The 57,068-nt window shown below is 71.2% G+C and carries 48 protein-coding genes and 1 pseudogene (2 of these 49 running past the window's edge); 27 read left to right on the forward strand and 22 right to left on the reverse strand.

Going from position 1 to position 57,068, the window contains the following annotated elements; all coding sequences use genetic code 11:
- A pseudogene (locus OG858_RS12950) lies at positions 1-483 on the forward strand (hypothetical protein) (its annotated part extends 114 nt beyond the left edge of the window); the annotation flags it as partial.
- A gap of 84 nt (positions 484-567) precedes the next feature.
- Entirely contained in the window at positions 568-2,322 is a 1,755-nt protein-coding gene (locus OG858_RS12955; RefSeq protein ID WP_328544898.1) for an NAD+ synthase, read from the forward strand.
- A 20-nt stretch (positions 2,323-2,342) separates the two neighbouring features.
- Here OG858_RS12955 and OG858_RS12960 read toward each other — a convergent pair whose 3' ends face one another.
- The 5 genes from OG858_RS12960 to OG858_RS12980 all read right to left on the reverse strand — a co-directional run bounded on the left by OG858_RS12960 (position 2,343) and on the right by OG858_RS12980 (position 8,024).
- On the reverse strand, positions 2,343-2,885 hold the full coding sequence (locus OG858_RS12960; protein WP_328545342.1) for a GNAT family N-acetyltransferase: 543 nt from the start codon (positions 2,883-2,885) through the stop codon (positions 2,343-2,345).
- 210 nt (positions 2,886-3,095) lie between these two features.
- Complete coding sequence (locus tag OG858_RS12965) at positions 3,096-4,331, reverse strand: MFS transporter (RefSeq protein WP_319064611.1); 1,236 nt, start codon at positions 4,329-4,331, stop codon at positions 3,096-3,098.
- A gap of 138 nt (positions 4,332-4,469) precedes the next feature.
- The gene (locus tag OG858_RS12970) at positions 4,470-5,519 is read right to left on the reverse strand and encodes an endonuclease/exonuclease/phosphatase family protein (RefSeq protein WP_086749198.1); all 1,050 of its coding nucleotides are present in this window, start codon (positions 5,517-5,519) and stop codon (positions 4,470-4,472) included.
- A gap of 182 nt (positions 5,520-5,701) precedes the next feature.
- Positions 5,702-6,337 carry a TetR/AcrR family transcriptional regulator gene (locus tag OG858_RS12975; RefSeq protein WP_086749197.1) on the reverse strand — a complete coding sequence of 212 codons (636 nt, stop codon included), beginning with the start codon at positions 6,335-6,337 and terminating at the stop codon, positions 5,702-5,704.
- Between the two features lie 109 nt (positions 6,338-6,446).
- Entirely contained in the window at positions 6,447-8,024 is a 1,578-nt protein-coding gene (locus tag OG858_RS12980; RefSeq protein ID WP_086749196.1) for an MFS transporter, read from the reverse strand.
- A gap of 626 nt (positions 8,025-8,650) precedes the next feature.
- Between OG858_RS12980 and panB the strand changes: the two genes are divergently transcribed.
- The 3 genes from panB (at position 8,651) to OG858_RS12995 (ending at position 11,775) form a co-directional block, all read left to right on the forward strand.
- On the forward strand, positions 8,651-9,517 hold the full coding sequence (gene panB, locus OG858_RS12985) for a 3-methyl-2-oxobutanoate hydroxymethyltransferase (RefSeq protein WP_328544897.1): 867 nt from the start codon (positions 8,651-8,653) through the stop codon (positions 9,515-9,517).
- Between the two features lie 387 nt (positions 9,518-9,904).
- On the forward strand, positions 9,905-10,930 hold the full coding sequence (locus OG858_RS12990; RefSeq protein WP_256960396.1) for an ATP-binding cassette domain-containing protein: 1,026 nt from the start codon (positions 9,905-9,907) through the stop codon (positions 10,928-10,930).
- Positions 10,927-11,775 carry an ABC transporter permease gene (locus OG858_RS12995; protein WP_086748274.1) on the forward strand — a complete coding sequence of 283 codons (849 nt, stop codon included), beginning with the start codon at positions 10,927-10,929 and terminating at the stop codon, positions 11,773-11,775. The genes OG858_RS12990 and OG858_RS12995 overlap by 4 nt, the downstream gene beginning before the upstream one ends.
- A gap of 35 nt (positions 11,776-11,810) precedes the next feature.
- Here the strand turns inward: OG858_RS12995 and OG858_RS13000 are convergent, their stop codons facing one another.
- On the reverse strand, positions 11,811-15,263 hold the full coding sequence (locus tag OG858_RS13000) for an AfsR/SARP family transcriptional regulator (protein ID WP_328544896.1): 3,453 nt from the start codon (positions 15,261-15,263) through the stop codon (positions 11,811-11,813).
- A 230-nt stretch (positions 15,264-15,493) separates the two neighbouring features.
- Between OG858_RS13000 and OG858_RS13005 the strand changes: the two genes are divergently transcribed.
- Positions 15,494-16,294 carry a site-2 protease family protein gene (locus tag OG858_RS13005; protein WP_086749861.1) on the forward strand — a complete coding sequence of 267 codons (801 nt, stop codon included), beginning with the start codon at positions 15,494-15,496 and terminating at the stop codon, positions 16,292-16,294.
- A gap of 34 nt (positions 16,295-16,328) precedes the next feature.
- On the opposite strand, the gene OG858_RS13010 is transcribed toward OG858_RS13005, so the two are convergent.
- Both OG858_RS13010 and npdG read right to left on the reverse strand, forming a co-directional pair.
- Complete coding sequence (locus tag OG858_RS13010) at positions 16,329-16,538, reverse strand: hypothetical protein (protein WP_086749862.1); 210 nt, start codon at positions 16,536-16,538, stop codon at positions 16,329-16,331.
- A 92-nt stretch (positions 16,539-16,630) separates the two neighbouring features.
- Positions 16,631-17,359 carry an NADPH-dependent F420 reductase gene (gene npdG, locus OG858_RS13015; RefSeq protein ID WP_319064617.1) on the reverse strand — a complete coding sequence of 243 codons (729 nt, stop codon included), beginning with the start codon at positions 17,357-17,359 and terminating at the stop codon, positions 16,631-16,633.
- Positions 17,360-17,797: 438 nt separating this feature from the next.
- Between npdG and OG858_RS13020 the strand changes: the two genes are divergently transcribed.
- A complete protein-coding gene (locus OG858_RS13020) occupies positions 17,798-19,117 on the forward strand; it encodes an MFS transporter (RefSeq protein WP_408059475.1) in 1,320 nt (439 codons plus the stop codon).
- Positions 19,118-19,565: 448 nt separating this feature from the next.
- On the opposite strand, the gene OG858_RS13025 is transcribed toward OG858_RS13020, so the two are convergent.
- Entirely contained in the window at positions 19,566-19,796 is a 231-nt protein-coding gene (locus tag OG858_RS13025) for a hypothetical protein (RefSeq protein ID WP_037704624.1), read from the reverse strand.
- 67 nt (positions 19,797-19,863) lie between these two features.
- On the opposite strand from OG858_RS13025, the gene map reads away from it, so the two are divergent.
- Together map and OG858_RS13035 are read left to right on the forward strand one after the other, a co-directional pair.
- Positions 19,864-20,721: a type I methionyl aminopeptidase gene (gene map / locus OG858_RS13030; protein WP_086754451.1), complete on the forward strand. Its 858-nt coding sequence runs from the start codon at positions 19,864-19,866 to the stop codon at positions 20,719-20,721.
- Between the two features lie 232 nt (positions 20,722-20,953).
- A complete protein-coding gene (locus tag OG858_RS13035) occupies positions 20,954-21,622 on the forward strand; it encodes a biliverdin-producing heme oxygenase (protein ID WP_086754449.1) in 669 nt (222 codons plus the stop codon).
- 88 nt (positions 21,623-21,710) lie between these two features.
- On the opposite strand, the gene OG858_RS13040 is transcribed toward OG858_RS13035, so the two are convergent.
- The gene (locus OG858_RS13040; protein ID WP_328544895.1) at positions 21,711-22,355 is read right to left on the reverse strand and encodes a PhzF family phenazine biosynthesis protein; all 645 of its coding nucleotides are present in this window, start codon (positions 22,353-22,355) and stop codon (positions 21,711-21,713) included.
- Between the two features lie 98 nt (positions 22,356-22,453).
- Between OG858_RS13040 and OG858_RS13045 the strand changes: the two genes are divergently transcribed.
- The 6 genes from OG858_RS13045 to OG858_RS13070 all read left to right on the forward strand — a co-directional run bounded on the left by OG858_RS13045 (position 22,454) and on the right by OG858_RS13070 (position 29,053).
- Positions 22,454-23,599: a FecCD family ABC transporter permease gene (locus tag OG858_RS13045; protein WP_328544894.1), complete on the forward strand. Its 1,146-nt coding sequence runs from the start codon at positions 22,454-22,456 to the stop codon at positions 23,597-23,599.
- Complete coding sequence (locus tag OG858_RS13050) at positions 23,596-24,468, forward strand: heme ABC transporter ATP-binding protein (RefSeq protein ID WP_086753292.1); 873 nt, start codon at positions 23,596-23,598, stop codon at positions 24,466-24,468. The genes OG858_RS13045 and OG858_RS13050 overlap by 4 nt, the downstream gene beginning before the upstream one ends.
- 195 nt (positions 24,469-24,663) lie before the next feature.
- On the forward strand, positions 24,664-25,815 hold the full coding sequence (gene efeO, locus OG858_RS13055; RefSeq protein WP_319064619.1) for an iron uptake system protein EfeO: 1,152 nt from the start codon (positions 24,664-24,666) through the stop codon (positions 25,813-25,815).
- Positions 25,816-25,817: 2 nt separating this feature from the next.
- A complete protein-coding gene (gene efeB, locus OG858_RS13060) occupies positions 25,818-27,104 on the forward strand; it encodes an iron uptake transporter deferrochelatase/peroxidase subunit (protein WP_086753288.1) in 1,287 nt (428 codons plus the stop codon).
- Between the two features lie 4 nt (positions 27,105-27,108).
- The gene (efeU, locus tag OG858_RS13065; RefSeq protein ID WP_319266756.1) at positions 27,109-27,984 is read left to right on the forward strand and encodes an iron uptake transporter permease EfeU; all 876 of its coding nucleotides are present in this window, start codon (positions 27,109-27,111) and stop codon (positions 27,982-27,984) included.
- Positions 27,941-29,053 carry a hypothetical protein gene (locus OG858_RS13070; RefSeq protein WP_086753284.1) on the forward strand — a complete coding sequence of 371 codons (1,113 nt, stop codon included), beginning with the start codon at positions 27,941-27,943 and terminating at the stop codon, positions 29,051-29,053. Before efeU ends, OG858_RS13070 begins: the two co-directional genes overlap by 44 nt.
- A gap of 28 nt (positions 29,054-29,081) precedes the next feature.
- On the opposite strand, the gene OG858_RS13075 is transcribed toward OG858_RS13070, so the two are convergent.
- Together OG858_RS13075 and OG858_RS13080 are read right to left on the reverse strand one after the other, a co-directional pair.
- Positions 29,082-29,834 carry a bifunctional DNA primase/polymerase gene (locus tag OG858_RS13075; RefSeq protein WP_086753282.1) on the reverse strand — a complete coding sequence of 251 codons (753 nt, stop codon included), beginning with the start codon at positions 29,832-29,834 and terminating at the stop codon, positions 29,082-29,084.
- A 223-nt stretch (positions 29,835-30,057) separates the two neighbouring features.
- Positions 30,058-30,684 carry a TetR/AcrR family transcriptional regulator gene (locus OG858_RS13080; protein WP_086753280.1) on the reverse strand — a complete coding sequence of 209 codons (627 nt, stop codon included), beginning with the start codon at positions 30,682-30,684 and terminating at the stop codon, positions 30,058-30,060.
- Positions 30,685-30,780: 96 nt separating this feature from the next.
- Between OG858_RS13080 and OG858_RS13085 the strand changes: the two genes are divergently transcribed.
- Positions 30,781-30,990, forward strand: coding sequence for a DUF6243 family protein (locus OG858_RS13085; RefSeq protein WP_179201420.1), 210 nt, complete (start codon positions 30,781-30,783; stop codon positions 30,988-30,990).
- Between the two features lie 152 nt (positions 30,991-31,142).
- Here the strand turns inward: OG858_RS13085 and OG858_RS13090 are convergent, their stop codons facing one another.
- The 4 genes from OG858_RS13090 to OG858_RS13105 all read right to left on the reverse strand — a co-directional run bounded on the left by OG858_RS13090 (position 31,143) and on the right by OG858_RS13105 (position 35,509).
- Complete coding sequence (locus OG858_RS13090) at positions 31,143-31,616, reverse strand: GNAT family N-acetyltransferase (RefSeq protein WP_319320700.1); 474 nt, start codon at positions 31,614-31,616, stop codon at positions 31,143-31,145.
- 94 nt (positions 31,617-31,710) lie between these two features.
- Complete coding sequence (locus OG858_RS13095) at positions 31,711-32,790, reverse strand: small ribosomal subunit Rsm22 family protein (protein ID WP_328544893.1); 1,080 nt, start codon at positions 32,788-32,790, stop codon at positions 31,711-31,713.
- Positions 32,791-32,903: 113 nt separating this feature from the next.
- Positions 32,904-34,082, reverse strand: coding sequence for a serine hydrolase domain-containing protein (locus OG858_RS13100; protein ID WP_408059389.1), 1,179 nt, complete (start codon positions 34,080-34,082; stop codon positions 32,904-32,906).
- Positions 34,034-35,509: a multidrug effflux MFS transporter gene (locus OG858_RS13105; RefSeq protein WP_327748988.1), complete on the reverse strand. Its 1,476-nt coding sequence runs from the start codon at positions 35,507-35,509 to the stop codon at positions 34,034-34,036. The genes OG858_RS13100 and OG858_RS13105 overlap by 49 nt, the downstream gene beginning before the upstream one ends.
- Positions 35,510-35,608: 99 nt before the next feature.
- On the opposite strand from OG858_RS13105, the gene OG858_RS13110 reads away from it, so the two are divergent.
- Entirely contained in the window at positions 35,609-36,634 is a 1,026-nt protein-coding gene (locus OG858_RS13110; RefSeq protein ID WP_319321868.1) for a Gfo/Idh/MocA family protein, read from the forward strand.
- Positions 36,635-36,810: 176 nt separating this feature from the next.
- Here OG858_RS13110 and OG858_RS13115 read toward each other — a convergent pair whose 3' ends face one another.
- The gene (locus OG858_RS13115) at positions 36,811-38,472 is read right to left on the reverse strand and encodes an alkaline phosphatase D family protein (RefSeq protein WP_319266767.1); all 1,662 of its coding nucleotides are present in this window, start codon (positions 38,470-38,472) and stop codon (positions 36,811-36,813) included.
- 159 nt (positions 38,473-38,631) lie between these two features.
- Here OG858_RS13115 and OG858_RS13120 point away from each other — a divergent pair, with 159 nt between their 5' ends.
- The 3 genes from OG858_RS13120 (at position 38,632) to OG858_RS13130 (ending at position 42,144) form a co-directional block, all read left to right on the forward strand.
- Entirely contained in the window at positions 38,632-39,420 is a 789-nt protein-coding gene (locus tag OG858_RS13120; protein ID WP_328544892.1) for an SDR family oxidoreductase, read from the forward strand.
- 473 nt (positions 39,421-39,893) lie between these two features.
- The gene (locus OG858_RS13125) at positions 39,894-41,366 is read left to right on the forward strand and encodes an ABC transporter permease (RefSeq protein WP_319064626.1); all 1,473 of its coding nucleotides are present in this window, start codon (positions 39,894-39,896) and stop codon (positions 41,364-41,366) included.
- Between the two features lie 49 nt (positions 41,367-41,415).
- Complete coding sequence (locus tag OG858_RS13130) at positions 41,416-42,144, forward strand: ABC transporter ATP-binding protein (RefSeq protein WP_319064627.1); 729 nt, start codon at positions 41,416-41,418, stop codon at positions 42,142-42,144.
- Between the two features lie 30 nt (positions 42,145-42,174).
- Here OG858_RS13130 and OG858_RS13135 read toward each other — a convergent pair whose 3' ends face one another.
- Positions 42,175-43,206 (reverse strand): aldo/keto reductase, encoded by a 1,032-nt coding sequence (locus tag OG858_RS13135; protein WP_406196070.1) that lies wholly within the window; start codon positions 43,204-43,206, stop codon positions 42,175-42,177.
- Between the two features lie 57 nt (positions 43,207-43,263).
- Positions 43,264-43,590 carry a sigma-70 family RNA polymerase sigma factor family protein gene (locus OG858_RS13140; protein WP_086750901.1) on the reverse strand — a complete coding sequence of 109 codons (327 nt, stop codon included), beginning with the start codon at positions 43,588-43,590 and terminating at the stop codon, positions 43,264-43,266.
- 158 nt (positions 43,591-43,748) lie between these two features.
- Between OG858_RS13140 and OG858_RS13145 the strand changes: the two genes are divergently transcribed.
- From OG858_RS13145 to OG858_RS13170, 6 genes are all read left to right on the forward strand, one after another.
- Entirely contained in the window at positions 43,749-44,294 is a 546-nt protein-coding gene (locus tag OG858_RS13145) for a DoxX family membrane protein (protein WP_086750903.1), read from the forward strand.
- A gap of 273 nt (positions 44,295-44,567) precedes the next feature.
- Positions 44,568-44,930, forward strand: coding sequence for a MazG-like family protein (locus OG858_RS13150; protein ID WP_319266775.1), 363 nt, complete (start codon positions 44,568-44,570; stop codon positions 44,928-44,930).
- A complete protein-coding gene (locus OG858_RS13155) occupies positions 44,923-45,459 on the forward strand; it encodes a hypothetical protein (protein ID WP_319064630.1) in 537 nt (178 codons plus the stop codon). Before OG858_RS13150 ends, OG858_RS13155 begins: the two co-directional genes overlap by 8 nt.
- A gap of 177 nt (positions 45,460-45,636) precedes the next feature.
- The gene (locus OG858_RS13160) at positions 45,637-47,898 is read left to right on the forward strand and encodes an MMPL family transporter (RefSeq protein ID WP_328544891.1); all 2,262 of its coding nucleotides are present in this window, start codon (positions 45,637-45,639) and stop codon (positions 47,896-47,898) included.
- 115 nt (positions 47,899-48,013) lie between these two features.
- Positions 48,014-49,279, forward strand: coding sequence for a sensor histidine kinase (locus OG858_RS13165; RefSeq protein ID WP_319064632.1), 1,266 nt, complete (start codon positions 48,014-48,016; stop codon positions 49,277-49,279).
- A 9-nt stretch (positions 49,280-49,288) separates the two neighbouring features.
- Positions 49,289-49,978 (forward strand): response regulator transcription factor, encoded by a 690-nt coding sequence (locus tag OG858_RS13170; protein WP_328544890.1) that lies wholly within the window; start codon positions 49,289-49,291, stop codon positions 49,976-49,978.
- 97 nt (positions 49,979-50,075) lie between these two features.
- On the opposite strand, the gene OG858_RS13175 is transcribed toward OG858_RS13170, so the two are convergent.
- Both OG858_RS13175 and OG858_RS13180 read right to left on the reverse strand, forming a co-directional pair.
- Positions 50,076-51,524 (reverse strand): family 43 glycosylhydrolase, encoded by a 1,449-nt coding sequence (locus OG858_RS13175; RefSeq protein ID WP_319064634.1) that lies wholly within the window; start codon positions 51,522-51,524, stop codon positions 50,076-50,078.
- A gap of 36 nt (positions 51,525-51,560) precedes the next feature.
- Positions 51,561-53,063 carry a family 43 glycosylhydrolase gene (locus OG858_RS13180; RefSeq protein WP_086752089.1) on the reverse strand — a complete coding sequence of 501 codons (1,503 nt, stop codon included), beginning with the start codon at positions 53,061-53,063 and terminating at the stop codon, positions 51,561-51,563.
- A 493-nt stretch (positions 53,064-53,556) separates the two neighbouring features.
- Between OG858_RS13180 and OG858_RS13185 the strand changes: the two genes are divergently transcribed.
- The gene (locus tag OG858_RS13185; protein WP_328544889.1) at positions 53,557-53,985 is read left to right on the forward strand and encodes an LLM class oxidoreductase; all 429 of its coding nucleotides are present in this window, start codon (positions 53,557-53,559) and stop codon (positions 53,983-53,985) included.
- Positions 53,986-54,163: 178 nt separating this feature from the next.
- Here the strand turns inward: OG858_RS13185 and OG858_RS13190 are convergent, their stop codons facing one another.
- Positions 54,164-57,068, reverse strand: partial view of an alpha-L-rhamnosidase-related protein gene (locus OG858_RS13190; protein ID WP_328544888.1) — the 3' portion only. 458 nt of this gene lie beyond the right edge of the window; only the last 2,905 of its 3,363 coding nucleotides appear in the window; its start codon lies off the right edge, out of view; it ends in the stop codon at positions 54,164-54,166.

Consider the following 57,068-nt stretch of genomic DNA (forward strand, 5'->3'; position numbering starts at 1 on the left):
GGCGGGCAGGCGTACGGCGAGTACCGGATCGGCGGCACCTCGCTCGCCGCGCCGGTCGTCGCGGGCGTCCAGGCACTGGCGCAGGAGGCCCACGGCGGCCGTCCGCCGGGCTTCGCCAACCCGGCGATCTACGCCCGGTACGTCTCGTCGTCGTTCGGGGGCCCGACGCACGGGGGCTCGGCGCACGGAGGCCCGACGCACGGGGGCCCGACGCACGGGGGCCCGACGCACGGGGGCCCGACGCACGGGGGCTCGGCGCACGGAGCGAAGGTGTTCCACGACGTCACCGACAACCCGGCGGGCGGCGCCGGGCTCGCGGTGGCCCGTGTCGACTTCGTCAGCGGCTACGACACCGCCGACGGGCTCGCCACCTCCGTACGCACCCTGGGCGCCGACAGCTCCCTGCACGCCGTGCGCGGGTACGACGACGTGACCGGGGTGGGGTCGCCCGCCAAGGGCTATGTGGAGTCGTACCGGCGGTAGGGGTCGCGACGGGATCCGTGGGGCGCTCCGAACGTGGGGCGCCCCACACCCCATTGCGTCGCTCTGACGATTACACTGGGCCCCGTGCCTCAACTTCGTCTCGCTTTGAATCAGATCGACTCGACGGTCGGCGACATCGCCGCGAACGCCGAGGCGGTCGTCCGCTGGACCCGGCACTCCGCCGAGCAGGGAGCGCATCTGGTGGCGTTCCCCGAGATGGTGCTGACCGGGTATCCCGTCGAGGACCTGGCGCTGCGCCAGTCCTTCGTGGAGGCCTCCCGCTCCGCGCTGAGGGCGCTCGCCGCGCGGCTCGCCGACGAGGGCTTCGGGGAGCTGCCGGTGGTCCTCGGTTACCTCGACCGTTCCGAGTCCGCCTCGCCGAGGTTCGGCCAGCCGGCGGGCGCCCCGCGCAACGCCGGGGCGGTGCTGTACCGGGGCGAGGTCGCGCTCACCTACGCCAAGCACCACCTCCCCAACTACGGCGTGTTCGACGAGTTCCGCTACTTCGTGCCCGGCGACACCATGCCCGTCGTACGGCTGCACGGCGTCGACATCGCCCTCGCCATCTGCGAGGACCTCTGGCAGGACGGCGGCCGTGTCCCGGCGGCCCGGTCCGCAGGCGCGGGGCTGCTGCTCTCCATCAACGGCTCGCCGTACGAGCGCGACAAGGACGACACCCGCCTCGAACTGGTCCGCAAGCGCGCCCAGGAGGCCGGCTGCACGACCGCGTATCTGGCGATGATCGGCGGCCAGGACGAGCTGGTCTTCGACGGCGACTCGATCGTCGTCGACAAGAACGGCGAAGTGGTCGCACGGGCGCCGCAGTTCTCGGAGGGGTGTGTGGTCCTCGACCTGGACCTCCCGGCGGCGGCGGCCGATCCCGTGACCGGCGTCGTCGACGACGGTCTGCGCATCGACCGGCTCGTGATCTCCGAGGAGCCGCTGCCCGCGTACGAGCCGGAGCTGACCGGCGGGTACGCGGAGCGCCTCGACGACGACGAGGAGGTGTACTCGGCGCTGGTGGTCGGCCTGCGGGCGTACGCGGCGAAGAACGGCTTCACGTCGGTGCTGATCGGGCTCTCCGGCGGTATCGACTCGGCGATCGTCGCGGCGATCGCGTGCGACGCGCTGGGCGCGCAGAACGTGTACGGCGTGTCGATGCCGTCGAAGTACTCCTCGGACCACTCCAAGGGCGACGCGGCGGAGCTGGCGCGCCGGACGGGCCTCAACCTCCGTACGATCTCGATCGCGCCGATGTTCGACGCGTACATGTCGTCGACCGAGCTGACGGGCCTGGCCGAGGAGAACCTCCAGTCACGCCTGCGCGGCACGCTGCTGATGGCCATCTCCAACCAGGAGGGCCACATCGTGCTGGCGCCCGGCAACAAGTCGGAGCTGGCGGTGGGGTACTCGACGCTGTACGGCGACTCCGTGGGCGCGTACGGCCCCATCAAGGACGTGTACAAGACGTCGATCTTCCGCCTCGCCGAGTGGCGCAACCGGGCGGCGGCGGAGCGGGGCCAGACCCCGCCGATCCCGGAGAACTCCATCTCCAAGCCGCCGAGCGCGGAACTCCGCCCCGGCCAGGTCGACACCGACTCCCTCCCGGACTACCCGGTCCTGGACGCGATCCTGGAGCTCTACGTCGACCGCGACCAGGGTGCCGACGCGATCGTCGCCGCCGGTTTCGACCGGGAGCTGGTGAGCAAAACCCTGCGGATGGTCGACACCGCCGAGTACAAGCGGCGGCAGTACCCGCCGGGCACGAAGATCTCCCCGAAGGGCTTCGGGAAGGACCGGCGGCTGCCGATCACGAACCGGTGGCGGGAGCGGGCGTAGCTGCGGGGCAGCCGCGTCCCTCAGGCCTCGGGGTCGCGCAGCCCGACGCAGTCGAAGGCCCAGAAGACCTCCGAGTAGACGAAGGTGCCCGTCATCCACGGCTCGTGCGCGGACAGACGGGCCACCTGGAACGCGGCTTCCGGTATACGCAGCGACGGGGAGCGGAAGCCCGCCGCGCCCGCGCCCTCGAAGCCGCGCGCGCCGTAGTAGTGCGGTGAACCCTCCAGGAACACCAGCGGCACGCCCTGGCTGTCGGCCGCCGCGAGAGCGTGCGCGACGAGCCGGGTGCCGATGCACTGACGCTGGAACTCCGGGAGCACGCCCAGCGGCGACAGGGACAGGACGTCCACGATCCGGCGCGGAGCGTCCAGCCGCGCCCCGCTCAGCAGGACGTGTCCGACGACCCGGTCGTCGACGGTGGCGACGAAGGACATCGGCGGCGGCGCGGCCTCCGTGACGCGGAGCGCCTCGACGAGCCCGGGAATCCGCTCGCCGTCACCGAAGGCGCGCGTATGGACCTCGCGCACCGCTCGGTGATCGTCAGCGGTCTCCCGCCTGATCACCGTCCCCGCGCCGCCTGGTGCGATCCGTGAGCCCGCGGTCGTGTCGTGTGCCGTCATGGCCGCGAGGCTAGATCCAAGGCGCCCCGCGCGCGAGGCGATTACGCACCGGGGCGCCACATCTCGGGGAACGCGCAGGGCCCGCGTCCCGGGCTTTCCGGGACGCGGGCCCTGGTCACCCGTCGAGGGCGAGAGCGGCACGCGGTGCGTGCCTCAGACCCGCACCGTCTCCGACTGCTCCGGCACATGCGACGCCACCACACGTCCGCGGCTCCGGCCGCCGTGCGCCGGTGCGGGGGCGGCCCGGCGGTTGTCCACCGTGAGGGCCACGGCCGCGACCGCCAGGCCGATCACCGCGAGGCCCGCGCCCACGACCGCCGGGGCCGTCGCGCCGAGGCCGGCCGCCAGGGCGAGGCCGCCGATCCAGGCGCCGCCTGCGTTCGCGAGGTTGAAGGCGGCCTGGTTGGCGGAGGAGGCGAGGGAGGGGGCGGTGGCGGCCTTCTCCATGACCATCAGCTGGAGGGGCGAGCCGGTGGCGAAGGCGGCGACGCCGAGGAGCAGGACGGCCAGGGCGGCGCTCCACTGGGCGGACATCAGGACCGGGAACAGGGCCAGGACGAGGATCAGCGATACCAGGCCGCCGAACAGCGTGCCTCGCAGGGAGTGGTCGGCGAGGCGGCCGCCGGCCAGGTTGCCGATGGTCGCCCCGACTCCGAACAGCGCGAGCAGCAGGGTCACGCTGGTCCCGGCGTACCCGGCGGAGTCCGTGAGCATCGGCGTGATGTAGCTGTAGGCGGAGAAGAGGGCGCCGAAGCCGGCGACGGTCGTGCCGAGGGCGAGCCAGACGGGCAGCGAGCGCAGGGCGCCCAGTTCGCCGCGCAGGCCGGTCGTCGGGGCGGCCGCGCGGTCGTGCGGGAGCAGGAGCGCGAGGGAGGCGATGGCCGCCAGGCCGATCGCGCTCACGCCGAGGAAGGTGATCCGCCAGCCGAAGTGCTGGCCCACGAGGGTCGCGGCCGGTACGCCGGCGACGTTGGCGATCGTCAGGCCCAGGAACATCAGCGAGACCGAGCGGGCCTTTCGCTCCGGTGCCACGAGGCCGGTCGCGACGACCGCGCCGACGCCGAAGAAGGCGCCGTGCGGGAGACCGCTGAGGAAGCGGGCGGCGAGCAGCCAGTGCTCGTCGGGGGCGAGGGCGGACAGGGCGTTGCCGACGACGAAGAGGACCATCAGCCCGATCAGGACCTTGCGGCGGGGCAGCCGGGCCGTGACCGCGGCGAGCAGCGGGGCGCCGATGACGACACCCAGCGCATACGCCGAGACGAGGTGGCCGGCGGCGGGGATCGAGATGCCGAGGTCGCCGGCGACCTCGGGGAGGAGGCCCATGATGACGAACTCGGTCGTGCCGATTCCGAAGGCGCCTACGGCGAGAGCGAGCAGGGCCAAGGGCATGGCGGAGAGACCTTTCAAAGACAGCAGGAGGGCAGGGGAAGGGGAATCGGATTCGGTCCCCATCGTATGTTCACTGACGGAACAAACTCGAACCCGGGCCCTATTCCCTCCGCGCCTCCGGCCGTCCCACCAGCTCGGTCAGCTCCCGGACGTGTCGATCGTCACCCGCGCCGCCACCGGAAGATGGTCGCTGCCCGTCTCCGGCAGGGTCCACGAGGCCGTCGGCTCCATGCCCCGGACCATGATCTGGTCGATGCGGGCCATCGGGAACGCCGCCGGCCAGCTGAAGCCGAAGCCGCTGCCCGCGGCGCCCTGGGTGGAGCGCATCTGGGCGGTGACGGCGTTCAGGGCGCGGTCGTTCATGGTGCCGTTGAGGTCACCGAGGAGGGCGACCTGCTGGATCGGCTCGTCGGCGATGGCCTCGCCGAGGGCGTTGGCGCTCTTGTCGCGCTGGCGGGCGGTGAACCCGGCCTCCAGCTTGACCCGTACCGAGGGCAGATGGGCGACATACACGGCGACGGGCCCGTCCGGCGCCGCCACCGTCGAGCGCATCGCACGCTCCCAGCCGAGCTTGATGTCGACGGGCTTGGTGTCGCTCATCCGGTACTTGCTCCACAGCCCGACGGTGCCGACGACCTCGTGGTACGGGTACGTCGCCGCCAGGGCCTTCTTGTACACCGGCATCGCGCTCTCGGTCAGTTCCTCCAGTGCCACCACGTCCGCGCCGGAGGCGGCGACCTCGCCGGCCGTGCCGGACGGGTCGGCGTTGTCCGCGTTCACGTTGTGGGTGACGACGGTGAAGTCACCGCCGCTGCCGGTCTTGCTGGAGACCAGTCCGCCGAAGATGTTCAGCCAGACGACCAGGGGCACGAGGAGCGCGACGAGCGCGGTCGCCGACCTGCGGACCAGCGCGAGGACGAACAGCAGCGGGATCGCGACGCCCAGCCAGGGCAGGAACGTCTCGGTCAGGCTGCCGAGGTTGCCGACGGCGTTGGGGACTTGGGCGTGCAGCACCATCAACAGTGCGACGAGGACAGCGAGAACGGCGAGGACGATGCCGCGCCGCCAGATCCGCCGGTCCCCTCTCCAGCCGCCGAAGAGGCGGTCCAGCAGGCGCCGGAGCCGGGATTGTTCGCGGCCCTGACCCGTGCCGCCGTCGCCCGTCTCCGTCATGTACGCCTGCGCCATACCGTCCTCACAACCTGCCGTGCGCTTCGTCCCCCGCGCCTAAAGACCCTAGGGGATGATCGCCGTCGATCCTGCCGCCACATGGCGGCCGTACGGAACGAGGACGAACAACGCGCTGTTCGGAGTTCCGAACCGGTGGACAGGTCCCGACGTCTGTAACGAAACGCGCACATCACTGTGACTCAGCTCGCAGAAGGACGAAGTCCTTCGAGCACCGTGTCGACGATGTTCTCCGCGAGATTCTCGGGGAGGGGGGCGTCCGGGCGCATGACGGTGCGGACGAGCATGGGTCCGAAGACCAGATCGCCGACGAGGTCGATGTCGACGTCGGCGCGGAGTTCGCCGTTGTCCCGGCCCCGGCGCAGGACGTCGGCGAGGGCCCGGCGGCGGGGGGCGACGACGTCCGCGTGGTAGGCGTTCCAGATCGTGGGGCTGCTCTTCATCTGGGCGATGACGTTGTGCAGGATCGCCGACGGCCGGTTGAGCAGCCCGCGTTGGCGTGCCGCCTCCAGGACGACGACCAGGTCGTCGCGCATCGAGGTGCCGGGCAGCACGGGGTCCGGGGGTTCCGCGGCGCGCAGTACGTCGACGAAGAGCGCCTCCTTGCCGCTCCAGCGGCGGTAGATGGTCGCCTTGCCGACGCCGGCCGTGCGGGCCACCCGTTCGATCGACAACTCCGAGAGCGGCACGCCCTCTTCGAGGAGCTTCAGCACTCCCTCGACGATGGACCGCTCCACGGCCTCGCTGCGCGGCCGCCCGCGTCCGGGACTCCCGTCCCGGACCCGCCCGTCTCCGGCGTGGCTCTCGGCGAGGCTCAAGGTCGGCTCCGTCTCTGTCGTTCTCCGGGTGCCGGCGCTGTCGTGCTCCGGGTGTCCGGGGTGATTCTCTCCCGCGTACGGCGGTGGGGGTGCCGTACGCGGGCGCCGGTCAGTGGTCCGCGGCGACCAACTCCGTCTCGCCCTTGCCCTCTTGGCCGCCCTTCGCCCGTCCCGGCAGGAACACCGCCATCGCCACGGCACCGATCAGGGCGATGCCGGCTCCGCACAGGGCGGTCACGTGCATGGCGTGCAGGAAGGCGTCGTGGGCCGGGCCGACCAGGGCCTCGCCCCGCTCGCCGAGGCGGGCGGCGAGACCGAGGGTGGCCTCGATGGACTCGGCGGCGGCGTGCGGGGAGCCGGCGGGCAGCTTGTCCTCGATGCCGTTCCGGTAGGCGGTGGACAGCACCGAGCCGAGGACGGCGATGCCGAGGGCGCCGCCGACCTGGCGGAAGGTGTTGCTGAGCGCGGACGCGGAGCCGGCCTTCTCGCGAGGCAGGGCCTGCATGATGACCACGCTCAGCGGGGTCATCACGTGCGCCATGCCCACGCCCATGAAGAAGAAGATCACTTCGAGGATCCAGATCGGCGTGTCCGCGTCCAGTACGGCGAACGCGGCCAGCATCCCGGCGATCAGCGTCATGCCCGCCGTGCACACCGCGCTGTTGCCGAAGCGGTCGACGACGAGCCGGGCGCGCGGCGCGAAGACGAGCTGCGCGACGGCCAGCGGCAGCATCAGCAGACCGGTCTGCAGCGGGGAGTAGCCGCGCACGGTCTGGGTGTAGAAGACGGAGAAGAAGGTCACGCCCATCAGCGCGAAGAAGACCACGCCGATGACGCCTATGGCGGTCGAGAAGACCTTGTTCTGGAAGAACGTCATGTCGATGGACGGGTGGTCGCTGCGCTTCTCGAACACCACGAAGGCGGCGAGGACCGCGAGGCCGGCCCCGACGGTGGCGAGGACCGTGGCATCGGTGAAGTCGGCGAGCTGGCCGCCCCGGATGATGCCGTAGACGAGGAGGACGAGGCCGACGACGGAGAGCACCACGCCGACGGGGTCGATGCGGCCGGGGGCGGGGTCGCGCGAGTCGGGCACCAGCCAGATCATCAGGCCCAGCGCCAGGACGACGATCGGCACGTTGATCAGGAAGACCGAGCCCCACCAGAAGTGGTCGAGGAGGACTCCGCCGGTGATCGGGCCGATGGCGATGGCGAGACCGACGCCGCCCGCCCAGATGCCGATGGCCTTCGGCTGTTCGTCTCGCTCGAAGACGTTCATCAGGACGGCGAGCGTGGCGGGCATCACGAAGGCCGCGCCGAGGCCCATCACGGCACGGAAGGCGATCAGCTCCGCCGGGGAGCCCGACATGGCGGCCAGGGCCGAGCCGATGCCGAAGACGACGAGTCCGCCGAGCAGCACCTTCTTGCGGCCGAGCCGGTCGCCGAGCAGGCCCGCGGAGAACAGCAGCCCCGCGAAGACGAGCGTGTAGGCGTTGATCGCCCACTCCAGCTCGCTCTGGGTGGCGCCGAGGCCGGTGGGCTCCGGCGTGGAGATCGTCTTGATGGCGACGTTGAGGATCGAGTTGTCGAGCACCACGATCAGCAGGCTCAGCATCAGCACACCGAGAATCACCCAGCGGCGCCGGTGCACCACCGCCGGTATGCGGGAGTCAGGGACTGCGGTAGTCATGACGTCGACCCTAGACCTATTTCGATACGGGACCGTCTCGTATCGAAAATCTTTTACCCCACTCTTACGCATCGCAACCGGTACGCATCGCGGGCGGTACACACCGCGGGCCGGTACACACGGCGGGCCGGCAGGCACCGCGGGTCGGTGTACGCCGCATGCAGGCACCGCGGGCCGGTGCACACGGCGGGCTGGCACGCACCGCGGGTCGGTGTACGCCGCATGCCGACACGCACCGCGGGCCGACACGCACCGCGGGCCGGTGCACACCGCAGGCCGGTGCACACCGCAGGCCCGTACGCACCGCAGGCCGGTGCACACCGCAGGCCCGTACGCACCGCAGGCCGGTGCACACCGCAGGCCCGTACGCACCGCAGGCCGGTGCACACCGCAGGCCGGTGCACGCCGCAGGCCGGTGCACGCCGCAGGCCGGTGCACACGTTGGGTCGGCACGCACCGCGGGCCGGTGCACACGTTGGGTCGGCACGCACCGCGGGCCGGTGTACGCCGCATGCCTGAACGGTCACACCGACCTCCCCTAGCCCTCACTTGCCCGAGGTGCCACCATGGAAGCGGTCCGGGGACGCCGTCAGGGTGCCTCGAGATGACATGAAGGAGCTGTAGCGATGACACAGCTTTTGGCTGCCCAGACGAAGCCCTCCGACGGCAGCAAGGCGCTGTACGGGGGCAAGGGCACACGCCGTATCACCGTCCGGGACATCGCCCTCGCCAAGGAACGCGGCGAGAAGTGGCCCATGCTCACCGCGTACGACGCGATGACCGCGTCCGTCTTCGACGAGGCCGGTATCCCGGTCATGCTCGTCGGCGACTCCGCGGGCAACTGCCACCTCGGCTACGAGTCGACCGTGCCCGTCACCCTCGACGAGATGACCATGCTCTCCGCCGCCGTCGTACGGGGCACCAGCCGTGCCCTGATCGTCGGCGACCTGCCCTTCGGCTCCTACCAGGAGGGTCCGGTGCAGGCGCTGCGCTCGGCGACCCGGCTGGTCAAGGAGGCCGGGGTCGGCGCGGTCAAGCTGGAGGGCGGCGAGCGGTCGCACCGCCAGATCGAGCTGCTGGTCGAGTCGGGCATCCCCGTCATGGCCCACATCGGCCTCACCCCGCAGTCCGTCAACGCCATGGGCTACCGCGTGCAGGGCCGGGGCGAGGAGGCCGCGCAGCAGCTGCTGCGCGACGCCAAGGCCGTCCAGGACGCGGGCGCGTTCGCGGTCGTCCTGGAGCTGGTTCCGGCGGAGCTGGCGGCGGAGGTCACGCGGGTGCTCCACATCCCGACCGTCGGGATCGGCGCGGGCGCCGACACCGACGCGCAGGTCCTCGTGTGGACCGACATGCTCGGGCTGACAGGGGGGCGGATGCCGAAGTTCGTGAAGCAGTACGCCGATCTGCGGACGGTCATGGGCGACGCGGCGAAGGCGTTCGCGGAGGACGTCGTGGGCGGGACGTTCCCGACGGAGGAGCACTCCGTCCACTAGGCCCGAGGGCCGTTGAGCCACTGTGGTACCACTGCAGCCCGCCGATCTTCCCCCGTCGGCGGGCTGCGGCCTTGTACTTGGTGGCGCGGGAGGGGGGTGCGGGTTCGTCGGCGGTGCGGGTCGGGTGAGGGCTGGTGGCCCAGTTCCCCGCGGCCCTCAAAGATCCGGCCCTGCGGGCCTGAAGGGCGACGGCCCCGCGGGCCGAAGGCACGGGGCGCAGCCCCTGCTTCTCAGGGGCGCGGGGAACTGCGCGCCCAGCCCCCGCTCACCCGCACCCGCACCCGCCGACGCACCCGCACCCCCGAGCCATCAGACGTGTCGGCGGCCCGTCGGGCGTGTAGGTGGGCTGTCGGTGGTTTGTCGGTGGGGTCTGGGAGCGTCGTCCTCATGACACGAATCGACAAGAACGCCAGCGGCGCGAAAGGCGCTGTCGCCGTGCGGGGGCTGGTCAAGCACTACGGGGAGACCAGGGCGCTGGACGGTGTCGACCTGGATGTGCGTGAGGGCACGGTGATGGGCGTGCTCGGCCCGAACGGGGCGGGCAAGACCACGCTCGTGCGCTGCCTGTCCACCCTGATCACACCCGACGCGGGGCACGCGACGGTGGCCGGCTACGACGTCGTACGCCAGCCGCGCCAGCTCCGCCGGGTGATCGGCCTGACCGGCCAGTACGCCTCGGTGGACGAGAAGCTGTCCGGCTTCGAGAACCTGTACATGATCGGCCGGCTGCTCGACCTGCCCCGGAAGGAGGCGAAGAGCCGCGCCACCGGTCTGCTGGAGCGGTTCTCGCTGACCGACGCCGCCGGGCGCCCGGCGGCGACGTACTCCGGCGGTATGCGGCGGCGGCTGGACCTGGCCGCGTCCATGATCGGGAGCCCGGCCGTGCTGTACCTGGACGAGCCGACGACCGGCCTCGACCCGCGGACGCGGAACGAGGTGTGGACCGAGGTGAAGCGCATGGTCGGCGACGGCGTGACCGTGCTGCTGACCACGCAGTACATGGAGGAGGCCGAGCAGCTGGCCTCCGAGCTGACCGTGATCGACAAGGGGAAGGTGATCGCGGGCGGCCGTATCGAGGAGCTGAAGGCACAGGTCGGCGGGCGTACGCTCCGGCTCCGGCCGGCCGATCCGGTGCATCTGCGGCCACTGGCCCGGGAGCTGGACGGCCTGGGCATCACCGGGCTCGCCACGACCACCGTGGACCCGGAGACCGGCACCCTCCTCGTGCCGATCCTCAGCGACGAGCAACTCACCGCCGTCGTCGGCGCGATCACCGCACGCGGGGTCACCATCGCCTCGATCAGCACCGAACTGCCCAGCCTGGACGAGGTGTTCCTGTCCCTCACCGGCCACAAGGCCGGTGAGGGACAGGACACGGCCCCGTCCCCCGCCTACGAAGAGGTCGCCGTATGAGCGCCGCCACCACCGTTCCCGCGACCGGTGAGACCGTCAAGACCGTCGGGACCGGTCAGGCCGACGGCCGGATCGGGCTGCGGGCCCATGCCCGGCACACCGGCGCGCTCGTCCGGCGCAATCTGCTGTGGATCCGCCAGGACCCCGAGTCGATGTTCGACGCGGTCCTCATGCCGATCGTGTTCACCCTGCTCTTCGTGTTCGTCTTCGGCGGCTCCATCGGGCAGGCGCTGGGCGGCGGCCAGGAGCAGTACGTGCAGTACGTGGTGCCGGGCCTGATGGCGATGATGGGCATGAACATCGCCATGGGTGTCGGCACGGGCTTCAACGAGGACTTCCAGAAGGGCGTCATGGACCGCTTCCGGTCCCTGCCCATCGGCCGGTCCTCGGTACTGCTCGCGAAGATCTCCGTCGAGCTGCTGCGCATGCTGGTCGCCACGACCATCCTGCTGACCGTAGGTGTCCTCATCGGCTTCGACATCACCAGCTGGCCGGGGCTGTTCGGCGCGGTGGGCCTGGCCGTCGTGTTCGGGTCGTCCCTGATGTGGATCTTCCTGGTGCTGGGCGTGACGATGAAGAACGCCCAGTCCGTGCAGGCGATGGGCTTCCTGGTGCTGTTCCCGCTGCAGTTCGGCTCGTCGATCTTCGCGCCGACCCAGTCCATGCCGGGCTGGCTGCAGGCCTTCACCGACTACAACCCGCTGTCGTCCCTCGCGGACGCCGCGCGCGGGCTGATGACCGGCGGACCGGTCACCCACGACCTGCTGGTCACGCTCGGCTGGTCGGTGGGCCTGACGGCGGTGATGGCGCCGATCGCGATCCACAGGTTCAAGACGAAGAGCTGACCTCCGGGGCCGTGGCGCAAGGGGCACGGCAGAGGTCATACGAGGGCGGCGGCCTCCTCCAGGGTGAGGGCGCCGCCCTCGGCGTACGCCCTCGCGTACGCCACGTCGTCCAGCACGGCACGCGTCACGGCCTCGGCCTTGGCGCGCGCCTCGACCTCCGTCGGGCTGGAGAAGTGGCCGGACGGCAGCAGCGCGTCGGCGGCTCCGAGCAGCCGGGCCGCGTCGAGAGCGCGGGCGCCGCCGTCGACCCCCGCGCAGGAGATGGCGGCGGTCACGAGATGGACGGCGGGCATATGGGGCGCGACCGTCAGGGACAGCCGGTCCAGGCTCCGCTCCAGCGCCCGGCGCATGATCCGCAGCGCATCCTCGTGGCGTCCGTCGATCGCCTCCAGCCAGCCCTCGACGCCGAGGACGAACCCGGCGAAGAGCACGAACTCGGCGGCGTGGAAGTCCTCACGCAGCAGGGTGAGCTGCTCCCGGGCCTCGGCCGGGCGCCCGCTGCGGCCGAGCCGGACGGCGAGGAAGAGACGGGCGATGGGCACCGCCTCGCGGGCGGCGGCGCGGCGCCCGGCCGCCAACACGTCGAACAGCATCTTCTCGCCGCGCTCCGCGTCACCGCCCTCTATGTACGCACCGCCGAGCCGGACGCCGAGGACCCCCAGCTGGGCGTTGGCGCCGAGCCGTTCGGCGTACACGATGGCCCGCTCGTAGTCCGCGGCGGCGAGCACGAACTCGCCCCGGCGTTCCAGTGACTCGCCGCGCGCCGAGAGCGCCTCGGCGGCACCCCAGGCGTCCCCGAGCCGGTCGAAGATCTCCAGCGCCTCGTCGGCGTCCGTGATGGCGTCCCCCGCCCAGTCGCTGCGGTTGGCGAGGATGTTGGCCCGCGTCTGCAGGGTCTGCGCCAGCTCCCAGGTGAAGCCGAGTTCGCGGCAGGTGCGGATGTTGGAGTCGAGGATGGCCCGCAGCCGGGGCATGTCGCCGGTCAGCAGGACGGCGTAGAACCACATGAAGCCGGGGAAGCGGCAGGTCTGCGGCTGGCCCGGCCGGTAGGTCTCGCTGATGACCCGCAGCTTCTCCTGGGCCTCGAAGGTCTGCCAGGCGGGCAACTCCAAGTCCATGCAGGCCAGATGGACGAGGTGCACCCCGCGCCGGGCCTCGTCGAGGACTGCCGGACTCATCGGCGGCGGGCTGTCGACGGCGCGCCCGCGCAGGTCCGGGACGGGGCGCGCGGGCGGGGTGAAGGGGTCCGGGCCGAGTTCCTTGACCTGCGCCGACCAGTGCCGGGCCTCGGTCTTCAGATCGCGCATCTGCCAGTACCAGCACAGCGACAGCGTCAGACAGAGCGCCTCCTGCTCGTCCCGTTCAGCGACGGCGTACCTGAGGGCGGTGCGGATGTTCTCGTACTCCAGCTCCAGCAGTTCGATGGCGGCGCGCTGGCCGGAGCCGCGCAGCAACGGGTCGGTGGCGCGGACGAGTTCGCGGTAGTACGTCAGGTGCGCGCGTGCGGCGGCGGGGCGGGTGCCCGCCTGGTCGAGCCGTTCACCGGCGTACTCGACGACGGTCTCCAGGAGCCGGTAGCGCATCTCGCCACCCCCCGTGCCTGTGCCCGCCGAAGGGGCCGCCACGACGAGGGACTTGTCGACGAGCGAGCCGAGCGCCTCCAGCGCGGCGGGGCCGCAGACGGCCTCGGCGGCGGCCAGGTCGCAGCCGCCGGCGAACACCGACAGCCGCCGCAGTACGTACCGTTCGTCCTCGTCGAGCAGTTCCCAGGACCAGTCGACGACCGCGCGCAGGGTCTGCTGCCGGGGCAGGACGGTACGGCTGCCCGAGGTGAGGAGCCGGAAGCGGTCGTCGAGGCGGTCGGCTATCTGGCGGGGCGTCAGCATGCGCAGCCGGGCCGCCGCCAGCTCGATGGCCAGGGGGAGTCCGTCGAGGCGGCGGCAGATCTCGGCGGCGGCCTCCGGGTCGGCGGAGATGGTGAACCCGGGCCGGGCGGCCGCTCCCCGGTCGGCGAGCAGGCGCAGCGCGTGCGGCTCCGTCAGCGGTTCCACCAGACGCACCAACTCCCCCGGTACGCCGAGGGGTTCGCGGCTGGTGGCCAGTACGGTCAGCGTCGGGCAGCGCTGGAGCAGTTGGTCGACGAGGTGGGCGGCGGCGTACACGACATGTTCGCAGTTGTCGAGGATGAGCAGCATGCGGCGTCCGGCGCAGTGTTCGGCGAGGCGGGTCAGCGGGTCGTCCTGGCGGTCCGCCGCGACGCGCATCTCCTCGGCGCCGGCACCTCTCAGGACGGTCTCGCGGGCGCCGAGCGCCGTGAGCACGGCCTCGGGGACGTTCACCGGGTCGTCGACGGGGGCGAGTTCGGCGAGCCAGACGCCGTCCGGCATGGCCTCGGCGACCGCCTCGCCGGCCTCCTGGGAGAGGCGGGTCTTGCCTGCGCCGCCGGGGCCCAGGAGGGTCACCAGGCGGGTGGCGGTGAGGTCGTCGCGGATGGTGTCGATGTCCGTGTCGCGGCCTACGAAGGAGGTGAGGCGGGCGCGGAGGTTGCCTGGGGGGCGGGTGGGGTGCGGGTGCGGGTTTGGCTGCGAGTGCGGGTACGGGTGCGGACTGGAGTTCTCGCCCCCGCCGCCCCTGCCCGTCCCTCCCTCACCAGGGGCGCTGCCCCTTCGACCCCGTGGGGTGGATGGGGTGAGTGGTTGCGTGCGGGTTGGTGGGGGCTGGTCGCGCAGTTCCCCGCGCCCCTGGCGGGGCGCGGCCCCGTCTGAGTTCAGCAGGTCTTCGTGGAGGCTGCGCAGGGCCGGGCCCGGACTCGTGCCCAGGCGGTCTGCCAGGAGGGTGCGGACCTCTTCGTAGGCGGCCAGGGCCTCGGCGGCGCGCCCGGTGTCCCGCAGGGCGCGGAGGCGGAGGGACTGGAGGGCTTCGTCGAGGGGGTGGGTGTCGCAGAGGGCGGTCAGGTCGGGGAGGGCGGAGTCGGCGCGGCCCAGGGTGAGGGCGGCGGTGAGGCGGGTGCGGTGGGCGTCGAGGCGGCGGGTCTCCCAGCGGGCGGCCTCGGCGGCGCGGTCGGGGAGGTCGGCCAGAGGCGGGCCCTGCCAGAGGGCGAGCGCGCCGTCGAGGACGTCGGCGGCCTTGGCCGGGTCGCCGTCGGCGAGCGCGCGGGCACCCTCGTCCGCGAGACGTTCGAAGCGGTGCAGGTCGATGTCGTCCGGCGCCGCCGCGAGACGGTAGCCGCCGTGCAGTGACGCGACCGCGTCCGGGCCGAGCGCCCTGCGCAGTCGGCCGACCAGCGCCTGCAGCGCGGCCGGCGCGTCGGCGGGCGGATCGTCGGCCCACACCTCGTCGACGAGCGCGGTCGCGGGCACCGTACGCCCCGGCCGCAGCGCGAGCACGGTCAGCAGGGCGCGCAGCCGGGCGCCCCCGACGGGGACGGGGGTGCCGTCGGCCTGCAGTGCCTGGGTGGTGCCGAGGATGCGGTAGCGCACGGGGTCCATTGTCTCCGTCGGAGTCGGGTTCGTGTGTCCGGTACATCGAGTCGGACGCTCCCGTACGACCGTCGACCGTTCGCACCCACCTTCCTAGGAACCAGGAGGGCATCGCGAGACGTTTTCGGCATACGCCCGGTACCGTCGGGCAGTCCATTCGAGTGATCGGCACTTCGTCGGCACACACCAGCAGGGCCGTCGACGAGGTGTCGCGGTCCGCCGAGAGCCTGAGGAGCCCCATGACCACCGCCGCGTCCCGCCGGAGCGACCGGAGGATCAGCCCCGTCTTCGTGGGGATCGTGGCCGTCATGGCGGTCACGGGATGGGCCACCTGGACCGGGTTCGCCGAACAGCCCGGACTGGCCGTCTTCCTGTTCGTGACCTCGGCGTGGATCGTCTCGCTGTGTCTGCACGAATACGCCCACGCCCGCACCGCCCTGCACAGTGGCGACATCTCCATCGGCGCCAAGGGCTATCTCACCCTCAACCCGCTGAAGTACACCCACGCCCTGCTCAGCATCGTGCTGCCGGTCGTCTTCGTGATCATGGGTGGAATCGGTCTGCCCGGTGGCGCGGTGTTCATCGAGCGCGGTCGTATCCAGGGCCGCTGGAAGCACAGTCTGATCTCGGCGGCGGGCCCGCTGACGAACGTCCTGTTCGCGGCCGTCTGCACCGCGCCCTTCTGGCTGGGCGTCACGGACGGCGTGCCGAAGGCCTTCCTGTTCGCCCTCGCCTTCCTCGCGATGCTCCAGGTCACGGCCGCGATCCTGAACTTCCTGCCGGTGCCCGGCCTGGACGGCTACGGCGTCATCGAGCCCTGGCTGTCGTACAAGATCCGCCGCCAGGTGGAGCCGCTCGCGCCCTTCGGCCTGCTGCTCGTCTTCGCGGTGCTGTGGATCCCGGCGGTCAACGGGGTGTTCTGGGACGTGATCGACGCGTTCATGCGCGGCCTGGGGATCGAGGACCAGCTGTCCGACTGCGGCTACTGGCTCTACCGCTTCTGGCGCGAGGACAGCGACATCTGCCTCACCGGGATGTGACGGCCGCGGGCCGGCCGTCCATTGACGACGTGGCTCAGCCGGTGGCGGACCGGCGCTCCTGCCTGGCCTTGCGCGCGTAGTACAAGGTCATGTTGGACGACAGTCCGGCCATCAGCACCCACACCACACCCAGCCAGCTGCCCCGGCTGAAGGAGACCACGGCCGCGGTGACGGCGAGGAGACAGACGACGAGGGCGTAGAGGGCGAGTCGCCGGGCCGGGTCGGGTGGGAGCAAGGGGGGCATGGGGGTCGGCTCCTGGAGGGCGGTCGGACGGAGTGGTACGACGTCCAGTGTCCCCCATGCCCGAGGGCGTACGTGCGTCGGCCGGACGTCGGCTACACGTCCGTCAGACGGATGCCCGCATGGGCCTTGTAGCGGCGGTTCACGGAGATCAGGTTGGCGACCAGCGACTCGACCTGGTGGGCGTTGCGCAGCCGGCCGGCGAAGATGCCCCGCATGCCGGGGATGCGGCCCGCCAGCGCCTGCACGATCTCGACGTCGGCCCGCTCCTCGCCGAGGACCATCACATCGGTGTCGATCTCCTCGATCTCCGGGTCTTCGAGAAGGACGGCGGAGAGGTGGTGGAAGGCGGCGGTGACGCGTGAGTCGGGCAGCAGGGCGGCGGCCTGCTCGGCGGCGCTGCCCTCCTCCGGCTTCAGCGCGTAGGCGCCCTTCTTGTCGAAGCCGAGCGGGTTGACGCAGTCGACGACGAGCTTTCCGGCGAGTTCCTCGCGCAGCGATTCGAGGGTCTTGCCGTGTCCGTCCCACGGCACCGCGACGATCACGATGTCGCTGCGGCGGGCGGTCTCGGCATTGTCGGCGCCCTCGACCCCGTGCCCGAGCTCCTCGGCCACGCCCTGCGCTCGGTCGGCGGCCCGCGACCCGATGATCACCTTCTGGCCGGCCTTGGCGAGACGGTACGCGAGGCCCTTGCCCTGCGGCCCGGTGCCGCCGAGCACGCCGACGACGAGCCCCGACACGTCCGGCAGGTCCCAGGGATCCTTGGCCGGGGCCTTCGCGGGGACCTTCGCGGCGGGCTGCTGTGAACTGTCAGTAGAGGTCATGGGCCGACTTTACGTGCGCGCCGGTCGCGGGTAGCGGTCAGGTGGGGGCGGTCACGGGGACACGGCGGCTCGGGCTCCGGCGAGGTGCGCGTCGCGCCCCTCTGCGCCGTGCGCCGCCCCTGCTGGAGCGGGTGCACGACGCGCGGCGGGGCGACGGTGCTCGCGCTGGACACCGGGGACCGGGAGCTGGACGCGATACCCCACGAGTCGTCGGCCTTCGGCAGGGCGGGGCGTCGCGACGGGGCGGGGCGGGGCGCGCAGTTGTGGGGCCGGGGGCCGACGAGGCCCGGGAAAAGCGGTTGCTGCGGGGGTGGGGGCGGTTGAGCATGGGCCGTCGTGACTGCTTCCGATGATGCCGCTCCGGCCTCCACGGCTCCCTCCCCTTCCGCTTCAGCCTCCGCGGCTTCGTCCCCTTCCTCTCCTCCCTCTCCGCCCTCCCTGGATTCGTCCCCTTCCTCATCGGCTTCCTCGGCTTCGCGGCTGGGCGCACTGTTGCCCGATCTCGCGCCATGGCGGGTGTCCGTGGATTTCCGGCGGCTGTGGGTGGCGGGGCTGATCACGAACTTCGGGAGTTTTCTGACGTTCGTGGCACTGCCGGTGCAGATGAAGGAGCTGACGGGGTCGGTGGTGGCGGTCGGGGCGATCGGGGCGGTCGAACTCGTGCCGCTGATCGTGTTCGGGCTGTACGGCGGGGCTCTCGCCGACGCGTTGGACAAGCGGGCGCTGATCCTGTGGAGCGAGGTCGGGCAGGGGCTGCTGTGCGCCGGGTTGCTGGTGAACGCGTTGCTGCCGGAACCGCTGGTGTGGCCGTTGTACCTGGTGGCCGCCGTGTCGTCCGCACTGGTCGCGGTCCAGCGGCCGGCCCTGGACTCGATCGTGCCCCGGATCGTCCCGCACGAGCATCTGCCGGCCGCCGCCTCGCTCAACTCGCTCCGCTGGACGGTGGGCGGGGTGGCCGCACCGGCTCTGGCGGGTGTCGTCGTGGCCTACGCGGGGCTCGGCTGGGCGTACGCGGCGGATCTCGCGACCTTCGTGGCGTCGGTCGCGCTGGCCGTGGGCCTGGCTCCCTCCCCCGCGTCGCACGAGGCCGCGAAGCCGTCGTTGCGCTCCATCGCGGAGGGGGCGCGGTACGCGTGGAGCCGTAAGGAACTGCTCGGTACGTACGCCGTCGATCTCGCCGCGATGTTTCTGGCGATGCCGCTGGCCCTGCTGCCGTTCCTCGCGGACGAGCTGGACGCCCGGTGGTCGCTCGGGCTGATGTACGCGGCGCTGCCTGCCGGGGCGTTGCTGGTGACGTTGACGAGTGGGTGGGCGTCCCGGGTGCACCGGCATGGGCGGATGGTGGTGCTGGCGGCGGCGTTGTGGGGGCTGTCGGTCATGGCGGCGGGGCTGGTGCGGGATGTGTGGCTGGTGCTGGCGTTCCTGGTGCTGGGGGGTGCGTTCGACATGGTGAGCGGGATCTTCCGGGCGGCGATGTGGAATCAGACCATTCCGGACGAGTTGCGGGGGCGGCTCGCGGGGATCGAGTTGCTGTCGTACTCCGTCGGGCCCCAGCTGGGGCAGGTACGGGCCGGGGGCATGGCGGCGTGGACGTCCGTACGGGCGTCCGTGTGGGCCGGTGGGGTGCTGTGCGTGGGGGCGGTGGGGTTGCTGGCGCTGTGTCTGCCGCAGCTGATGTCCTACGACGTGCGGACGAACGAGCATGCGGTGCGGTTGCGGGAGCGGCGGGAGGCGTGCCCGCCCGTCACTCCCGGCTGACACGAGCCGCCGCCCGCGGACCGCGACTCCGCCCGTGCTCGTCTCCCACCCGTACGACCCGTGACTCCGCAGCGACAGGTGCGGGTCTCCCGTGAGGGCCGATCACCGCCGGCGGCTGCGCACCGCAGCTCCGCCGGCCCCTTCGCCACCCGCACCGCCAGCGACCGCCCGCGACCGCCAAAGGGCACACCGAATGCCCCGTGGGGGCCGACCCCCGGCGACTGCGGACCGCAGCTCCGTCGGTCCCTTTCCCTCACCCACCCGCCCCGCCCGCCCCGCCCGCGACCTCCGAGCGGCACGTGCGGGTCTCCCGTGGGGGCCGTCGGCGGCCGCAGGGCAGGGTGGGCCCGGCCCCTCCGGCTCCGGAGCGGTGGGCGGCCACCGCCAGCTTGATCGCGGCGGAGGCGACGCCGCCCCTCGCGCCCTGCCGCTTCCGCGTCGCGTCGGGTCAGTCGGCGTTCGGGCCGTCGGCCGGGGCGTCGTGCCAGCGAGGGTCGGATTCCCATTCCGCGTTGCGTTCCTGGGCTGTTTCCATGGCTCGGGTGGCGTCCTGGCGGGAGGGGTAGGGGCCCATGCGGTCCTTGCCGGGGCAGTCGGGGCCCTCTTCGACCTTCTTGTGCTCCAGGCAGTAGAACCATTCGCCGGGCTTGCCGACCGTACGCCGTTTGAACAGGGGCATGACCTGAGTTCCCTTCACCAGTCGTCACCGACATGGTCCCCCACCACCGCTGGTTAAACTCGCCTGCATGTCTGGCCAGTCGCTGCTCGCACCGGGGAAGCTCTCCCCCACCCGCACCGTCCCGGGAAACATCCGCCGACCCGAGTACGTGGGCAAGCCCGCCCCGACTCCGTACACCGGGCCGGAGGTGCAGACGCCCGAGACCATCGAGGCGATGCGCGTCGCCGGCCGGATCGCGGCTCGGGCGATGGCCGAGGCGGCGAAGCACATCGCGCCCGGAGTCACCACGGACGAGCTGGACCGGGTGGCGCACGAGTACATGTGCGACCACGGGGCCTATCCGTCGACGCTCGGCTACCGTGGCTTCCCCAAGTCGCTGTGCACCTCGGTCAACGAGGTCATCTGCCACGGCATCCCCGACTCGACCGTGCTGCGCGACGGCGACATCGTCAACCTGGACGTGACGGCGTACATCGGCGGCGTCCACGGCGACAACAACGCCACCTACCTGGTGGGGGATGTCGACGAGGAGTCGTCGCTGCTCGTCGAGCGGACCCGGGAGTCCCTCGCCCGTGCCATCAAGGCGGTCAGGCCCGGTCGGCAGATCAACATCATCGGGCGGGTCATCGAGTCGTACGCGAAGCGGTTCGGATACGGGGTCGTGCGCGACTTCACGGGACACGGGATCAACTCGTCGTTCCACTCCGGGCTGATCGTCCCGCACTACGACTCCCCGCACGCCACCACGGTGATCCAGACCGGGATGACGTTCACGATCGAGCCGATGCTGACGCTCGGGTCGTACGACTACGACATGTGGGACGACGGCTGGACGGTCGTCACCAAGGACCTCAAGCGCACCGCCCAGTTCGAGCACACGCTGGTGGTGACGGAGACGGGCGCGGAGATCCTCACGCTGCCGTAGATCCACACCAGACGTCCTCAAGCGACAGCCCGCCTTCGGCCTCGGCCGTACGGCGGGCTTTTCGTTGCGCGGATCGTTGCGCGGATCGTTGCACGGATTCCATGTGGGCCAGGTGAGGATCCGGGGTACCGTTTTACCGACAGGGAGTCGGGAACCTGTTGACTTAGGTAAGCCTAACCATAGAAAATGGCGTCAGCTTCTCGTCTTCCCCACTTCGGCACCGGAGGCCTTCATGAACGCGTCGGTCGCATCGGACACGGCGTTCTCCACGCTCATCCGCACCGCCTCGCACGAGCAGCACACCGAGGCGGAGTCCACGACGTTCATGGGCGACATGCTGGGCGGCAAGCTCGGTGTCGAGGCGTACACGCGGTACACCGAGCAGCTGTGGTTCGTGTACGCGGCACTGGAGAGCGCCGCGCCGGGACTGGCCGGCGACCCGGTCGCCGGGCCGTTCATCCAGCCCGAGCTGATGCGGCTGGCCGCGCTGGAGCGGGACCTGGAGCATCTGCGCGGCCCCGGCTGGCGCTCGACGCTCACGGCGCTGCCGGCGACCGAGGCGTACGCGGCGCGGGTCGCCGAGTGCGCGCGCACCTGGGCCGGCGGTTATGTGGCCCACCACTACACGCGGTACCTCGGTGACCTCTCGGGCGGGCAGATCATCCGGGACCGGGCCGAGAAGACGTGGGGCTTCGCCAAGAAGGGCGACGGGGTTCGGTTCTACGTCTTCGAGGAGATCACCAACCCGGCCGCGTTCAAGCGGGGGTACCGGGAGCTGCTGGACCGGGTGCGGGCCGATGACCTGGAGAAGCAGCGGATCGTGAGCGAGTGCAAGCGGGCGTTCGCGCTCAACACCGCGGTCTTTCTCGCCTTGGGGGAAGAGTTCCCGCTGACTGCGTGAGTGCTCCGCTCGTAGGGTCGGTCGTTCGCTGCGGGTGGGTGGGGGCCGGCCGCGCAGTTCCCCGCGCCCCTTGGAAGCATGGGGCGCCCTACCTCTCCAGGAACACTCGCCCCCCGACCTCCACCCACCCGTGCGGCTGCGGGGCCGTGAGGAGCTGGGAGCCCGTGCCCTGGGTGATGTTCAGGGCTCGGCCCAGCTGGGCGGTCAGCTGCAGGGCCGCCGCTCCGGTGGCCTCGTCCTCGTCGATACCGTCGTCGCGGCCGGGGAAGGCGCGGGCGCGGACACGGCCGGCGGCCTCGTCCTCCCAGGCCCAGGCGTAGATCCAGTCGCCGGGCTGCGGGACGCGCAGGTCGTCGACCTCGGCGGCGGTGGCGTACTGGCGGAACGTGCGGGGCGGGGCCCACTCCGGCAGGGCCTCGATCCAGCTGAACTCGCCGTCCAGCCGGGCCCCGACGACACCGGCCTGGGTGACCAGTTCGGGCACGTCGAGCAGCCAGGCCGCGCCCACGCACGGGTATCCGGCGAAGGGCAGGCGCAGCGAGGGGGTGTAGATGTCGATGACACCGCGCTCGGGGTCGTCCACGAACACGGTCTCGCTGAAGCCGAGTTTGGCGGCGAACTCCTGACGCTCGGCGCGGTCGGGCATCAGGGAGCCCTCGCGGACGACGCCCAGTTCGTTGCCGTATCCGCCGCGGGGTCCGCAGAACACCCGCAGCACGTCGAAGTCGCTCACTCCCGCATTGAAGCATCAACCGGGCCCCGGGTCGTACCAGGTCACCACACCGCCGGGCAGCGATCGGGCCGGGCCGACCCCACCCATGAGAGGACCAAGTGACCGTACTGGACAAGCCGGTCGAGCCGGAGAGGTCCGACGGGCCCGCGGAGGCGAGCGGGGAGTCGGGCAAGGCGGCCGGGGCCTGCGTAGCACGGCCCTCCGTCCCCGCCCGACGTCGCGCCCCCCTTCTCCTCACCGTCGCTCTCGTCGTCGCCCTCCTCGTCCTGGTCCCCGTCGCCGGTGGCCTCGGGGCCTATCCGATCCCCACCGGTGACGTGATCTCCTCGGTCGTCCACCGGATCGGCCTCGGCGGGGCGGAGCTCGAACGTGTTCCCGAGTCGGTGCTGTGGAACGTGCGGTTCCCGCGGATCGTGCTGGCGTTGCTGATCGGGGCCTCGCTCGGGTGCGCGGGGGCGCTGATGCAGGGGATCTTCGGGAACCCGCTGGCGGAGCCGAGTGTCATCGGGGTCTCGCTGGGCGCGGCGGTGGGCGCGGTCGCGACGATCGCGTTCGGGATCACGTTCCTCGGGAACTGGACGGTGTCGGTGTTCGCGTTCGTCGCGGGGCTGATCACCGTGTTCGTGGTGTACGCGATGTCACGGTCGGGCGGTCGTACGGAGGTCGTGACGCTGATCCTCACCGGTATCGCGGTGAACGCGTTCGCGGGCGCCACGATCGGGCTGTTCATCTTCCTGGCCGAGGACACGGCGGCCGTCAACCAGATCACCTTCTGGCAGCTGGGTTCGCTCGCGCAGTCGACGTGGCCGAAGGTGCTGGCGGTGCTGCCGTGCGCGGTGGTCGGGCTGGCCGTCGCGCCCTTCTCCGCGCGGAAGCTGGACCTCCTCGCGCTGGGTGAGCGGCCGGCGCGGCATCTCGGGGTGGACGTGGAGCGGCTGCGGGTCGTGCTGATCCTGGTCGTCGCGCTGCTCACCGCCGCCGCCGTGAGCGTGTCGGGAGTGATCGGTTTCGTCGGGCTCGTCATCCCGCATCTGCTGCGGATGGCGGCCGGGCCGGGGCACCGGTTCCTGATTCCGGGCAGCGCGCTCGCCGGGGCGGTCGTCCTGCTGGCGGCCGACCTCGCGGCCCGCACGATCGTCCAGCCCGCCGAACTCCCCCTCGGCGTCCTCACCGCCCTGATCGGCAGCCCGTTCTTCTTCTGGCTGCTCCGCAGGACCCGCCGCAAGCAAGGAGGCTGGGCATGACGTCCAGGACGAGCGGGAGGTCCCTGACAGGGTTCCTCCGGGGGCGGCTGGGCGCGGGCGCTCCCACTCCGCCGCCTCCGTCCGCCCCCGGTGACGTCCTCGCCGAGGCCCAGGACGTCACCGTCCGGCTCGGTGCCCGGGAGGTGCTCCACGGCGTCTGCGTCGCCGCCCGCGCCGGCGAGGTGCTCGCCCTGGTGGGGCCGAACGGGGCCGGGAAGTCGACGCTGCTGGGCGTCCTGGCCGCGGATCTGCCGGTCGACGGCGGTGTCGTACGGGTGCACGGGCGGCCGGTGGGTGAGTGGTCTGCGCCCGAACTCGCTCTGCGGCGGGCGGTGTTGCCCCAGTCGGCGGCGCTGTCGTTCCCGTTCACGGTGGAGGAGGTCGTACGGATGGGGCGGGCGCCGTGGGCGCGGCAGCCGGACGTGTACGACGAGGACGACGCCTTGGTGGCGGAGGCGATGGCGGTCACGGAGGTCACCGGGTTCGCGGCCCGGCCCTTCTCCGCGCTGAGCGGCGGTGAGCGCGCCCGGGTGGCGCTGGCGCGGGTGCTCGCCCAGCGGGCGCCGCTGCTGATGCTGGACGAGCCGACGGCCGCGCTGGACCTGCGCCACCAGGAACTGGTGCTGACGGTGTGCCGGGAGCGGGCGCGGGCCGGGGACGCGGTGGTCGTCGTACTGCACGATCTGGGGCTGGCGGCGGCGTACGCGGACCGGGTGGCCGTACTGCGGGACGGGCGCGTCGCGGCGGACGGGCCGCCGGCCGGGGTCTTCGAGGAGGCGTTGCTGTCGGAGGTGTACCGGCAGCCGGTCGAAGTGTTCCCGCATCCACGGACCGGCGATGTCCTGATCACACCGAAACGGGGTTCTTGACCGGGGAATGGGTCTCTTGACCCGCTCTTGACCGGACTATGGGGGCTGTTTTGAGCCACCGTGATCGGCCCGTGCTCGTACGGCTCCGGAGGGAGGGTTTCACTGGGGGTACAGCATTTGGTGAGGTTAGCCTCAGATAACTTGGGGCCGCCTCACCTTCTCTGTGTGTCCCCTGTGTACTGCCTTGGAGCCGAAATGCGCCCCCTCAGACTCTCCGTCGTCACCGCCGCCGCGACCGTGGCGGCCCTGACCGCCGTCACCGGCTGCACCGAGAAGAGCAGCGCGGGTGCGGACGGGGCCATCACGGTGACCGCGACCGACACCGAGTGCGAGGTGTCGAAGAAGGAGTTCCCGGCGGGGCACGTCGAGCTGGACATCGAGAACAAGGGCTCCAAGGTCACCGAGGTCTACCTCCTCTTCCCGGACGACCGCGTCGTCACCGAGCGCGAGAACATCGGGCCCGGCACCAAGCAGAAGGTCACCGCCGAGGTGAAGGCGGGCGACTACCGGATCGCCTGCAAGCCCGGCATGAAGGGCGACGGCATCCGGCAGGACGTCAGGGCCACCGGCGGCGGCAAGGTCGCCAAGAGGGACCCCCGGCTCGACGCGGCCGTCGCCTCGTACCGCAAGTACGTGCAGAGTCAGGCCGACGAGACCCTCCCGCTGGCGAAGGTGTTCGCCGAGGCCGTCAAGGACGGGGACGTCGAGGCCGCGAAGAAGGCGTACGCGCCCTCCCGTATCGGCTGGGAGCGGACCGAGCCGGTCGCCGAGTCCTTCGGTGACATCGACCCGAAGGTCGACCTGCGCGAGGACGGTCTGGAGGAGGGCCAGGACCTGGAGAAGGACTGGACGGGCTGGCACCGCCTGGAGCGTTCGCTCTGGCAGGACGGCAAGCTCACCGACCGTGACTCCGAGCTGGCCGACCAGCTGGTGACCGACCTGGAGGACTGGCAGAAGCGGGTCGGCAAGGCCGAGATCACTCCGACCTCCATGGCCAACGGCGCCAAGGAACTCCTCGACGAGGTCGCCACCGGCAAGGTCACCGGCGAGGAGGAGCGCTACTCGCACACCGACCTGGTCGATTTCAAGGCCAACGTCGAGGGCGCCGAGAAGTCGTACGAGTTGCTGAAGTCCGTCGCCGCCGAGAACGACCCGGAGCTGACGAAGGAACTCGACCAGCAGTTCGCGGCACTGAACACGCTGCTCGACAAGTACCGCGCGGACAAGACCGGGTACGACTTCGTCTCCTACGACAAGGTCGGCAAGGCGGAGCAGAAGGAGCTGTCGGACGCGGTGAACGCGCTCGCCGAGCCCCTCTCCCAGCTCGCGGCTGCCGTGGTGAAGTGACGATGGCCGACGACGACACCTCCTCCGAAGCCCCCGACACCCGTGCTCCCTCGCGGCGTGCGCTGATCGGCTGGGGCGGTGCCGGGCTCGCGCTCGGTGCCGCCGCGGCCGGCGGCGCGGTCGCCGTGGCCCGCACCGGCGACGACGCGGCCCCCGCCGCCGGGGCGGCCGTCGCCTTCCACGGCACCCACCAGGCCGGTATCGCCACGCCCGTGCAGGACCGGCTGCACTTCGCCGCGTTCGACGTGGAGACGGACGACCGCGCCGAGTTCGTGGCGATGCTGAAGGACTGGACGGCCGCCGCGCGCCGGATGACGGCCGGGAAGGCGGTCGGCGACGGCGCGTACGGCGGTCTGGCCGAGGCCCCGCCGGACGACACCGGGGAGGCGCTGGGACTGAAGCCGTCCCGGCTGACGCTGACGATCGGCTTCGGGCCGTCACTGTTCGACAGGTTCGACCTGGCGGGGCAGCGGCCCGAGGCGCTGGTGGACCTGCCGCAGTTCGCCGGCGACAACCTGGACCGGGCCCGCAGCGGCGGCGACCTGTGCGTCCAGGCCTGCGCGGACGACCCCCAGGTCGCGGTGCACGCCATCCGCAACCTCGCCCGCATCGGCTTCGGCAAGGTGTCGGTCCGCTGGTCCCAGCTCGGGTTCGGCAAGACCTCGTCGACCACACCCGAGGCGCAGACCCCGCGCAACCTCCTGGGGTTCAAGGACGGCACCCGCAACATCGCGGGCACCGAGACGGACCGGCTGAAGAAGTTCGTGTGGGTGGGCGAGAAGGACGTCGACGAGAACGCGGCGTGGATGACCGGCGGCTCGTACCTCGTCGCCCGCCGCATTCGGATGCACATCGAGCCCTGGGACCGAACCTCGCTGCAGGAGCAGGAAGACATCTTCGGCCGTGACAAGGGCGAGGGCGCCCCGGTCGGCAAGGCGAAGGAGCGTGACGAGCCGTTCCTGAAGGCGATGCTGCCGGACGCGCACGTACGGCTCGCGCACCCCGACTCCAACCACGGGGCGACGCTCCTGCGCCGCGGCTACTCCTTCACCGACGGCACGGACGGGCTCGGCCGCCTGGACGCGGGCCTGTTCTTCCTCGCCTACCAGCGCGATGTGCGCACGGGGTTCATCCCGGTCCAGCGCAACCTGGCCACGGACGCGCTCAACGAGTACATCCAGCACGTGGGTTCGGCGGTCTTCGCGGTCCCGCCCGGTGTCCGGGACGCCGACGACTGGTGGGGCCGGGCGCTGTTCTCCGCGTCTGCGGCATCGACGACGGAGGGATGAGCCGGTGTTCGCGAACTATCTGATCGGTCTGCGGGAGGGCCTGGAGGCCAGTCTCGTCGTCTGCATCCTCATCGCCTATCTGGTGAAGACGGACCGCCGGGACGCGCTGAAGCCCATCTGGATCGGCATCGGTGTCGCCGTCGGGCTGGCGCTCGCCTTCGGCTGCGTACTCGAATTCGGCTCCCAGGAGCTGACGTTCAAGGCGCAGGAGACGCTCGGCGGCTCCCTGTCGATCATCGCGGTGGTTCTGGTGACCTGGATGGTCTTCTGGATGCGGCGCACGGCCCGCCATCTGAAGGCCGACCTGCACGGCAAGCTCGACGCGGCGCTGCGGATGGGCACGGGAGCGCTGGTGGCGACCGCGTTCCTCGCGGTGGGCCGGGAGGGCCTGGAGACCTCGCTGTTCGTGTGGACGTCGGTGCGGGCGTCCGGCGACGGCGCCGAGGCCCCGCTGATCGGCGCCCTGCTGGGCCTGGCGACGGCGGTCGTGCTCGGCTGGCTGTTCTACCGGGGCGCGCTGCGCATCAACCTCGCCAGGTTCTTCACCTGGACCGGCGGCATGCTCGTCGTGGTCGCGGCCGGCGTCCTCGCGTACGGCTTCCACGACCTCCAGGAGGCCGACTTCCTGCCCGGCCTGACGGACAAGGCGTTCGACATCACGGGGACGATCCCGCCGGACAGCTGGTACGGCACCCTGCTGAAGGGCGTCTTCAACTTCCAGCCGGACCCGACGGTCCTCCAAGTCACGGTCTGGCTCCTGTATCTGGTCCCGACGCTCGCGCTGTTCCTCGCCCCGGTAGGGTTCGCCTCCGGGAAGGGGAAGGTGAAGATTCCTGATGAGCAGGGTTCTCGGGGTTCTGAGCCCACGAAGGCTTCGTGAGGTTCGTCCGGTTCGTACAGGCGGGAGGTTCCTCGGACTCCGCCGGTACATCGGACTCCGCCGGTACAGCGGCCTCGGCCGGTACAGCGGGCTTCGGTCGTACGGCCGCGGCGCGCTGGTGACCACGGCGGTGACCGCGCTGTCGTTGACGGCGAGCGGGTGCGTGGTGGTCCGCGGCGACCTGGAGGTCGTCCCCACGACGACCCGGGGCGAGGCGGCGCGGGCGCTGAAGGACTTCACCACCGCGTACAACAAGGCGGACAAGGCGTACGACCAGTCCCAGGACGCCTCCCGGGTCACCGGCGCGCTCGCCGACATCGACGGCGGCAAGCTCCGCTCGGGCGCGAAGCTCAACCCGGGCGGCAACCCGAACCATGTGGCGCTGAAGCTGACCGACGTCACGTACACGATCCCTCAGAAGGCGGCCTGGCCGCGCTGGTTCCTGGCCGACGCCGCCGCGAACAAGGGCAACTCGACGGACCGTTGGCTGTTCGTCTTCACCCGGGACGGGCTGACCGATCTGTGGGAGGTGTCCTTCCTCACGGTCGTGGCCGCCGCCGACATGCCCGAGTTCAAGAAGGACGAGAACGGCTACGCCCAGGTGGTCACGCCCAACGACCCCGAACTCTCCGTCACACCGGCGGAGTTGCCCGACAAGTACGTCACGTACCTGAAGGAGGACAGCGCCCTCTTCGCGGACGGGCCGTACACCTCCGAGGAGCGTTCCGAGCGCCAGCGGAACGCGGCGAAGCCGGGGCTGGCACGCCAGTTCATCGACGAGGCGCTCACCAACGGCGACTACGCGCCGGTCGGCCTGCGCACCACGGACGGCGGGGCGCTGGTCTTCTTCACCACCCGCCAGTACCAGAAGCAGACCGCCGCGCAGGGCGTGAACATCCCGGTCAGCGACGCGGCCGTCAGGGCGCTGATGACGGGCGAGCCGAAGCAGTCCCTGACCCTGGAGTTCGTGAACAACCAGGTGGTCCTCGATCCGGCGAAGACGGAGTCGGACCAGCAGGTGAGGTTTTTGAGCCAGGTGGGCGGGCTCACGGGCGCCAAGGGCGAGTGACGAGGAGGCGACCGGCGGCCCGGGGGTGTCAGCCTCTGGAGGGCCAGGCCGCGTTCGTGTGGTCCGACTGCTCGCCCACATGGCGGGAGCAGGCGTCGGTGAGGATCTCCAGCAGGGTCAGCGGGTCCGGCAGCGGGTGCTCGGGGCCGCGTACCCAGTGGACGGTGAGGTCACCGGGGAGCCGGGCCGGCGGTACGAGGACGTAGGACCCGCGGCAGTGCCAGCGCAGGCCCGGGTGCTCGTCCATGGTCTCAGGGTGGCAGTCCAGCTCGCAGGGCCACCACTCGTCCTCGTCCTCGGGCGTGCCCCGGGTGAGGGTGAAGAAGAGGAGCCGTCCCTCGCCGGACTCGGACTCGGACTCCGCGACGGGCCCCACCTCGATCCCGGCGGCGAGCAGCCGCTCAAGGGCCTCGCTCCCGGCGGCGAACGGTACGTCCAGCACGTCGTGGACCATGCCGGTCGAGGTGATGAAGTTGGCCTGCGGCTGGTGCCGTGCCCAGCGCTCGATCTGGGTGCGGTCGGTGGTGGACTGCGTCTGCCAGGCGAACGACACCGGGTGCCGGGCGGGGGTGGGACAGCCCACGCGGTCACAGGAACACCGGTAGCCCGAGGGGTACGCGGCGGGCGCGAGCGGGAGTCCGGCAGCGGCGGCGGCGAGCAGCAGTTCCTCACGGCCCGCTTCGTCGGCGGCCCCGTCGAGCGGGCGGCTGCCGCGTCGGGCGCGCAGCCACTCGGAGAACCTGCCCTGCCGACCACTCCTGCCGCCGAACGTCGCGCTCATCTATCGCCTCGCCTCGCTGTGGTGCGGACAGCATGCTTCATCGTCCCACCATCCTGCGCCGCGGGCGGCCGGAGCCCACGTCCGGGGTAGGTGGGGCGATGCCGGGGTGCGGACAGGGATGGTGGGCTATTACATGCTTTGACGGGATTTACATCCCGCCCGTCGGCCCACTTGGTCGACACTTGGTCGGATTGATCACACCCGGGCGGCGAGTTGACCGGGGTCAGCGGGGCGCGAGGCCGTACAGGGCGTAGTCGACGAGTGTGTCCGTGTAGTCGTACGAGATGGGTCCGGTCCTCTGGAGCCATCGCTGGGCGAGGGGGGAGACGAAGAGTTCGAGGGCGATGCGCGGATCGAGGTCGGGCCTGACCTGTCCCGCGCCCTGCGCGGACTCCAACCGCTGCACATAGAGCTGGAGTTGGGGTTCGAGGAGCCGGGCCACGAACTCCTTCGTGAGCTTCTCGTCGACGACCCCGGCGGCGGCGAGGGCGCGGGAGGGAACCTCGAACTTCGGATCGAGGAGTTCGTCCACGGTGGCCCGCAGGACGTTCTTGAGGTCGGCCGCGAGGTCGCCGGTGTCCGGGATGGCGTACTCCCGCTCCCGGTCCGGCCCCGCCGCCTGCTCGGCGGCCTGTTCCTGCAGATCGAGGAACGCCTCCAGCAGCACCTCCGCCTTGGAGGACCACCACCGGTAGATCGTCTGCTTCCCGACGCCGGCGCGGGCCGCGATGCCCTCGATGGTCGTCTTCTGGTACCCGGCTTCACCGACGAGGGTGAGGGCGGCGTCGTAGATGGCGCGGCGCGACTTCTCGCTGCGCCGGGCGGAATCAGGGGCGGTCTTGTTGGCCATGGTCCGAACCTATCAGGTTGACAAGACGGTACGTCTCGCCGGATGGTGGTGGACGCAAGCGAGACGAACCGTATCGTCACAGCGAGGGAGATCGTCATGACCCGAGGTGGAGCAGGAAACATGCTGGGAGTGGGCGGTTCCCGCCGGAACCTGGGCCGCGAGGCCCTGCGCGGCGGACCCGCGAACGGCCGTGTCGGCGGCGGCCTCGACCCCCAGGCCCAGAAGCGGGAGCTGCTGCGCAAGCTCCAGGCGAAACGCCAGGAGGCAGAGACGGGAACGGAGGGTACGACCGGCGAGTCCTCGTGAACCGCAGCGGGTCCGCCCCGCCGGAGCCACCCTGAGTGGTCCCGGCGGGGCGGACCCGCCTAGCGTCCACGGAGCTGGACCACAGGGCCGGAGCCGGGTCGCCGGGGAGGTGAGGCCTGCCGGGCCGGCTCAGCGGCGGCACGGGACGGTCGTCATCCGTCCAGCTCCAGCACCCCCACGGTCTGGTGCCCGCTGGTCTCCCCCGTCGTGCGGAAGCCGAGGCCGAGGTAGAAGGCCTCCGGGCCGTCGGGGCCGGGGTGCCAGGTGACGTACAGCCTGCTGCCGCCTCGGCTGCGGATCTCGGCGGCCACCGACTCGACGGCGAAACGGCCGTACCCCCGCCCCTGTTCGTCGGCGGCGATGTTGAGACGCCAGAGCCCGGAACGGATGTCGGTGCCCGAGCCGTCGCCCTTCCAGTCGATGTCGAGGAAGGCCATCAGGAAGCCGACGGCCCGGTCGCCGTCCCGGATCAGCCGGGGCCAGGCGACACCGGGGTGGACATACGCCTCGGCCAGCGACCGCGCGACCGGCTCCACCAGGTGCTCCTGGTCGGGGCGGATGCTCACGGCGAGTGCTGCTTCGAGGTTGGCGGGGGTTATCTGTTCCAGGTGCGGTGTCGTCGACATGATCGATGACATAGACGGAAGGGGTGCGGGGGTCGCAAGCGATTTAAGGGTGCGGGCAGGGGGCGGGGCGGGCAGGGGCGGGGCGGGCAGGGAGTCAGTCGGTGCCACCATCGGCGGCCGGCGGCCAGGCGTCGCCCCACTCCGTGTCGCGGGCCGCCCTGTAGAGGAGGCCGTGGCGCTTGGTGACGGTCGTCCGGCCGAGGGCGGGAACAGCTTCGGTCCCGGTCTCGGGGCTGCTCTCGGGGCCGGTCTCGGGGCCGGTCTCGGGGCCGGTGGCCGTCGCCGTTCCGCAGAGGTCCAGGAGGACCTGGCCCTTGCGGATCTGGGGCTTGCGGACGACACGGGAGGAGGCCGGGGCCGGGGGGAAGCGGGTGGCGGCGACGTAGCTGAACTTCTCGTCCTCGTACGGCAGGGAGCCGCCCTTGACCTGGCGGTGCAGGGAGGACCGGCTGACGCGGGCGGCGAAGTGGCACCAGTCCTCGCCGGGGACGATGGGGCAGGCGGCGCTGTGCGGGCAGGGCGCGGCGATGTGGAACCCGGCGGCGACGAGACGGTCCCGGGCCTCGATGACGCGGGCGTACCCGTCGGGGGTGCCGGGTTCGACGATCACGACGGCCCGGGCGGCGGTCGCGGCCGCCTCGACCACGGCCGCGCGGTCGGCTGCGGTCAGCTCACCGAGGACGTAGGAGACGGTGACGAGATCAGTGCTCTCGATGGTGAGCGCCGATCCGATACGAGAGCGCTGCCACTCGGCGGCCTTCAGCTCCGGGTTCGCCGCGGCGATCTCCCGCCCGAGCGCCAGCGCCGGCTCCGCCCAGTCGAGCACCCTCACCGGACGGCCGCCCTCCCAGGTCGCGTTCACCGCCCACGTGGCCGCGCCCGTACCCCCGCCGACATCCACATGGCTGCCGGGCACCCACCCGGGCACCGCCACCGCGAACGCCTCCAGCGCCGAGCACACCGCCTCGAACGTCGCCGGCATCCGGTACGCCGCGTACGCCACCACGTCCGACCGGTCCCGCAGCACCGGCGCGTCCGTCGGCGTCCGCCCCCGGTAGTTCGCGATCAGCCGCTCCACCGCCTGCGTGGCCGACTTCGGCGGAAGACCGTCGAGGAGCCCGGCGAGGGCGCTGCGGAGGGTGTCGGCGGAGGAGGCGGGGGCGGGGGCGTTCACGAAGCGATTCTAGGGGGCCCTCGTCGCCCTTTCGGCTGGCGCCCGGAGGGCCGGCGGCCACGGTCGGGAAGACCGGCCCCACTCCCCCGCGCCGTCGCCCCGCCCGCGTCGGCTCACCTTCCCCGCACCGCCCGCGCCACCCGGGTCCCCGCCGCCGCGCGTGCCGCGTTGACCGGGTCGCGGCGGCGGGGATGGACCGCGTTGGTGAGGAGGACGAGGAAGGTGTCCGTCGCCTGGTCCAGGACCAGGGACGTGCCCGTGAACCCGGTGTGGCCGGCCGCACCCCGGCCCGCCAACTCGCCCATGAACCAAGTCTGGTCGAGGGCGAAGCCGAGACCCGGCGGGGTGAGCATCAGCTCGACGAAATCGGGGCCGAGGATGCGCGCGGGGCCGTAGGAACCGCCCGCGAGCAGGGTGCGGCAGAAGATCGCCAGGTCCCGGGCCGTCGAGAAGAGGCCCGCGTGGCCGGCCACACCGCCGAGGGACCACGCGTTCTCGTCATGGACGTGGCCGCGGACCATGCCCCGGTCCGCCTTGGCCCAGGGATGGCGCTGGTCCTCCGTCGCCGCGGCGGCCGGGCAGGGGCCGAAGGCCGTCGACACCATGCCCAGCGGATGGGTGATGCCGTCGCGGATCAGGATGTCGAGGGTCCGGCCGGTCAGCCGTTCCAGGACGTGCTGGAGGAGCAGGAGGTTCAGGTCGGAGTAGACGTGGGCCGTGCCGGGGGGCGAGATCGGGGCCTCCGAGCGGAGCATCGCCAGACGGGCGGCCGGGGACGGGCAGCCGTACAGCGGCAGTTCGGGACGTAACCCGGAGGTGTGGGTGAGGAGGTGGCGGACGGTGAGACCGTGTTCGGCGGCGCCCGTGAAGTCGGGGAGGTACGCCGCCACCTTCGCGTCGATGCCGAGGGTGCCGCGTTCCAGTTGCTGGATTGCCGCCACCGCGGTGAACAGCTTGGTGAGGGAGGCCAGGTCGAAGGGGGTCCGGGGGGTCGCCGGCACGCGGGCGTCCGGCGGGAGTTCCCGTCCCCTGTCGGCGCGTTCGTCGTAGGCCTCGTAGCGGACCGCCCAGCCCGCCGCCTCCTCGACGGCGATGACGGGGCCGCGGCCCGCGAGGACGACGGCGGCGGGGGCCCTGGGGCGGTCCCCTTCCGTCAACGCGCGCACGTCTCGTACGAGATGGCGCAGTTCCTCGGGGTCGAGTCCGGCCCGTTCCGGAGTGTCCGTGCGCAGTCTCGGCGCGCTCAGCTTTCCGCTCCCTCCACTGTCGTACGCCTGTTCCAAGGACGGCACAGTGCCACGAAGCACGTCGCGGCCACCAGTGTCGCGGCCAGTTGGACGACGGCCATGGGCACGGCGGTGTCCTCGCCCGCGACGCCGACCAGGGGGGACGCTATCGCGCCGATCAGGAAGGACGAGGTACCCAGCAGGGCCGACGCGGAACCCGCCGCGTGGCGCACCCGCATCAGGGCGAGGGCCTGGGTGTTGGGGAGGGTGACGCCCATCGCCGACATCAGGACGAAGAGGGCCGCCGCCACCGGGGTGAGGCCGACCTCGCCGAAGACGCCCAGGGACATCAGCAGCAGCGCGGTCGCCGCCAGCGCGACGACGGTGAGGCCCACCGCGAACACCTTGTCCAGGCTCACCCGGCCGACCAGGATCTTGCCGTTGATCTGGCCGACGATGACGAGGCCGACGGAGTTGACGCCGAACAGCAGGCTGAACGTCTGCGGGGAGGCGCCGTAGATCTCCTGGATCACGAACGGGGAGGCGCTGATGTACGCGAAGAGGGCGGCGAAGGCGAAGCTGCCGGCGAGCGTGTAGCCCATGAAGACCCGGTCGGTGAGCAGACCGCGCATGGCGCTCAGGGTCTCGCCGATGCCGCCGCTGTGGCGTTCGGCGGGGGTGAGCGTCTCGGGGAGCCTCGCCCAGACGACCGCGAGGAGCGCGATGCCGATGACGGTGAGGACGACGAAGACGCCCCGCCAGTCCGTGACGCGGAGGATCTGGCCGCCGATCAGCGGCGCGATGATCGGGGCCACCCCGGAGATCAGCATCAGGGTGGAGAAGAAGCGGGCCATCGCGTCGCCGTCGTACAGGTCGCGGACCACGGCTCGGGCGATCACGATCCCGGCCGAGCCGGCGAGGCCCTGCACCAGACGGAAGGCGATGAGGGTCTCGATGGTGGGGGCGAGGGCACAGAGGGCGGTGGCGACGATGTAGACGGCGAGACCGAGGAGCAGCGGACGGCGGCGGCCGAAACGGTCGCTCATCGGACCGATCAGGAGCTGGCCGAGCGCCATGCCGGCGAGACAGGCAGTGAGGGTGAGCTGGACCGTGGTGGCGGGGGCGTGGAGGGAGTCGGTGACCTCCGGCAGGGCCGGGAGGTACATGTCCATCGCGAGGGGCGGGGTGGCGGTGAGGCCGCCGAGGATGAGGGTGACGAGGAGACCGGTACGGCGGAGGGCGGTGGGGTTCGTCTTCGACGACTGTGGCTTCGCCGACTGCGGCCTCGACGGCTGTCGCTTCGACGACTGTGACTCTGGCTGCCGTGACGTCGGCTGCCGTGAGGTCGACGGCTGTGACGTAGACGGCTGTGGCTGCGACGGTCGCGGCGGCTGCGACGGCCGTTGTTCCGCCGCCGCGCCGGGCTTGGCGTACTGCCCCGCCGTCGTGTTCGGCTCGGCCGCCGCCGAGCCCGGTATGTGCCCCTCGGGCATGTGCCCCTCCCTCTCCGTTCGGTCCGCCACCTATGCTCTCAGCTCGTACGACGTGGGCGGGGTCACAATCCCGCCCCGGGGCCGAGGACAGGGGTGGCGATGTCGAACGACGGACGTGTGCGGTGGGGGATCCTGGCGACCGGAGGGATCGCCGCGGCCTTCACGGCCGACCTCGTCGACCTGCCGGACGCCGAGGTCGTGGCGGTGGCCTCGCGGAGCGAGGCCTCGGCGAAGACCTTCGCGGAACGGTTCGGGATACCGAGGGCGTACAGCGAGTGGCGCGCGCTCGCCGAGGACACGGACGTGGACGTGGTGTACGTCGCCACTCCGCACGCGGCGCACCGGGTCGCCGCCGGGATGTGTCTGGAGGCGGGGCGGAACGTGCTGTGCGAGAAGGCGTTCACGCTGAACGTGCGGGAGGCGGAGGAACTGGTCGCGCTGGCGCGGGAGCGCGGGCGGTTCCTGATGGAGGCCATGTGGATGTACTGCAATCCGCTGGTGCGGCGGCTGGCGGAGATGGTGCGGGACGGCGCGATCGGTGAAGTACGGACCGTGCAGGCCGACTTCGGGCTCGCCGGGCCCTTCCCGCCCTCGCACCGGCTGCGGGATCCGGCGCAGGGCGGGGGCGCGCTGCTCGACCTCGGCGTGTACCCGGTGTCGTTCGCGCAGCTGCTGCTCGGGGAGCCGTCGGACGTCACGGGGAGAGCGGTGCTCTCCGAGGAGGGCGTCGATCTCCAGACCGGAGCACTGCTCTCCTGGGAGAGCGGTGCCATCGCTTCGGTGCACTGCTCCATCGTGGGCGGCACGGGCACGTCCGCCTCGGTGACCGGTTCCGAGGGCCGCATCGACATCCCGTCCGGGTTCTTCTTCCCGGAACGGTTCGTCCTGCACCGCGACGGCCGCGACCCGCAGACCTTCACCGCCGACCCGGCCCACGGCCCCCGAAACAGCCTCCGGCACGAGGCCGCCGAGGTCATGCGGGCCCTGCGCGCCGGCGAGACCGAGTCCCCGCTCGTCCCCCTCGACGGCACCCTCGCCGTGATGCGCACCCTGGACGCGATCCGGGACGGCATCGGGGTGCGGTATCCCGGCGAGGAGCGCCTGAACGAAGGTTCGTTCGCGTAAAGGAAGGCGGGCGCCGGGGCTGGGGCGAGGGCCGGCGGCGGGGCCGGGATCGTGATCGGCGAAAAACGAAGGTTCGTTCCGCACCGGCCTCGCATCGGCCCGGCATCGGACCTCCGCCCCGCCCGCCAACCCCCGCCCACAGAACGAAGGTTCGTTCGCGGCCCGCCCGTCCTCGGCTACACCGGCGTGAGGCCCGGCTTGCCCGCCTCCACCGCGAAGGACGCCACCGTCGAGATGCCCGCGCCCGTCGTCGTCACGTACGGCACGGCCTTGAAGTCGGCGCGGGCGGACCGGCGGTCGAGCCTGACCGTCGTGTAGCCGCGGCGGCCGTTGTAGAAGCGCATGTGGGGGTTGGCGGTCATGTAGGTGTCCCAGTTGGCGGGCTTGTCGGAGCCGTTGCCGCCGCTGCTCACGGAGGAGGCGACGAGCTCCGTGCCGACGGTCCGCGAGGAGCGGTCGTCGAAGTCGCGTTTGATGTCGAAGGCGTAGCCGACATGGACGTCACCCGTGAGGACCATCAGGTTCTCGATGCCGGCGGCCTCCGCGCCGGCCAGGAGACGTTCGCGGGAGGCCGGGTAGCCGTCCCAGGAGTCCATCGACACCTTGTAGACGTCGCCGACGGCGTTGCGGCGCTGGGAGAAGGTGACCTGCTGCGGGACGACGTTCCAGATCGCGTCGGACCGGTCCCACCCGTCGAGGAGCCAGCGCTCCTGCGTGGCGCCCGTCATCGTGCGCGCCGGGTCGGCGGACTCCGGGCCGGGTATCTGCCAGCCGTCGCCCTGCGCCTGGTTGGAGCGGTACTGGCGGGTGTCGAGTATGTCGAACTGGGCGAGGCGGCCCCACCGGAAGCGGCGGTAGAGCGTCATGTCGGGTCCGTCGGGGCGCTGGGGGCGGCGCAGCGGCTGGTTCTCCCAGTAGGCGCGGTAGGCGGCGGCGCGACGCAGCAGGAACTCCTCGGAGGGCTCGCCGCCGTCGGGGTTGTCGCCCGCGTAGTTGTTCTCGGTCTCGTGGTCGTCCCAGGTGACGACGAAGGGGTGCGCGGCGTGGGCGGCCCGCTGGTCGGGGTCGGTCTTGTGGAGGGCGTACCGCAGTCGGTAGTCCTCCAGGGTGACCGTCTCGTGGTTGAAGAGGTCGGGCAGGACGCGGTCGGTGTAGTTGCGGGCGCCGCCGACGGAGTTCACGGCGTACTCGTAGAGGTAGTCCCCGAGGTGGAGGACGACGTCGAGGTCCTCGTCCGCGAGGTGCCGGTAGGCGGTGTAGTAGCCCTGGTCGTACCGCTGGCAGGAGACGGCCGCGAAGGAGAGCGCGGTGGAGCCGGTCAGATGGCCGCGGCCGGGGGCGGTGCGGGTGCGGCCGGTCTCGCTGATCCAGGTGCCGGTGCGGAAGCGGTAGTAGTAGACGCGGCCGGGGGCGAGGTGGGCGGCCTCGACGTGGACGGTGTGGTGGAACTCGGGGTGGGCGGTGGCGGTGCCGCGTCTGACGACGCGCCGGAATCTGTCGTCGTGGGCCAGTTCCCATCGGACGGCGACGCGTTCGGCGGGCAGGCCGCCGTCGGGCTGGTACGGGGCGGGGGCGAGCCGGGTCCACAGGAGCACGGAGGTGGGGTGCGGGTCGCCGGAGGCCACGCCGAGGGTGAAGGGGTCCTCGGTGATCTGCCGCGGGTCGAGCGTGGCCGCGGCCGCGGCACCGGCCGCGGGAAGGTTGGTGGCGAAGGCGAGCGCGGCGGCGGCTCCCGTGACGGTGAGGAAGCGGCGGCGGTCGAAGTGCCGCGCGGCGGCGCGGAGTTCGGGCGCGTGGGACGAGCGGGGCTGCGTCGACCGGTGGGCTGTGGGTGTCATCTGGCCCTCTACTGAAGGTAGTTGTGTTTGTGCATTGGAGTGGCCAGGTTCGACGATCTTCTGTCACGTACACAACACCCAGATGGCGGACGAATGAGTTCCGGATGACGGGCCCCACCTGCGCGACCGAGCGGGTGCCCTCCCCTACGCTGCGAGCCCATGAAGGTCAAAGGAACCAAGATCGCGATCGTGACGGGTGCGGGCTCCGGCATCGGCCGTGCCGTGGCCGTGGAGTTGCTGCGTGCCGGCTGGTCGGTGGCGCTGGCGGGCCGCCGCGAGGAGAAGCTCGCCGAGAGCGCGGCCGAGGCCGGCGCCGCGACGGACGCGGGCGTCGGGCCCGGGGCCCCGGAGGTGCTGTGCGTCCGTACGGACGTCTCGCGGCCTGGCGACGTGGACGCGCTCCTCGCCGCCGTGCGCGACCGGTTCGGGCGGCTGGACCTGCTCTTCAACAACGCGGGCACGTTCGGTCCGGGCGGGGTGCCGGTGGAGGAGCTGGACTACGCGGCCTGGCGGCACGTCGTGGACACCAACCTCAACGGGGCGTTCCTGTGCGCGCAGGCGGCGTACCGCCAGATGAAGGAGCAGGACCCGCAGGGCGGCCGGATCATCAACAACGGCTCCATCTCCGCGCACACTCCCCGCCCGCACTCCGTCGCCTACACCGCGACCAAGCACGCGCTGACCGGCCTCACCAAGTCGCTGTCGCTGGACGGGCGGCCGTACGGCATCGCGGTCGGCCAGATCGACATCGGCAACGCGGCCACCGACATGACCGAGCGCATGGCGAACGGCGTGCTGCAGGCCAACGGTCAGCTCGTGCCCGAGCCGGTGATGGACGTGACCGATGTGGCGCGGACCGTGCGGCACATGGCGGAGTTGCCGTTGGAGGCGAATGTGCAGTTCGCGACGGTGATGGCGACGACGATGCCGTACGTCGGGCGGGGCTGAGCCGCCGGAGGGCGGGCCGGCCCGCGCCCATCGGGTCCGACGGCATTCGTCCAGGGCTCAACTTGCACAAACGGAAGCTGTTGCTCCGGTCCATTGGGGCACGTGGCAGGCATATGCTCAGGACTCGCCTCCACGAGAGCTTCACACTTGGAGGCAGCGGCTTCCGTGACCAACCCGAGGGGGAGGGGGCAGCCGTTCCGTGCTCCGGAAGGGGGCGGACCTCGCGTGGGACCGCGAGGTAAGCACCGGAGCGCGGAACGGCTGCCCATCACCATTTCTTCTCCGGGCGGTATCCAAGCGGGATTTCCTGGCAATAGCCCATGGACGGCTCAGGAATGCGCTGTCTTATCGAAATCTGATCCCGGGCCTCGTTTTCTCAGGCCTCGCACATTCCTTACTCAGGGCCCCTCAAAGGTTCCTCCCTAGCTTGTGACCGCGCCCACAGCGGGCGCCAAGAACCTTTGAGGAACGGGATGTTTGGCATCTATCTCAAGCGTGAGCTGGGCCGGCGCAAGAAGGCGGCTCTGGTCATCGCCATGGGTCTGGCGCTCGGGATCGCGCTGGTCATCACCGTCACCTCGGTCTCGGCGGGAATGCGGCAGGCGCAGGACAAGGTCCTTCAGTCGCTCTACGGCCTGGGCACCGACATGACGGTCACCAAGGCCAGGGAGGCGCCCTCCGGGGACGACGAGGAGCAGGGTGGGCCGAGATTCGAGTTCGACGCCACCGCCGACGGCGACGACGGCGAGGAGCAGAGTTCCGACCGGGTGATGACCCAGGGCGGGCAGACCCTGAAGTCCTCGCTCGTCGCCAAGGTGGCGAAGCAGGACGGCGTCGCGGAGGCCGTGGGCGCGCTCAGCCTGAACGTCACCAAGGTCGACGGGTCCTTCACCCGGGGCGAGGCCCGCACCGACGACTCCTCCGCGCAGCAGCAGGGCCAGGGCGGTCCCGGCGGAGGCAACACCCAGGGTGGCTCCAGCCAGCCCCGCGTCGAGGGCGGCGGTGCCTCCTTCGGCGTCAACAGCTACTCCGTCGCCGGTGTCGACGTCACCGACCAGGACCTCGGCCCGCTCGCCACCTCGAAGATCACCAAGGGCAGCACGTTCACGGCCTCGCAGACCGACGCGAAGGTCGCGGTGCTCAGCAAGTCGTACGCCAAGGAGAACGAGTACACGGTCGGCGAGAACATCAAGATCTCCGGCACCAAGTACAAGGTCATCGGTATCGCGACGCCCGACACCAGCGAGTCGACCACCGACGTCTACCTGCCGCTGAAGCAGGCGCAGACCCTCGGCGACGCGAAGAACACCGTCACCACGATCTACGTCAAGGCGACCGACTCGCAGCAGATCGACGCCGTCAAGGCGACCATCCAGAAGAACATCTCGGGCACCACGGTCACCACCTCCGCCGACCTCGCCGAGACCGTCTCCGGTTCGCTGACCACCGCCTCCAACCTCGCGACCAGCGTCGGCAAGTGGCTGTCCGTCGCCGTGCTCGCCGCCGCGTTCCTGGTGGCCGCACTGCTCACCTCCTCGGCCGTCTCCCGCCGGGTGCGCGAGTTCGGCACGCTGAAGGCGCTCGGCTGGCCCAGCCGCAAGGTCACCCGGCAGGTCGTCGGCGAGTCCGTCGTGAACGGTCTGCTCGGCGGCGCCCTCGGCATCGGCCTCGGCCTGGCCGCCGCGTACACCGTGACCGCGATCAGCCCCACCCTCAAGGCGGAGCTGGGCAACACCGGTGGCATGGGCGGCGGCCCCGGCCGGGGCGGTGCTCCCGGTCAGCAGACCTCCAACGCCCTGGAGATCGCGCTGTCCGCGCCCGTCTCGCTGTCCACCATCGCGCTCGCGGCGGGCCTCGCCATCGCCGGCGGTCTGATCGCCGGGGCCATGGGCGGCTGGCGCGCCTCCCGGATGCGGCCCGCGGACGCGCTCCGCAGCGTGTCGTAGCCGACCGGCCCCCCAACCTCCCTAAGGACGAAGGACAACAGGACACCCCATGTACAAGCTCACCGGCGTGACCAAGCGCTACAAGCGGGGCAAGGAGACGATCGAGGCGCTGCGCGGCATCGACCTCGTCATCGAGGACGGCGACCAGCTCGTCATCCAGGGCCCCACGGGTGGCGGCAAGTCCACCCTCCTGCAGATGATCGGCGGCCTCGACCGTCCTTCCGAGGGCGGTGTCGAGCTGGACGGTGTGGACCTCGCCTCCATCAGCGAGGCCAAGCTGACCCGGGTGCGCGCCGAGAAGATCGGCATCATCTTCCAGTCGTTCAACCTCATCCCGACACTGACCGCACAGGAGAACGTCGAGACCGCGCTCGTCCCGCTCGGTGTGAAGCCGGCCGAGCGGCGCGAGCGGGCCGCCGAGGCGCTGCGCTCGGTGGGCCTCGGCGAGCGCCTCGCCCACGCCCCGTCCGAGCTGTCCGGCGGTCAGCAGCAGCGTGTCGCCATCGCCCGCGCGCTGGTCAAGCGGCCGAAGGTGCTCCTCGCCGACGAGCCCACCGGCAACCTCGACGAGGGCACCCGCGACGAGATCATGGCCCTGCTGGAGGGGCTGTGGCGGGAGCAGGGCCTCACCTTCGTCCTGGTCACGCACGACTCCTCGATCGCCCGGCGGGCGCCCCGGCTCGCCACGATCAAGGCGGGGCAGCTGACGCTCACGGAACAGAAGCAGGAACAGAGGCAGGAACCGCAGCCACGAGAGCAGGAGGAGTACGCGAGCTGAGGCCTCCTCAGTGACTGTCGTACGGGCCGCTCACCGCCCCAGGATCCGGTCGATCTCGGCCACCTGGTCCGCGGTGAGCGGCCCCTTCGCGAGGGCGCCCGCGTTCTCCTCGGCCTGGGCGACCGAGCGGAAGCCGGGGATGGGCACGGTCTGCGGGCTGCGGGCCCAGATCCAGGCGAGGGCGCCCTGCGCGAGGGTACGGCCCCCGCTGGTGAGGATCTCCCGCAGCGCCTCGACCCGGCCGAGCCATTCCGGGTCGGCGCCGGCACCTGCGGTGAAGCCCGGCAGCCAGGCCGGCGGAGTGCTGCGGATGTCACCGGCCTCCAGAGCGCGCCCCGGGGTGTGCTTGCCGGTGAGCAGTCCCATGGCGAGGGGGCTGCGGTTGATGCTCGCGAGGTTCGACTCCTCGCACAACGCGAGGAGTTCGGGCGCGTCCTGCAGGATGTTCAGCCGGTGCTGCACGGCCGCGCAGTGCGGTCCCTCGGCGAACACGGCCGCGCGGTCCGGGTCGTCGGTGCTCCACGCGTACGCCCGGATCAGACCCTCCCGCACGAACTCCTCGCAGGTGTCGCGAAGTTCGGCCGCGCGCTCGGGGTCGGCGTCGGAGAGGTGCAGCTGGTACAGGTCGACGTGGTCGGTGCCGAGGCGGTCGAGGGAGGCGGTGAGGGCGCGGCGGGCGTGGGCGGGGGTGTCGTCCTGGCCGGTGAGGGTGCGGGTGGCCTCGTCGAAGACGTTGCCCCACTTGGTGGCCACGACCACGTCCGCACGGCGCTTGCCGAGGGCACGGCCGAGGACCCGCTCACTGTGCCCGGTGCCGTACGCGTCGGCCGTGTCGAAGAAGGTGACGCCGAGATCGAGGGCGCGGTGCACCGCCCGTACGGACTCCTCGTCGTCCACCTTCCCCCAGCCGAGCGGCTGCCCGTCGGGTGCCTGCCACTCGCCGCCGATCGCCCAGCAGCCGAAGCCGAGGGCGCTGACCTGGATGCCGCTGCGCCCGAGGGGCCTGGTGTAAGGGTGCGGGTGAGTATGCGTGTCCGTGTGCGAGCTCGTCTCCATGACCATGAACGTTAGGAGTTGGAGTGCACACGAAGGCAAGCCCCTCGGGGGATCGTGTTGTTGTCAGGCCTCGCCCGTCTCGAAGCGGCTGATCCTGCCGTCCTCCGACACCGTGAAGCGCCACGCGGTGCGCATCTCGCCCCAGGTGTCGTTGCGGTAGTTGGCGACCAGGGCACGGCCACCGGCGGACTCGCGCTGGACCTCCATGTGGCCGTGGGAGGAGAAGATCTCCCGGTCGGTCCAGTCCGCGACGTCACGGTCGGAGCCGTCGTCCGACATGGTCGCGTCGTCCGTGAGGAGCGCGAAGAACGCGTCCTGGTTGTGGGCGTTCACCGCGGCGACGAAGGCCCGGACGGCCGGGTCGCTGAGTTTGGCGGGTGCGATCGTCATGGCGGCCAGCCTCACACCATCGGCGCGGGTACGCCACCGGAGACGCACGACGGATTCGGCGCCACCCGAACGGCGGCCAGGGCGGGTCGGGCAGGTGTGATCGGTGCGACGGTGGATACGCGGGAGGGGACCTACGCACGGGCTGCCCGGGAGTGATCATGACCTCATTCGACCGACGTGATCTGGGACTGCTGCTGCTCCGGCTGGGCGCGGGCGGGGTGCTCGCCGCGCACGGCACGCAGAAGCTGTTCGGCTGGTTCGGCGGGCACGGGATCGAGGGGACCGGCGCGTTCATGGAGTCCGTCGGGTACGCGCCCGGCAAAGCGAGCGCCACCGCGGCCGGGCTGGCCGAGACGGGCGGCGGCGCGCTGCTCGCGCTGGGCCTCGCGACACCCGCGGCCGGTGCCGCCGCGGCGGGCGCGATGGGCGGGGCGACCGCGATCCACGCGCCCAACGGGTTCTTCAACGCCGAGGGCGGCTACGAGTACGCCGCGACCCTGGGCCTGGCCGCCGCCGGCCTCGCCATCACCGGCCCCGGCCGGATCTCCCTCGACCACGCGTTCCGCCATGTCTTCGACCGGGGCTGGATGGTCCCGGTGGCACTCGCCGGTACGGCCGCGGTCACGACGGTGGTCGTCGGCATGCGCAACCAGCGGGTGCGGAAGGAGAAGGAGGGCGAGCAGGAGGCGCTGTTCGAGGAGTGACCCTCGCTTCCGAGGACCGATCGCCTCCCTTCGAGGACCGGCCGCCTCCTTGGAAGAGTGACCGCCTCCTTCGAGGACCGGCCGCCTCCTTCGAAGAGTGACCGCCTCCCTTCGAGGACCGGCCGCCTCCTTCGAAGAGTGACCGCCTCCTTCGAAGAGTGGCCGTCCCCTTCGAAGAGTGAGCGCCTCCCTCTCGAAGCTCTCCCGAAGCTCTCTCGGACCTCTTTCGAGGAGTGCCTGTCACTGTCGTAGGGGCGTGGCAGGCTGCGCCCCATGAGTGATCAGCACGCCGAAGCCCCCGCCCCCGGCTCCCCCGACGACCTCTGGCAGTCCGTCTCCCACCTCCACGCCTGGCTGGAGGCGGATCAGCCGTACGGCGGCCAAGAGGGCCTGCTGCTGCGGATGTTGAAGCTCCAGGAGGAGGTCGGCGAGGTCGCACAGGCGGTCATCGGCGCTACCGGTCAGAACCCGCGCAAGGGCACCACCCACACCTGGGACGACGTCCAGTCGGAGCTGTGCGACGTGGTCGTCACGGCCCTGGTCGCCCTGCGTACCCTCACCCCGGACGCCCGCGCGGTCTTCACGGCCCACCTGGCCGGGGTCACCGAACGCTCACTGGGCGCCCGCCGTGGCTGACAACGCGTTCTGGATCGCCGCGCTCACCGCCGGGACGGCCGTCCTCGCGAGCTGGGTGACGAGCAGGGGGACCGCGCGGGCGGCGCGCATACAGGCGGACACGACGGCGAGCGCGCAGCGGGTGGAGCGGCTGCGGCAGGCGCGGCGGACGGCGTACGCGGAGTTCATGGAGCAGGCGCAGCGGCTGAGCGATGTGCACTGGAAGGTGTCCGACGTGGTCCGGGGCGCCGGGAGCGGCGGATTCGGGCCGGAGCAGGTCGAGGAGCTGCGACGGCTGCGTGAGCGGCAGCGGGACGAGTACGCCACGCTGCGGAACCTCACCTGGGTCGTCTCTCTGGAGGGGCCCGACGAGGTCGCCGAACTCGCCAACAAGGTGCGGCGGACGACGAATCCGTTCCACAAGGCGATCGAGGCGATGATCGAGGGCGACACCGGTGCCGTCGCCCGCTTCGACGCCTGCTACTCGCCCTTCTGGGACGCGCTGAAGGAGTTCATCAAGGCCTCCCGCGACACCCTGCACGCCATGTAGGCCGACCGTGGGGCATACCCCGGTTGTCAGCCGGTCATACCCCGGGTTGACCCGGTGGTCTCGTCGTACTGCGTTCTGAGTAGCCGGAACTGTCGGCAGCCGCACGACGACGTGAGGGGGCCCCGGACGGGAGTCTTGGCAGGCATCCGAGACTTCTGACGTGGAGACCTGCGACCCATGGCAACCTTCCTTCATCGGCTGGGCCGACTGGCCTTCCGCAAACGCTGGTACGTCATCCTGCTGTGGGTGGCGGTACTGGGCGCCGTAGGTGTCGGCGCCCTCAAGGCCCCCGGAGCCTCCGACGAGGAGTTCTCCATGCCGGGCATCGAGTCCCAGAAGGCGTTCGACCTGCTCGAACAGCGCTTCCCCGGCGTCACGGCCGACGGCGCCACCGCCCGGGTCGTGTTCGTCGCGCCGAGCGGCGAGAAGATCACCGCCACCGAGAACAAGAAGGCCGTCGAGGACACCGTGGCCGATCTGGCGGACGGCTCGCAGGTCGCGAGCGCCGTCGACCCGTTCCAGGCGCGGGCGGTGAGCAAGGACGGCTCGACGGCGTACGCGACCGTCACCTACAAGGCCGCCGCGAACGATCTCACCGACGCCAGCAGGACCCGTCTGAAGGACGCGCTCCACGAGGCCCAGGACTCCGGGCTGACCGTGGAGGCGGGCGGTGACGCGGTCGCCGAGCAGGGCGGTGCGGGCGGGATGGCCGAGGTGATCGGTGTCGCCATCGCCGCCGTCGTCCTGCTGGTCACCTTCGGCTCGCTGGCCGCGGCCGGGCTGCCGCTGCTGACCGCGCTCGTCGGCGTCGGCTTCAGCATGGCCTCGATCCTCGCCCTGTCCGACGCCTTCGGCCTGTCCACCACGACCGGCACCCTCGCGATGATGCTGGGCCTCGCGGTCGGCATCGACTACGCCCTGTTCGTCGTCTCCCGCTACCGCGAGGAGCGCGCCAAGGGCCGTACGCCCGAGGAGGCGACCGCCCTCGCCACGGGCACGGCCGGATCGGCGGTCGTGTTCGCCGGGCTCACCGTCGTCATCGCGCTGGCCGGACTGTCCGTGGTCGGCATCCCGATGCTGACGAAGATGGGGCTGGCCGCCGCGGGCGCCGTGGTCGTCGCCGTACTGATCGCGCTGACCCTGGTCCCGGCCCTCCTCGGGTTCTGGCCGAACGCCGTGCTGGGGCGCAAGGCGCGCAAGAGCGGCCGGATCGAGGAGAGCTCGGAGACCAACGGGGGCACCCGCTGGTCCCGGTTCGTGCTGCGCCGCCCCGTGCCCGTGCTGATCCTCGGCGTCATCGGCCTGGGTGCACTCGCGGTGCCGATGACCGATCTGCAGCTGGGTATGCCCGGCGACGAGGCCAAGCCGACCTCCACCACCGAGCGCCGGGCCTACGACGCGCTCGCCGAGGGCTTCGGGCCCGGGTTCAACGGGCCGCTGACGATCGTGGTGGACGCCAAGGGCGCCGACGACGCGAAGGGCGCCGCGGCGACGATCGCGAAGGAGATCGGCGCCACCAAGGGGATCGTGTCCGTCTCCCCCGCACGCTTCAACGAGGCCGGCGACACCGCCGTCTTCTCGGCCGTGCCCGCCACCGCGCCGACCGACGAGAAGACCAAGGACCTGGTGACGGTCATCCGGGACGAGCGTCCGGGCATCGAGTCCGACACCGGGGCGACGTACGAGGTCACCGGCACCACCGCGCTGAACATCGACATCTCCGGCAAGGTGCAGTCCGCGCTGGTCCCCTATCTGCTGGTCGTGGTCGGCCTGGCCGTCATCCTCCTGATGGTCGTCTTCCGTTCCCTCCTCGTCCCGCTCAAGGCGGCCGCAGGCTTCCTGCTGTCGGTGCTCGCGTCGCTCGGCGTGGTCGTGCTGGTCTTCCAGCAGGGCCACGGCGCGGAGATCCTGGGTGTGGACCAGACCGGCCCGATCATGAGCCTGATGCCGATCTTCCTGGTGGGCATCGTCTTCGGCCTGGCCATGGACTACGAGGTGTTCCTCGTCTCCCGGATGCGGGAGGCGTACGTCCACGGCGACCGGGCCGACGAGGCGATCACCACCGGATTCCGGCACAGTGCCCGCGTGGTCGTGGCCGCCGCCCTGATCATGATCGCGGTGTTCGCCGGATTCATCGGCGAGAGCGACTCCATGATCAAGATGATCGGGTTCGGGCTGGCCTCGGCGGTCCTGTTCGACGCGTTCGTCGTCCGTATGGCGATCGTGCCCGCCGTACTCGCCCTGCTCGGCGACAAGGCGTGGTGGCTGCCGAAGTGGCTGGACCGGATACTGCCCCACGTCGATGTGGAGGGTGAGGCGCTCACCCGACGCGCCGACGCGGAGCCGGCCCCTGCCGGCACGGATCCGGCCGGCACGGATCCTGCCGGCACGGATGCGGCATCGGCCGACCCGGCCGAACTGGAAGTGACACACACCTGATCCACTCCCCACCCCCACCGGGGGCCGTCCGTGGCCAAGGGCACGGACGGCCCTCGGGGGCGTTCGCACCCGAAGTCGACCACCATGGTCACCAGCCCACCGACCGGAGTCACCGATGACCGTCAGCCTGGAACGGCGCTACGCCGATCGCCTGGAGGATTTCTCGGAGCGCCGACCCTTCCTCGTCGATCTGTTGCTGGCCATGACGCTGATGGGCTGCGCGACGCTCGGCAGCGCGCTCACCCTGCCCGGCGCCGAGCCGCCGGACCAGGACAAGGTCGGCGTCGCCCTCATGGGCGTGTCCTGTCTCGTCCTGCTCAAGCACCGCGCCTACCCGCGCACGGCCCTCGTCGTGACCGCCGTCTGCACGGTGATCGCGGTCGCGCTGGGCTATCTGCTCACCCCCCTGCTGCTGGCACCGATCATGGCGGCGCTCTACTGGCTGGCCACACTCACCGACCGGAAGACCACCCGCGCCTACGGCGTCATCACCGTCGTGGTGATGACGCTGGCGGCCGTGTTCTCCGACTCCATGGGCCACCTCTCGCTGGTGCTGAGGACGATCGGGCCCGCCTTCTGGCTGCTGCTGCCCCTCGCCGTGGGCCGGGCGACCCAGATCCGGCGGGCCTATCTGAAGTCGGTGCAGGCCCGCGCCGAGCACGCCGAGCGCACCCGGGAGGAGGAGGCCCACCTCCGGGTCACCGAGGAGCGGATGCGCATCGCCCGCGATCTGCACGACGTGGTCGCCCACCATCTGGCCCTCGCCAACGCCCAGGCGGGCACCGCCGCACACCTCACCCGCACCGACCCCGAGCAGGCCCATCGGATCCTCACGGAGCTGACCTCCACCACATCGGCGGCGCTGCGCGAGCTCAAGGCCACCGTGGGTGTGCTCCGCCGGCCCGACGACCCCGAGGCGCCGCTGACCCCCGCCCCCGGGCTCGACCGGCTCCCGGACCTGATGGCCGCGTGCGAGTCCGCGGGCCTCACGGTCACCGTCACCACGGAGGGCGCCCCGGGGCATCTCGACCCCGGCGTGGACCTGACCGCGTACCGGATCGTGCAGGAAGCCCTCACCAACGTCAGCAAGCACGCCGGCGTGGACGCGGCGCGCATCCGCCTCGCGTACGAGGAGGCCCACCTGACGATCACGGTCACCGACGACGGCAGCACCGACACGCCCCGTTCCGCCTGCACCGCGGAACCCGGCCGTGGTTTCGGCCTCATCGGCATGCGCGAACGTGCCCAGTCCGTCGGCGGCCGCCTGAGCGCCGGTCACCGTCCCGAAGGCGGCTTCGAGGTCACCACCGACCTCCCGCTGCGCACCCGCCCCCGGGCCCCCGAACCGGACGCGGAACCGACCCGAGACCAGCGGAAGTAGAACAGCACCATGACCATTCGTGTCCTGCTCGCCGACGACCAGGCCCTCCTGCGGGCCACCTTCCGGATCCTCATCGACTCCTGCGCGGACATGGACGTGGTCGCCGAGGCCACCGACGGCCGGGAGGCGGTCGACCTCGTCCGCGTCCACCGTCCCGACGTGGTCCTCATGGACATCCGCATGCCCGGCACCGACGGGCTCACCGCCACGGCCGTGATCTGCGCCGACGATGAACTGGCCGACACCCGCGTACTGATCCTCACGACCTTCGAGATCGACGAGTACGTGGCCCAGGCACTGCGCTCCGGCGCCAGTGGCTTCCTCGGCAAGGACGTCACCGCCGATGTGCTCCTCGACGGCATCCGCACGGTGGCCGCCGGCGACACCCTTCTGTCCCCCGCCGCCACCCGCACCCTCGTCACCCGCTTCCTCGCCGCCCCCGCCCCCGGCAGTCGCCTCGCCACCCCGGATCAGCTGACCACCCTCACCACCCGCGAACGCGAGGTCATGTCCCTCGCCGCGGAGGGCCGCTCCAACGACGAGATCGCCGAGAAGCTGTACGTCAGCCCGCTGACGGTACGCACCCATGTGCACCGGGCGATGACGAAGCTGGGGGCGAGGGACAGGGCGCAACTGGTCGTGATGGCTTACCAGTCGGGCTTGGTCCAGGTGTCACCACCGGACGAGGTGGCCGAGTAGGGGCGTGGGGCCGTTCGCGATCGGCCACGACGAAGTGGCAGACCACGACGGCCCCACGCCCCCGAGGTGCAATCCGGATCAACCCGGACGTGCCGCCCTACTCCTTGTAGAACGTGGCGTCCTGCCGGTCGAGGGTCGTGCTGACCGGCTGGGTGTAGAGCAGGTTGTTGAAGTGCCGGATGTAGCGGCCGGGGAAGTTGTACGACTCGTACGAGACCCCGGCCGCGGTGTCGGCGAGACCGGCCCGCTGGTGGAACGAGGCGTCGGCGTCGAACAGGGCCGTGCCGTCGTCCTTCTCCACCCACACCTCGTTGTTCTTGTGGCGGAGGTAGTAACCGGGGAAGTTCGCCGACTCCAGCGAGACCGTGCCGCTGCCCGTCAGACCGGTGACGATCCGGAACTGCGAGTCGGCCAGGTTGGTGACGTTGGCCTCCAGCTTGCCGCGGTACTCCCAGTGGCGGATGAACTTGTCCGGGTAGTTGAACGAGGAGAGCCGGACCGGGGTCGCGCCGTCGGCGACGGGGATGCCGAAGTTGGGCGTGCCGTCGGCGTTCCAGTACAGCTTCTGGTAGCGGGTGCGGCGGTTGGGGTCGTTGAGCGGGTCGCCGCTGATGTCCTTGTAGTTGCGGTCGTGGTAGACGAGGATGTCGGACTTTCCGTCCTCGGACGTGGTGAAGGTGTTGTGGCCGGGGCCGTACTGGCCGGTGGCGGCGTTGCTCTTGAAGACCGGGGTGGGGGTCTTGACCCAGGAGGCCGGGTTCATCAGGTCGGCCGAGTCGGAGGCGGTCAGCAGGCCGAGGCAGTAGTTGGCGTCGGTGGCGGCCGCCGAGAACGTCATGAAGACCTTGCCGCCCCGCTGGATGACCGCCGGGCCCTCGTTGACGGTGTGGCCGACCTTCTCCCAGGCGTTGGTGGGCCGGGAGATCATGACCGGACTGCCTTGAATCGTCCAGGGGTTGGACATCTTCGCCAGGTAGATGTTGGTGCCGTCGCCGACCGCCGGGTCGTTCTGCGCCCAGCTCAGGTAGCGGGTGCTGCCGACGGTGAAGGTCGTCGCGTCGAGCGAGAAGGTGTCGAGCGGGAGGGAGATGCGGCCCTTCTCGGTCCAGGTGCCGGTGATCGGGTTGGCGGCGCTGGTCTCCAGGACGTACGGGCGGATCTTCCAGATGTCGTTGGAGGAGCCGGCCGTGAAGTAGATGTACCACTTGCCGTCGATGAAGTGGATCTCCGGCGCCCAGATGTGGGCGCCCATCTCACCACTGGCGTGCTTGGTCCAGATGGTGGTCTCCGCGGCCGTGGACAGCCCCTGGAGGGTGGTGGCCCGCCGCATCACGATCTTGTCGTACGCCGGGACCGTGGCCGTGAAGTAGTAGAAGCCGTCGGTGTGCTTGAAGATGTGCGGGTCGGCCCGCTGCTCGGCTATCGGGTTGGTGAAGGTGACGGCCGGGGACGCGGGCGCGGCGGCCTGGGCGGGGGTGGTGACACCGGTGAGCACGGTGAGCGCCACCGAGGCGGCCACCAGTACCCGTCTGACGAGTCGTCTCATGTCTTGTTGCGGCCCTTCGGGGTCAGGATGTGGGGATCAGGCGGTCGTGGGGACGAGCCGCCACTGCTGGCAGTTGTTGTTGAGCCAGGACCACTGGCGTACGTCGGTACCGTTGGCGGTGCCGCAGTCGGCGACGTCCATGACCTTGCCGGTGGAGGCGTTGACGATCCGGACGTAGTCGCCGCCGAGGTAGACCATGCGGAACTTCTGGCAGTTGTTGTTCAGCCAGGACCACTGCCGGATGTCGGCGCCGTCGGCGCTCGCGCAGTCGGCGACGTCGGCGACCTTCCCGGTGGCGACGTTCACGAGGCGGCTGGTGTCGTCGGCGCGGTCCTCGACGCGCCACTTCTGGTTGGCCCCGCCGTTGCAGGTCCACTGGAAGATGTTGGCGCCGTCGGCCGTGCTGCCGCCGTTGACGTCCAGGCACTTGCCGCTGTTGCGGTTGACGATCGTGTACGCGGTCGGCGTCGTCGCCGTCTCACCCGAGGGGCCGGCGATGGTCGCGCCGAGGGCGACCGGGGTGCCGAAGTTCGGCGTGCCGTCCGCGTTCCAGGTGAACTTCTGGGCGCGGGTCGTACGCCCGTTGTCGCACCCGTCACCGGCGGCGTCGTTGGCGTGGTAGACGATCCAGTTCTCCGTCCCGTCGGGCGAGGTGAAGAACCCGTTGTGACCGGGCGCGTACACACTGTTGGCGTCGCTGCGCTGGAAGACCGGCGTCTGCTTCTTCGTCCAGGAGGAGGCGAGCAGCGGGTCGGAGCCGGTCAGCTCCAGCTGCCCGAGCTTGTAGTCGGGACCCCAGCAGGCGCTCGCGGAGTAGACGAGGAACGTACGCCCGTTGCGGTACAGCGGCTCGGGCCCCTCGTTGACCTCCCCGCTCTGTGTCTCCCAGCTGAGCGTCGGGCTGGAGATGACGGTGAACGTGGAACTGGCGAGCGTGTACGGGTTGCTGAGCGGCGCGATGACGAGGCTCTGCTTGCTGCCGCCGGCCGAACCGCTGCCGACCAGGTACAGCTTGTCGTTGTGCTTGAGCACGCTGGCGTCGATCAGCCAGCCGTTGGGGTTCAGGTTGGAGCCGGTGAAGGTGTTCTTGAAGGTGTACGGCCCCATCGGGTCGGACCCGGCGCTCTCCAGCACGTGGGTGCGCTGGTCGTCGCAGCAGGCGGACGCGCGCGGCCCGGCGGAGTAGTAGAGGTACCACTTGCCGTCGAAGAAGTGGATCTCCGGGGCCCACATGTTCCAGTTGCGGCTGCTGGTGCTGTCCGACCACACCTGCACGCTGGGCGCGGTGCTCAGCCCGGCGAGCGTGGGCGATTTCCGCATGGTCAGCTCACCGGTGAACGATGTCGTCACCAGGTAGTAGTTGCCGTTGTAGTACTCCAGCCACGGGTCGGCGCCTTTCTGCGACTTGACCGGGTTGGTGTAAGGCTTGCCGTCGGCCGCGGCGGCGGGCGACGGCGGCTGGACGGCGAGGAGTGACGCGAACAGGGCCAGCAGTGCGGCCACCGACGTCACCCAGTGGCGGACTTGGATGCGGACCACGGCAAGTCCCTTCGGGGAGCGGCTCGAGAGGGGGAGAGTAAAGGGGGACCAAGGAAGATCAGAATCGGATCGTTCGAGATTGCGAACGCTGTACGTAACTTCGGCCAGAAGGTAAAGCTGAGGCGGGAGGGACGTCAATGGCTGCGACAGGACTTTGTGCCGACGGACCCACCGGAAGAGATCGCGAAGGCGGGCGGGTCGGCGTTTGCACGGCCAAAGAAGACAGCGTGCGACGGTACGGTGTCTGGCGCATCGGCCTGCGGGCCGAGGACCCGGTTCGTGGCCCCGGCCAACTCGCCGAGGCGGCAGATGGCGGGAGAAGCTCGGCCTTCGGCGCGATCCGGCCCGGCGGCAGCACGACCGTCCAGCACGCCGTGCCTCTGGTCGAGGCGACGGCACACTCCCCCACTCTCGGCTTCGCTCGAGCGGGAGGGGCCTTGTCGTCGCCACCGACATCCAGCGCATCTGGCCGCACTCGGCCGCCGACACGGCCGTGCACTTCGCCGACCTGGAGGCCACCCACCCCGGCCGTTTCCTCCTCGGCCTCGGCGTGAGCCACACGAAGCTCGCGGAGCAGTACCGGCGCCTCTACGCGGCGATGGTCGACCCCCTGGACGCCCTGGACGCGGCCGGAGCCCCCGCCGACCGCCGTGCCCCCGCCGCCCTCGGCCCCCGCGTGCTCCGCCTCTCCCTCGACCGCGCGGCCGACTCCCACCCATACCTGGTGACTCCGGAACACACGGCGGAGACGCGCGGGACACTGGAGGGCGGCCCGCTGCCGGCCCCCGAGCTGAAGGTCGTCCTGGAGACCGCCCCGGCCACGCCCGGTCCCTCGCCAGTGGCGTCGCAGGTGATCGACGACGGGCCGGGGGACGCGCTGCCGCGCGAGGTGTGGCGACGGCCGGCCGGTCTGCTGGGCTGACCCGCCGGCCAGCCAGAGCGAGTCGGCCGATCCGGCCGCCTGGCGCGACGGGCACGGCCGACGGCCGGTGGTCCACGACGATGCCACAGCGGCCCACCCCGGCATGTGGTGTGTGCCGGGGCGGGCCGCTGTGGTTGTGGGTGACTGCCGGGGCAGGCTGCCGTGGCCGTGGGGCGTGCTACTTGATGCCGATCTCGGCCAGCTGAAGACGGAACTTGGTGCTCTCGTCGGAGGCCGGGGTACCGAGTTTCGTCGCGGTCAGGCGCAGGTAGCGGCCGGTGGTGGAGGTGAGGGTGTAGGTCTGGGCGGCTCCGCTCGGGTTGGACTGGCCGGTGACGGTTCTGGCGGTGGTGTAGGTGCCGGATCCGTCGGCGCGGGTCTGCAGTGTGAAGTCGACGGGGAAGTTTGCCGAGCCGCCGCCGGCTCCACTGGCGTCGGTGCGCGGGTGGAGGGTGACGGAGCCGATGGACCGGTCGGCGCCGAGGTCGACCTCGATCCATACGGGTGTGTCGCTGACGTCGGCGGCGGGGAAGTCGATGCTGGTGAAGCCCTTGGCGCCGGCGACACTGGTGGTGGTGCCGTCCAGGAGTCGGGTCTTGCCCCAGTCGCTGTTCTCCAGCGTGTAGTTGGCCTTCACGGCCGTCGCGGCGGTGGGGACGGTGAGCTCGGCGAGCTGCAGGCGGAACTTGGTGGACTCGTCGGAGGCGGGGGTGCCGAGTTTGGTGGCCTGGAGGCGGACGTGGCGGGCGGTGGTGGTCTTGAAGCCGTACGTCTGGACCTTGCCGTCGGGGTTGGCCTGGCCGGTGACGGTACGGGCAGTGGTGTAGGTGCTGGATCCGTCGGGGCGCGTCTGGATCGTGAAGTCGACGGGGAAGCCCGCCGTACCGCCGCCCGCTCCCCCGGTGTCGGTGCGGGGGAAGAGGCGTACGGCGTCCAGGTCGGTGTCGGCGCCGAGGTCGATCTCCACCCACACGGGGTTCGCGCTGACGTCGGCCGAGGCGAACTCGTTGCTGGTGTAGCCCCTGGCACCGGACACGCTGGTGAGCTTGCCGTCGGTGAGCCGGTTCCTGCCCCAGCTGCTGTTCTCCAGGCTGCTGTTGCTGGTGACCGTCCGCCCCAGAGCCAGGTCGTCGAGGCGGCCGACGCCCGTCGCCGTGAACGTCCACGTGCCCGGCTGGACCTTGAAGTAGACGTACGAGGAGTCCTTGCCGTCATAGCTCAGACCGCTGACGCTGCCCGTGGAGGAGCCGCCGGTGAAGACGGTGGTGCCGTTCGCCTTGATGACCGGCTGGGAGCCGCCGTAGGTGGGCACACCGACACGGGCGGTCGTCCCGCTCGGCGAGGTGAGCGTCAGGGTCACCTGGGTGCCGTCCCGCTCGATGCCGAAGCGGATGGTTCCCTCGACGGTCGGCGTCACTGTGTTGATCTTCGTGAGGGTGCCGGTCTGCGGGATCACCTCGTACGTCTCCCAGCCGGCCTTGGTGGGGCGGACACCCGCGGCGTAGGCGGACAGGGCGTACAGCGGGCCGCCGTTCCATGCATGGTTGTCGGTGCCCTGCGACTTGACCCACACCTCCCACAGGGTGTGGCAGTCGGGGTCGGCGACCTGGGCGGCGAAGCGGTTGCGCATCCGCTCCTCGGCGACCGTGGCCGCGCCCATCATGTACAGCGCCTCCAGGACGTAGAACTCCATGTACGGGCTGGCGTTGAGGTGGGTGCGCAGCACGTTGGTGATCGCCGGGTAGTGGCTGGGGGTGGCCAGGCCCGCGACCACCGCGAGGGCGTTGGCCCGGTCGTCGGTGTCGCCGCTGTAGGCGGGCGAGCGGTACTCGTTCTTGGTGGAGTTCCACAGCAGGGAGTCGAAGTTGGCCTTGATGCTGGTGCGCTGGGCCTGCCATCCGGCGACGTCGCCGCTGTTGCCGCTGAGGTCGGCGAGCTTGGCGGCGGTGTCCAGGGCCAGGTAGTACCAGCAGTTGTTCAGGACCCGGGCGTCGATGTTGCTGCCCCAGTCCTGCCAGTCCCAGTCCCCGGCGCGGTGGGCGACCAGACCGTCGCTGCCCAGGCCCCACAGGTCCAGATACTTCTTCACCGCCGGGTAGGCGCCGGTGACCGCGCTCGTGTCGCCGGTGTAGAGGTGGAACGTCCAGAACGACCACACCGAGGCGAGCATCTGGTTGGGCAGCTCGGCGGTCCAGATGGTCGAGGGCATCGGGGAGTACAGCACGCCGCCGGACTCCTGCCAGGAGGCCAGCTGCGAGATGGCCTTCTTGCCGAGGTCGTGGGACTTGGTGTCGAAGGTGTAGAAGCCTTCCTTCAGCTGGTTGACCACATCGCCCCACCACTGGGCGCGTTCGCGGGTCGGGCAGTCCATGTAGTTGTCCCGCATGTTGACGTACATGGTGCGGGCGGCCTTGGTCCACACGGTGTCGAACAAGGCGTCGCTGCTGGTGAACGACCCGTCGAAGTCCGTGTCGTACCCGGACTCCCGGTACTTGAGATCCACGATCGTCACGCCCGCCGGGATGATGTACCGCACGGCGGTACCGCTCATCCAGGCCAGCGCCTCGAACTCCTGGACACCGCCGGTACAGACGTAGGTGGCGCGGACGTTGAAGATGGTCTTCTGGTCGATGCCGACCAGGCCCTTGCCGTCGTCGTAGTGATCGGTCTGGATGCCGATCACCGCGCCGGCCGGGGCGTCCACCTTCAGGTACGGGGTGACCTGGATGTTGGACGGCAGGGTGGCCCAGATCGCGGTGGAGCCCTGGCCGGTGGCCGGGAGTGAGGCGTTGTTGGTGTAGGACTTCAGGCCGGAGTAGCGGAACTGCGGGATCGGCCGCTCGACGAGACCGTTCCAGGGAGCGGCGCCGACGTCGCCGAAGTCGGTGGGCGCGCTCCAGGCGCTGTCGTCGAAGCCGGAGGACTGCCAGTCGGCCATCGCGGCGGCGTTGCGGGCGTCGTAGTAGACGTTCGATTCCGGCAGCCGGAAGTTGACCTGGGTGCCGCTGGTGTTGTTCGAGTAGCCCGGGTGGACCTTGTGCTTCCAGCCGGTGTTGCTGACCAGCCGGGTCGTGGTGGAACCG

Origin of the sequence: Streptomyces europaeiscabiei (assembly GCF_036346855.1) — a bacterium.
GTDB classification, from domain to species: Bacteria; Actinomycetota; Actinomycetes; order Streptomycetales; family Streptomycetaceae; genus Streptomyces; species Streptomyces europaeiscabiei.

Bases quoted from the DNA above. Each gene is read 5' to 3' on its own strand.
- OG858_RS13035 (WP_086754449.1), top strand. From the start codon at position 20,954: ATGAACGCGTCGGTCGCATCGGACACGGCGTTCTCCACGCTCATCCGC.
- OG858_RS13160 (WP_328544891.1), top strand. From the start codon at position 45,637: ATGGCAACCTTCCTTCATCGGCTGGGCCGACTGGCCTTCCGCAAACGC.
- OG858_RS13085 (WP_179201420.1), top strand. From the start codon at position 30,781: ATGACCCGAGGTGGAGCAGGAAACATGCTGGGAGTGGGCGGTTCCCGC.
- efeB (WP_086753288.1), top strand. From the start codon at position 25,818: ATGGCCGACGACGACACCTCCTCCGAAGCCCCCGACACCCGTGCTCCC.
- efeO (WP_319064619.1), top strand. From the start codon at position 24,664: ATGCGCCCCCTCAGACTCTCCGTCGTCACCGCCGCCGCGACCGTGGCG.
- OG858_RS13130 (WP_319064627.1), top strand. From the start codon at position 41,416: ATGTACAAGCTCACCGGCGTGACCAAGCGCTACAAGCGGGGCAAGGAG.
- npdG (WP_319064617.1), bottom strand. From the start codon at position 17,359: ATGACCTCTACTGACAGTTCACAGCAGCCCGCCGCGAAGGTCCCCGCG.
- OG858_RS13125 (WP_319064626.1), top strand. From the start codon at position 39,894: ATGTTTGGCATCTATCTCAAGCGTGAGCTGGGCCGGCGCAAGAAGGCG.
- OG858_RS12990 (WP_256960396.1), top strand. From the start codon at position 9,905: ATGACACGAATCGACAAGAACGCCAGCGGCGCGAAAGGCGCTGTCGCC.
- OG858_RS13080 (WP_086753280.1), bottom strand. From the start codon at position 30,684: ATGGCCAACAAGACCGCCCCTGATTCCGCCCGGCGCAGCGAGAAGTCG.
- OG858_RS13070 (WP_086753284.1), top strand. From the start codon at position 27,941: ATGAGCAGGGTTCTCGGGGTTCTGAGCCCACGAAGGCTTCGTGAGGTT.
- OG858_RS13000 (WP_328544896.1), bottom strand. From the start codon at position 15,263: ATGGACCCCGTGCGCTACCGCATCCTCGGCACCACCCAGGCACTGCAG.
- OG858_RS13050 (WP_086753292.1), top strand. From the start codon at position 23,596: ATGACGTCCAGGACGAGCGGGAGGTCCCTGACAGGGTTCCTCCGGGGG.
- OG858_RS12980 (WP_086749196.1), bottom strand. From the start codon at position 8,024: ATGACTACCGCAGTCCCTGACTCCCGCATACCGGCGGTGGTGCACCGG.
- OG858_RS13105 (WP_327748988.1), bottom strand. From the start codon at position 35,509: ATGCCCGAGGGGCACATACCGGGCTCGGCGGCGGCCGAGCCGAACACG.
- OG858_RS13090 (WP_319320700.1), bottom strand. From the start codon at position 31,616: ATGTCGACGACACCGCACCTGGAACAGATAACCCCCGCCAACCTCGAA.
- map (WP_086754451.1), top strand. From the start codon at position 19,864: ATGTCTGGCCAGTCGCTGCTCGCACCGGGGAAGCTCTCCCCCACCCGC.
- OG858_RS13165 (WP_319064632.1), top strand. From the start codon at position 48,014: ATGACCGTCAGCCTGGAACGGCGCTACGCCGATCGCCTGGAGGATTTC.
- OG858_RS12970 (WP_086749198.1), bottom strand. From the start codon at position 5,519: ATGGCGCAGGCGTACATGACGGAGACGGGCGACGGCGGCACGGGTCAG.
- OG858_RS13025 (WP_037704624.1), bottom strand. From the start codon at position 19,796: ATGCCCCTGTTCAAACGGCGTACGGTCGGCAAGCCCGGCGAATGGTTC.
- OG858_RS13150 (WP_319266775.1), top strand. From the start codon at position 44,568: ATGAGTGATCAGCACGCCGAAGCCCCCGCCCCCGGCTCCCCCGACGAC.
- OG858_RS13170 (WP_328544890.1), top strand. From the start codon at position 49,289: ATGACCATTCGTGTCCTGCTCGCCGACGACCAGGCCCTCCTGCGGGCC.
- OG858_RS13135 (WP_406196070.1), bottom strand. From the start codon at position 43,206: ATGGTCATGGAGACGAGCTCGCACACGGACACGCATACTCACCCGCAC.
- OG858_RS13140 (WP_086750901.1), bottom strand. From the start codon at position 43,590: ATGACGATCGCACCCGCCAAACTCAGCGACCCGGCCGTCCGGGCCTTC.
- OG858_RS13075 (WP_086753282.1), bottom strand. From the start codon at position 29,834: ATGAGCGCGACGTTCGGCGGCAGGAGTGGTCGGCAGGGCAGGTTCTCC.
- panB (WP_328544897.1), top strand. From the start codon at position 8,651: ATGACACAGCTTTTGGCTGCCCAGACGAAGCCCTCCGACGGCAGCAAG.
- OG858_RS13110 (WP_319321868.1), top strand. From the start codon at position 35,609: ATGTCGAACGACGGACGTGTGCGGTGGGGGATCCTGGCGACCGGAGGG.
- OG858_RS12965 (WP_319064611.1), bottom strand. From the start codon at position 4,331: ATGCCCTTGGCCCTGCTCGCTCTCGCCGTAGGCGCCTTCGGAATCGGC.
- OG858_RS13005 (WP_086749861.1), top strand. From the start codon at position 15,494: ATGACCACCGCCGCGTCCCGCCGGAGCGACCGGAGGATCAGCCCCGTC.
- OG858_RS13120 (WP_328544892.1), top strand. From the start codon at position 38,632: ATGAAGGTCAAAGGAACCAAGATCGCGATCGTGACGGGTGCGGGCTCC.
- OG858_RS13175 (WP_319064634.1), bottom strand. From the start codon at position 51,524: ATGAGACGACTCGTCAGACGGGTACTGGTGGCCGCCTCGGTGGCGCTC.
- OG858_RS13010 (WP_086749862.1), bottom strand. From the start codon at position 16,538: ATGCCCCCCTTGCTCCCACCCGACCCGGCCCGGCGACTCGCCCTCTAC.
- OG858_RS12995 (WP_086748274.1), top strand. From the start codon at position 10,927: ATGAGCGCCGCCACCACCGTTCCCGCGACCGGTGAGACCGTCAAGACC.
- OG858_RS13145 (WP_086750903.1), top strand. From the start codon at position 43,749: ATGACCTCATTCGACCGACGTGATCTGGGACTGCTGCTGCTCCGGCTG.
- OG858_RS13115 (WP_319266767.1), bottom strand. From the start codon at position 38,472: ATGACACCCACAGCCCACCGGTCGACGCAGCCCCGCTCGTCCCACGCG.